At 62.8% G+C, this 56,966-nt stretch carries 50 protein-coding genes and 3 tRNA genes (2 of these 53 cut by a window edge); 32 read left to right on the plus strand and 21 right to left on the minus strand.

From position 1 onward, the window contains the following. Together cobF and V5F23_RS18080 are read right to left on the minus strand one after the other, a co-directional pair. Positions 1–5, minus strand: the beginning of a protein-coding gene (gene cobF, locus V5F23_RS18075) for a precorrin-6A synthase (deacetylating) (protein WP_042729690.1). 751 nt of this gene lie to the left of the window's left edge; 5 of the gene's 756 nt are visible here — the first part of the coding sequence; the start codon lies at positions 3–5; its stop codon lies off the left edge, out of view. Then, a complete protein-coding gene (locus tag V5F23_RS18080; protein ID WP_042729689.1) occupies positions 2–577 on the minus strand; it encodes a histidine phosphatase family protein in 576 nt (191 codons plus the stop codon). Before V5F23_RS18080 ends, cobF begins: the two co-directional genes overlap by 4 nt. 300 nt (positions 578–877) lie before the next feature. Here V5F23_RS18080 and V5F23_RS18085 point away from each other — a divergent pair, with 300 nt between their 5' ends. From V5F23_RS18085 to V5F23_RS18120, 8 genes are all read left to right on the plus strand, one after another. Beyond that, complete coding sequence (locus V5F23_RS18085) at positions 878–1,732, plus strand: MurR/RpiR family transcriptional regulator (RefSeq protein ID WP_042729688.1); 855 nt, start codon at positions 878–880, stop codon at positions 1,730–1,732. 2 nt (positions 1,733–1,734) lie between these two features. Further along, the gene (locus tag V5F23_RS18090) at positions 1,735–2,379 is read left to right on the plus strand and encodes an isochorismatase family cysteine hydrolase (protein WP_047739168.1); all 645 of its coding nucleotides are present in this window, start codon (positions 1,735–1,737) and stop codon (positions 2,377–2,379) included. Beyond that, positions 2,376–3,728 (plus strand): glutamine synthetase family protein, encoded by a 1,353-nt coding sequence (locus V5F23_RS18095; protein WP_338495937.1) that lies wholly within the window; start codon positions 2,376–2,378, stop codon positions 3,726–3,728. Before V5F23_RS18090 ends, V5F23_RS18095 begins: the two co-directional genes overlap by 4 nt. Next, positions 3,712–4,464, plus strand: a complete 753-nt coding sequence (locus V5F23_RS18100) for an N-formylglutamate amidohydrolase (protein WP_338473682.1) — start codon at positions 3,712–3,714, stop codon at positions 4,462–4,464. The genes V5F23_RS18095 and V5F23_RS18100 overlap by 17 nt, the downstream gene beginning before the upstream one ends. Positions 4,465–4,514: 50 nt before the next feature. After that, a complete protein-coding gene (locus V5F23_RS18105) occupies positions 4,515–5,864 on the plus strand; it encodes an APC family permease (RefSeq protein ID WP_338495940.1) in 1,350 nt (449 codons plus the stop codon). A 110-nt stretch (positions 5,865–5,974) separates the two neighbouring features. Beyond that, positions 5,975–6,988, plus strand: coding sequence for an arginine N-succinyltransferase (locus tag V5F23_RS18110; protein ID WP_212802812.1), 1,014 nt, complete (start codon positions 5,975–5,977; stop codon positions 6,986–6,988). A 46-nt stretch (positions 6,989–7,034) separates the two neighbouring features. After that, positions 7,035–8,069 carry an arginine N-succinyltransferase gene (gene astA, locus V5F23_RS18115; RefSeq protein WP_042729058.1) on the plus strand — a complete coding sequence of 345 codons (1,035 nt, stop codon included), beginning with the start codon at positions 7,035–7,037 and terminating at the stop codon, positions 8,067–8,069. Between the two features lie 142 nt (positions 8,070–8,211). Continuing rightward, positions 8,212–9,081: an oxaloacetate decarboxylase gene (locus V5F23_RS18120; protein WP_042729059.1), complete on the plus strand. Its 870-nt coding sequence runs from the start codon at positions 8,212–8,214 to the stop codon at positions 9,079–9,081. A 196-nt stretch (positions 9,082–9,277) separates the two neighbouring features. Here the strand turns inward: V5F23_RS18120 and V5F23_RS18125 are convergent, their stop codons facing one another. Continuing rightward, complete coding sequence (locus V5F23_RS18125; protein ID WP_338495944.1) at positions 9,278–10,507, minus strand: acyl-CoA dehydrogenase; 1,230 nt, start codon at positions 10,505–10,507, stop codon at positions 9,278–9,280. A gap of 189 nt (positions 10,508–10,696) precedes the next feature. Between V5F23_RS18125 and V5F23_RS18130 the strand changes: the two genes are divergently transcribed. From V5F23_RS18130 to V5F23_RS18140, 3 genes are all read left to right on the plus strand, one after another. Continuing rightward, positions 10,697–11,626 (plus strand): LysR family transcriptional regulator, encoded by a 930-nt coding sequence (locus V5F23_RS18130; RefSeq protein ID WP_042729061.1) that lies wholly within the window; start codon positions 10,697–10,699, stop codon positions 11,624–11,626. A gap of 121 nt (positions 11,627–11,747) precedes the next feature. After that, entirely contained in the window at positions 11,748–12,149 is a 402-nt protein-coding gene (locus V5F23_RS18135; RefSeq protein ID WP_042729062.1) for a MerR family DNA-binding transcriptional regulator, read from the plus strand. 150 nt (positions 12,150–12,299) lie between these two features. After that, the gene (locus V5F23_RS18140; RefSeq protein ID WP_047739174.1) at positions 12,300–13,199 is read left to right on the plus strand and encodes a hydroxymethylglutaryl-CoA lyase; all 900 of its coding nucleotides are present in this window, start codon (positions 12,300–12,302) and stop codon (positions 13,197–13,199) included. A 617-nt stretch (positions 13,200–13,816) separates the two neighbouring features. Here the strand turns inward: V5F23_RS18140 and V5F23_RS18145 are convergent. After that, positions 13,817–15,517, minus strand: coding sequence for an AMP-binding protein (locus V5F23_RS18145; RefSeq protein ID WP_338495948.1), 1,701 nt, complete (start codon positions 15,515–15,517; stop codon positions 13,817–13,819). Between the two features lie 234 nt (positions 15,518–15,751). Between V5F23_RS18145 and V5F23_RS18150 the strand changes: the two genes are divergently transcribed. The 4 genes from V5F23_RS18150 (at position 15,752) to V5F23_RS18165 (ending at position 21,396) form a co-directional block, all read left to right on the plus strand. Beyond that, a complete protein-coding gene (locus tag V5F23_RS18150; protein WP_042729065.1) occupies positions 15,752–16,915 on the plus strand; it encodes an isovaleryl-CoA dehydrogenase in 1,164 nt (387 codons plus the stop codon). A 99-nt stretch (positions 16,916–17,014) separates the two neighbouring features. Further along, entirely contained in the window at positions 17,015–18,619 is a 1,605-nt protein-coding gene (locus V5F23_RS18155; protein ID WP_047739176.1) for a carboxyl transferase domain-containing protein, read from the plus strand. A 12-nt stretch (positions 18,620–18,631) separates the two neighbouring features. After that, positions 18,632–19,450, plus strand: coding sequence for a gamma-carboxygeranoyl-CoA hydratase (locus tag V5F23_RS18160; RefSeq protein ID WP_338495951.1), 819 nt, complete (start codon positions 18,632–18,634; stop codon positions 19,448–19,450). Further along, entirely contained in the window at positions 19,447–21,396 is a 1,950-nt protein-coding gene (locus V5F23_RS18165) for an acetyl/propionyl/methylcrotonyl-CoA carboxylase subunit alpha (protein WP_338495953.1), read from the plus strand. The genes V5F23_RS18160 and V5F23_RS18165 overlap by 4 nt, the downstream gene beginning before the upstream one ends. A 29-nt stretch (positions 21,397–21,425) precedes the next feature. Here the strand turns inward: V5F23_RS18165 and V5F23_RS18170 are convergent, their stop codons facing one another. Then, a complete protein-coding gene (locus tag V5F23_RS18170; protein ID WP_338495954.1) occupies positions 21,426–22,055 on the minus strand; it encodes a S24 family peptidase in 630 nt (209 codons plus the stop codon). 130 nt (positions 22,056–22,185) lie between these two features. On the opposite strand from V5F23_RS18170, the gene V5F23_RS18175 reads away from it, so the two are divergent. Beyond that, entirely contained in the window at positions 22,186–22,533 is a 348-nt protein-coding gene (locus V5F23_RS18175; RefSeq protein WP_042729069.1) for a hypothetical protein, read from the plus strand. A gap of 484 nt (positions 22,534–23,017) precedes the next feature. Then, positions 23,018–24,169, plus strand: coding sequence for a M14-type cytosolic carboxypeptidase (locus V5F23_RS18180; RefSeq protein WP_338495957.1), 1,152 nt, complete (start codon positions 23,018–23,020; stop codon positions 24,167–24,169). A gap of 58 nt (positions 24,170–24,227) precedes the next feature. Here the strand turns inward: V5F23_RS18180 and V5F23_RS18185 are convergent, their stop codons facing one another. Together V5F23_RS18185 and V5F23_RS18190 are read right to left on the minus strand one after the other, a co-directional pair. Further along, positions 24,228–24,764 carry a cytochrome b gene (locus V5F23_RS18185; RefSeq protein WP_042729071.1) on the minus strand — a complete coding sequence of 179 codons (537 nt, stop codon included), beginning with the start codon at positions 24,762–24,764 and terminating at the stop codon, positions 24,228–24,230. Next, positions 24,761–25,843, minus strand: a complete 1,083-nt coding sequence (locus V5F23_RS18190; protein WP_042729072.1) for a catalase family peroxidase — start codon at positions 25,841–25,843, stop codon at positions 24,761–24,763. Before V5F23_RS18190 ends, V5F23_RS18185 begins: the two co-directional genes overlap by 4 nt. 167 nt (positions 25,844–26,010) lie before the next feature. On the opposite strand from V5F23_RS18190, the gene V5F23_RS18195 reads away from it, so the two are divergent. Both V5F23_RS18195 and V5F23_RS18200 read left to right on the plus strand, forming a co-directional pair. Beyond that, positions 26,011–26,517: a sigma-70 family RNA polymerase sigma factor gene (locus V5F23_RS18195; protein ID WP_042729073.1), complete on the plus strand. Its 507-nt coding sequence runs from the start codon at positions 26,011–26,013 to the stop codon at positions 26,515–26,517. Beyond that, positions 26,514–27,266, plus strand: a complete 753-nt coding sequence (locus tag V5F23_RS18200; RefSeq protein WP_042729074.1) for an anti-sigma factor — start codon at positions 26,514–26,516, stop codon at positions 27,264–27,266. The genes V5F23_RS18195 and V5F23_RS18200 overlap by 4 nt, the downstream gene beginning before the upstream one ends. Positions 27,267–27,415: 149 nt before the next feature. Here V5F23_RS18200 and V5F23_RS18205 read toward each other — a convergent pair whose 3' ends face one another. Further along, on the minus strand, positions 27,416–28,252 hold the full coding sequence (locus tag V5F23_RS18205; protein WP_042729075.1) for an IclR family transcriptional regulator: 837 nt from the start codon (positions 28,250–28,252) through the stop codon (positions 27,416–27,418). Between the two features lie 244 nt (positions 28,253–28,496). On the opposite strand from V5F23_RS18205, the gene V5F23_RS18210 reads away from it, so the two are divergent. From V5F23_RS18210 to V5F23_RS18245, 8 genes are all read left to right on the plus strand, one after another. After that, positions 28,497–29,522: an ABC transporter ATP-binding protein gene (locus V5F23_RS18210; RefSeq protein ID WP_047739183.1), complete on the plus strand. Its 1,026-nt coding sequence runs from the start codon at positions 28,497–28,499 to the stop codon at positions 29,520–29,522. Continuing rightward, the gene (locus tag V5F23_RS18215; protein WP_123579794.1) at positions 29,519–30,388 is read left to right on the plus strand and encodes an ABC transporter permease; all 870 of its coding nucleotides are present in this window, start codon (positions 29,519–29,521) and stop codon (positions 30,386–30,388) included. Before V5F23_RS18210 ends, V5F23_RS18215 begins: the two co-directional genes overlap by 4 nt. Before the next feature lie 6 nt (positions 30,389–30,394). After that, on the plus strand, positions 30,395–31,189 hold the full coding sequence (locus V5F23_RS18220) for an ABC transporter permease (protein ID WP_042729078.1): 795 nt from the start codon (positions 30,395–30,397) through the stop codon (positions 31,187–31,189). 7 nt (positions 31,190–31,196) lie between these two features. Then, the gene (locus V5F23_RS18225; RefSeq protein WP_042729079.1) at positions 31,197–31,487 is read left to right on the plus strand and encodes a (2Fe-2S)-binding protein; all 291 of its coding nucleotides are present in this window, start codon (positions 31,197–31,199) and stop codon (positions 31,485–31,487) included. A gap of 172 nt (positions 31,488–31,659) precedes the next feature. Beyond that, a complete protein-coding gene (locus V5F23_RS18230; RefSeq protein ID WP_338495963.1) occupies positions 31,660–33,015 on the plus strand; it encodes an FAD-dependent oxidoreductase in 1,356 nt (451 codons plus the stop codon). Further along, positions 33,012–34,127 carry an FAD-dependent oxidoreductase gene (locus V5F23_RS18235; protein WP_338495965.1) on the plus strand — a complete coding sequence of 372 codons (1,116 nt, stop codon included), beginning with the start codon at positions 33,012–33,014 and terminating at the stop codon, positions 34,125–34,127. Before V5F23_RS18230 ends, V5F23_RS18235 begins: the two co-directional genes overlap by 4 nt. Positions 34,128–34,144: 17 nt before the next feature. Next, the gene (locus V5F23_RS18240; RefSeq protein WP_047739185.1) at positions 34,145–35,191 is read left to right on the plus strand and encodes an ABC transporter substrate-binding protein; all 1,047 of its coding nucleotides are present in this window, start codon (positions 34,145–34,147) and stop codon (positions 35,189–35,191) included. Positions 35,192–35,294: 103 nt separating this feature from the next. After that, on the plus strand, positions 35,295–36,614 hold the full coding sequence (locus tag V5F23_RS18245; protein ID WP_338473697.1) for a leucine-rich repeat-containing protein kinase family protein: 1,320 nt from the start codon (positions 35,295–35,297) through the stop codon (positions 36,612–36,614). 42 nt (positions 36,615–36,656) lie between these two features. Here the strand turns inward: V5F23_RS18245 and V5F23_RS18250 are convergent, their stop codons facing one another. Next, positions 36,657–37,361 carry a YebC/PmpR family DNA-binding transcriptional regulator gene (locus V5F23_RS18250; protein WP_047739186.1) on the minus strand — a complete coding sequence of 235 codons (705 nt, stop codon included), beginning with the start codon at positions 37,359–37,361 and terminating at the stop codon, positions 36,657–36,659. A 217-nt stretch (positions 37,362–37,578) separates the two neighbouring features. Between V5F23_RS18250 and tssI the strand changes: the two genes are divergently transcribed. Further along, the gene (gene tssI, locus V5F23_RS18255; RefSeq protein WP_338495967.1) at positions 37,579–38,982 is read left to right on the plus strand and encodes a type VI secretion system tip protein TssI/VgrG; all 1,404 of its coding nucleotides are present in this window, start codon (positions 37,579–37,581) and stop codon (positions 38,980–38,982) included. Positions 38,983–39,083: 101 nt separating this feature from the next. Continuing rightward, the gene (locus tag V5F23_RS18260; protein WP_338495968.1) at positions 39,084–39,632 is read left to right on the plus strand and encodes a cytochrome b; all 549 of its coding nucleotides are present in this window, start codon (positions 39,084–39,086) and stop codon (positions 39,630–39,632) included. Positions 39,633–39,639: 7 nt separating this feature from the next. Here V5F23_RS18260 and V5F23_RS18265 read toward each other — a convergent pair whose 3' ends face one another. Then, positions 39,640–40,548, minus strand: coding sequence for a pyridoxal-phosphate dependent enzyme (locus tag V5F23_RS18265; protein ID WP_338495970.1), 909 nt, complete (start codon positions 40,546–40,548; stop codon positions 39,640–39,642). 198 nt (positions 40,549–40,746) lie between these two features. Continuing rightward, positions 40,747–42,786, minus strand: coding sequence for an NADPH-dependent 2,4-dienoyl-CoA reductase (locus V5F23_RS18270; RefSeq protein WP_047739189.1), 2,040 nt, complete (start codon positions 42,784–42,786; stop codon positions 40,747–40,749). Positions 42,787–43,133: 347 nt separating this feature from the next. Here V5F23_RS18270 and V5F23_RS18275 point away from each other — a divergent pair, with 347 nt between their 5' ends. Next, positions 43,134–44,264, plus strand: coding sequence for a carbon-nitrogen hydrolase family protein (locus tag V5F23_RS18275; RefSeq protein WP_212802823.1), 1,131 nt, complete (start codon positions 43,134–43,136; stop codon positions 44,262–44,264). Positions 44,265–44,266: 2 nt separating this feature from the next. After that, positions 44,267–45,304: an AraC family transcriptional regulator gene (locus tag V5F23_RS18280; RefSeq protein ID WP_042727834.1), complete on the plus strand. Its 1,038-nt coding sequence runs from the start codon at positions 44,267–44,269 to the stop codon at positions 45,302–45,304. Positions 45,305–45,605: 301 nt separating this feature from the next. Here the strand turns inward: V5F23_RS18280 and V5F23_RS18285 are convergent, their stop codons facing one another. The 10 genes from V5F23_RS18285 to V5F23_RS18330 all read right to left on the minus strand — a co-directional run bounded on the left by V5F23_RS18285 (position 45,606) and on the right by V5F23_RS18330 (position 56,015). Then, on the minus strand, positions 45,606–46,463 hold the full coding sequence (locus V5F23_RS18285; RefSeq protein ID WP_042727835.1) for a DUF2242 domain-containing protein: 858 nt from the start codon (positions 46,461–46,463) through the stop codon (positions 45,606–45,608). A gap of 223 nt (positions 46,464–46,686) precedes the next feature. Next, entirely contained in the window at positions 46,687–48,558 is a 1,872-nt protein-coding gene (locus V5F23_RS18290; protein WP_123579786.1) for a SurA N-terminal domain-containing protein, read from the minus strand. A gap of 224 nt (positions 48,559–48,782) precedes the next feature. Beyond that, a complete protein-coding gene (locus tag V5F23_RS18295) occupies positions 48,783–49,055 on the minus strand; it encodes an HU family DNA-binding protein (protein WP_002552737.1) in 273 nt (90 codons plus the stop codon). Between the two features lie 148 nt (positions 49,056–49,203). Then, positions 49,204–51,600 carry an endopeptidase La gene (gene lon / locus V5F23_RS18300; protein ID WP_042727837.1) on the minus strand — a complete coding sequence of 799 codons (2,397 nt, stop codon included), beginning with the start codon at positions 51,598–51,600 and terminating at the stop codon, positions 49,204–49,206. Between the two features lie 220 nt (positions 51,601–51,820). Then, positions 51,821–53,104 carry an ATP-dependent Clp protease ATP-binding subunit ClpX gene (gene clpX, locus V5F23_RS18305; RefSeq protein ID WP_042727838.1) on the minus strand — a complete coding sequence of 428 codons (1,284 nt, stop codon included), beginning with the start codon at positions 53,102–53,104 and terminating at the stop codon, positions 51,821–51,823. A gap of 107 nt (positions 53,105–53,211) precedes the next feature. Next, positions 53,212–53,853 carry an ATP-dependent Clp endopeptidase proteolytic subunit ClpP gene (clpP, locus tag V5F23_RS18310; protein ID WP_003183177.1) on the minus strand — a complete coding sequence of 214 codons (642 nt, stop codon included), beginning with the start codon at positions 53,851–53,853 and terminating at the stop codon, positions 53,212–53,214. 92 nt (positions 53,854–53,945) lie between these two features. Then, positions 53,946–55,256 carry a trigger factor gene (gene tig / locus V5F23_RS18315; protein ID WP_338495974.1) on the minus strand — a complete coding sequence of 437 codons (1,311 nt, stop codon included), beginning with the start codon at positions 55,254–55,256 and terminating at the stop codon, positions 53,946–53,948. Between the two features lie 422 nt (positions 55,257–55,678). Beyond that, positions 55,679–55,763: transfer RNA gene (locus tag V5F23_RS18320), tRNA-Leu, on the minus strand. Between the two features lie 58 nt (positions 55,764–55,821). Then, positions 55,822–55,897 (minus strand) — tRNA-His (locus V5F23_RS18325). 41 nt (positions 55,898–55,938) lie between these two features. Continuing rightward, positions 55,939–56,015, minus strand: a tRNA-Arg gene (locus V5F23_RS18330). A gap of 281 nt (positions 56,016–56,296) precedes the next feature. On the opposite strand from V5F23_RS18330, the gene folD reads away from it, so the two are divergent. Further along, positions 56,297–56,966 carry the 5' portion of a bifunctional methylenetetrahydrofolate dehydrogenase/methenyltetrahydrofolate cyclohydrolase FolD gene (gene folD, locus V5F23_RS18335; RefSeq protein WP_338495975.1) on the plus strand. The gene runs 185 nt beyond the window's last position, so the window shows 670 of its 855 coding nt (coding positions 1–670); its start codon is at positions 56,297–56,299; its stop codon lies beyond the right edge, outside the window.

Here is a 56,966-nt window from a genome sequence, read left to right on the forward strand (position 1 = left end):
TTCATGCTGACGTCTCCTGGCCAGGGCCCTGCGTGCGCCATCGCCAGACGCCATTGAAGCGCAACTCGACGGCGGACAGCGGTTCGATGTCGATCCGGTTGAAGGCGGCGCTACAGCCCAGGACATGGACCAGCGCCGCGCGAATCACAAAGGGATGAGTGACGGCCAGCATGTGCCCTGGCCGGGTTTCCAGGTTCGCCAGCCAGTCGCCGACCCGGCGGCACAAAGCGGCGACGGACTCACCGCCGTGGGGTGCCGCCTCAGGGTCGTCGAGCCAGGCTTGCACTGCGCGCGGCTCGTCCTTGAACAACTCGTCGATGGACCGCCCGCGCCAGTTGCCCAAGTCGCAATCGGCCAGGACCTCGGTCACCTCAGGCTCGAGGCCGAACACCGCGGCGGTCTGGCGCGCGCGCAACTCCGGTGCGCACAGCAGGTGCCGAACGTGGCGGTAGTCGTCGCCGACGCTGCGACGCTGTGCCAGCCAATCGGCGTCCAGCGGCTCATCCAGGCCGAAACGCGCGTGTTTCTGGGCGACGGTCCGAGCATGGCAAATCAGGGTCAGGCGAGTGGCTTGCACGCAGGAACTCCCACACATTCAAAAGCGGTTCATCGCCGGCATATTCAGGCTTTTACTTGTACAGCACCTTATACGAAATCAAATAACCGAGACAAAATGGCGTTATTTCTTACACAACAAAAAGCATTGGCTGACATACCGAGTCACTTCGACCAAAGCCATGTCCTACGGCGCTTTCGGACCCTACCCGGTCATTTTAAACGGGACGTAAAAAGCGCTGGACATGTAGCACCAGCTACATAAATACTATTTTCAGGAGTTATGAAAGAAATCCAACACCCATCCCGGCAAGGAGCACGGATGCCGCCTCTCAGAGACCTGATCACCGATCCCGGCCTGGTGTTGACGCCGTCGGAACGCAAGGTCGTACGCGCCCTGCTCGACCACTACCCACGCAATGGCCTGGGGCCGATGTCGCGCCTGGCGGACCACGCTGGTGTCAGCGACCCGACCATCGTGCGGCTGGTGAAAAAGCTCGGCTTTGGTGGCTATGCCGAATTCCAGGAGGCGTTGCTCAGTGACATGGACCACCGCCTGCGCTCCCCGCGCACGCTGTTGCAACCGCGGGCCAAATCGCAGCAGGGCGATACCTGGAGCCACTACCTGGCGGTCAGTCAACGCAACCTCAGCGACACCCAGGCCCTGACCCAACCCGAAGACGTGCGCATCCTGGTGCAATGGCTGCTCGACAGCCGCCATCAGGTGCATTGCTTCGGCGGGCGCTTCAGCAGTTTCCTCGCCCACTACCTGCTCAACCACCTGCGCCTGCTGCGCGCCGGCTGTTTTGCCCTGGAGGACAACGCCCAACTGCCTGATCGCTTGTTCGACGTCCAGCGCCAGGACCTGGTGCTGATCTTCGATTACCGGCGCTACCAGGCCCAGGCCCTGCGAGTGGCGAGCGCGGCCAAGGAACGGCATGCCCGGGTCGTGCTGTTCAGCGACGTCTACGCTTCGCCCTTGCGCGAGCTGGCCGACCTGATCATCAGCGCCCCGGTCGAGTCAGTCTCGGCGTTCGACAGCCTGGTCCCGGCGCTGGCCCAGGTCGAGGCCCTGGTCGCCTGCCTGACGCTGCAATGCCCCGACCTGGCCGAACGCCTGGACGGCATCGACGCCTTGCGCTCGGCATTCAACACGCACCTGTTGGAGGAAAAATAAGGATGTTCTCGCTCCCCCACCGTTCGCCCCGGGACCTGCCGTTCACCCGCGACCACACGGCCTTGCTGCTGGTGGACATGCAACGCGCCTGGCTGGAAGTGCAGTTCGATGCCCACCTCGCCAGCCCAGAGGCCGAGTACTTCATCCGCCGCGCCCGCCAGCAGGTGATCCCCAACCAGCAACGCCTGCTCGCCGCGATGCGGGCGGCGCGGCACAACGTGCTGCACACCCACATCGAAAGCCTCACCGCCGATGGCCGCGACCGCTCCCTGGACCACAAGCTGTCGGACATGCACCTGCCCAAGGGCAGCCCCGAGGCGCAGATCATCGCGGAGCTGGCCCCGCAGGAAAACGAGATCGTGCTGCCGAAGACGTCCTCCGGGGTCTTCAATTCCACCAACATCGACTACGTGCTGCGTAACCTGGAAACCCGCCACCTGATCGTCGCCGGCATCGTCACTGACCAATGCGTCGACATGGCGGTCCGCGACGCCGCCGACCGCGGTTACCTGGTCACGCTGGTGGAAGATGCCTGCGCCACGTACACCGAACAGCGCCACCTGGCCTGCCTGAACGCGATCAAGGGTTATTGCTGGATCACCGACACCGCCACCGTGCTCGCTCGCTTGCAGGAGATGCAGCCATGAGCCGCCCCGATACGGCGCCACGCCTGTTACCGCTGCCCCTGACGACACTGGTGAGCACCGACCTGATCGGCGTGACCCGCGGGCGTTCGCTGCCCAGCGACGAACTGGCCCACTACGTCAGTGCCGGCTGTGGCTGGGTGCCGGCCAACAGCGCGTTGACGCCCCAGGACATCATCGCGTCAAGCAACCCTTGGGGCGCCCATGGCGACCTGCGGCTGATACCGGACCTGTCCAGCCGGGTGACCGTCGACAACGGCCCCGACGGCGCCGCGCCGGCCCTGGACTTCATCCACTGCGACGTGCGTGAGACCGACGGCCGGCCCTGGGGCGCCTGCCCGCGCACGCTGCTGCAGGACGAAGTGGAGCGTTACCGCACCGGACTGGGGCTGCAGGTTTTCGCCGCGTTCGAACATGAGTTCAACCTGAGCGCCACGCCCGCCCTGCCTGATCGCCTGGCCTTCAGCCTCCAGGCCCAGCGCCAGCAGGCCGGGTTCGCCGGCTGGCTGCTCAGTGCGCTGCGGGCCGGCGGTGTCGAACCGGAGATGTTCCTGCCCGAATACGGCAAGCACCAATACGAGATCACCTGCCGCCCGACCCTCGGGGTGGCCGCTGCCGATCGCGCGGTGAACGTGCGGGAAATCAGCCGGGAGATCGCCCGGCAGATGGGCCTGGACCTGAGTTTCGCGCCCAAGACCGGGGAACACGCCATCTGCAACGGCGTGCACCTGCACCTGAGCCTGCAGGACTTGAGCGGCGATCCGGTGCTGCACGACGACGCAAGCGCCAACGGCCTGTCCAGCCTCGGCCAGCACTGGGCCGCTGGCGTGCTGCACTATCTGCCGGCGCTGTGCGCCCTGACCGCACCGACCCCGGTGTCCTACGAACGCCTGCAACCCCATCACTGGAGCGCCTCCTATGCCTGCCTGGGACAGCGCAACCGCGAGGCGGCATTGCGCATCTGCCCCACGGTGAGCCTGGGGGGCAAGTCGGTGGCGAGCCAGTACAACCTGGAGTTCCGCGCCATGGACGCCACCGCCTCACCGCACCTGGCGATGGCCGCCGTGTTGATCGCCGGACGACTGGGCATCGAACAGCACCTGCCGTTGAACGCGGTGACCGATGAAATACCCGATGAGCTGGATGAAGCACAGCGGCGCGAACGTGGCATTATCGCCCTGCCAACGACCCTGGCCCAGGCACTGGATTGCCTGCGTCACAGCGGGGCGCTGCTTCAAGCCCTGCCCCGCCCGCTGGTCGAAACCTATTTCGCCTTGAAGGCCCAGGAGCTGGCCTTGACCGAGGCGCTGTCACCTGCCGAGCGTTGTGAGCACTATGCGCGAATCTATTGAGTGTGCCGAGTCGGGGCTCTACACCGAGCCGGCCTACCGGTTGCTGCGGGAAGAGTCCGAACACCCGCTGGTGCTGGTGTGCGAACACGCCAGCCGCTACATTCCCCCTGCCCTGAGCGACCTGGGCCTGGATGAAACCGCCTCCCACGAACACATCGCCTGGGACATCGGTGCGCTGGCCCTGGCCGAACGCTTGTCCGAGACCCTCGGCGCGACGCTGCTGTCGGCCCGCTATTCGCGCCTGCTGATCGACCTGAACCGCCCATTGCACGTGGCCGACAGCATCCCGCCACAAAGCGAGATCTACCAGGTTCCGGGTAACCAGTCCCTCGACGACGCCACCCGCGCCTACCGCCAGCAATGCCTGTTCCATCCGTTCCACGATTGCTTGCGCGCGCTGATCGACCGCCGGCTGGCCGACAACCGCCCAGTGCGGGTGGTGGGCATTCACAGTTTCACCCCGGTGTTCTACGGCCAACCACGCGCATTGGAAGCCGGCGTGCTGTTCGGTGAAGCCCGGGACTATGCCCAGCGCATCGTCGACGGGCTGACCCGCCATTCCCTGCGGGCGGCCGGTAACCAACCCTACAAGATCAACCCGTTGACCGACATGACGGTTCCGGTGCACGGCGATGGACGCGGCCTGGATTCGGTGTTGATCGAGGTGCGCAACGACTTGCTGCGCAGCCCCGAAGCGGTACGCACCTGGAGTGCATACCTGGCCCCGCTGCTCTAGGCACAGCGGCAAGCCAGCACAACCTACACAGCTGAAAAGGAGAACGGCTCATGAGTATCGAGGCATTTGGCTACAAACAGGAGTTGAAACGCAGCCTGTCACTCACCGACCTGGTGGTGTACGGGATGATCTTCATGATCCCCATCGCGCCGTTCGGCGTGTATGGCTACGTGAATGCCGAGGCGCCGGGGATGGTGCCGCTGGCGTACATCATCGGCATGGTGGCGATGCTGTTCACCGCGTTGAGCTACGGGAGCATGGCCAGGGCCTTTCCGGTGGCCGGCTCGGTCTATTCCTACGCGCAAAGGGGTCTCAACCCACACGTCGGCTTCATCGCCGGCTGGCTGATGTTGCTGGACTACCTGCTGATCCCGCCGCTGCTGTACGTATACGCAGCGATGGCGCTGAATCATTTGTACCCGCAGATCCCCAAGGTCGGTTTCATCCTCGCATTCCTGCTCAGCGCGACCTTCGTCAACCTGCGGGGCATTACCTTCACCGCGCGGATGAACATCCTGTTCCTGCTGGCCCAACTGGTGGTGCTGGGGATCTTCCTGTCGTACGCCTGGACAGCCCTGCACGGTGGCGCCGGCAACGGCCAATTGACCCTGGCGCCGCTGTACAGCCCCGAACACTTCAACTTCGCCCTGCTGATGCAGGCCGTGTCCATCGCGGTGTTGTCGTTCCTGGGCTTCGACGCCATTTCCACCCTGGCCGAGGAAATCAAGCACGAGCCGGGCCGCAGCATCGGCAAGGCGGCGCTGGTGACCCTGCTGGTGATGGGGGCGATCTTCGTGGTGCAGACCTGGATCGCCACCGACCTGGCGGCCGGCATGGGCTTCAAGTCCGCCGACACCGCGTTCTATGAAATCGCCGAGCTGGCGGCCGGCAGTTGGCTGGCCACCTTGACCGCTGTCGCCACGGCCCTGGCCTGGGGCGTCGCGGTGGCGATCACCTCGCAGGCGGCGGTATCGCGCCTGCTGTTCGGCATGGCCCGGGACGGCCAGTTGCCCAAAGTGTTGGCCAAGGTTCATCCAAGGCACAACACCCCGTACGTGAGCATCTACCTGGTCGCGCTGCTGTCGTTGCTGATCTGCTACCTGTTCATCGACGCCGTGGACACCCTCACCTCCCTGGTCAATTTCGGAGCCCTGAGTGGCTTCATGTTGCTGCACATCACCGTGATCAACCACTACTGGAGACGCCAGCGCTCGGGCCAGTTCATCCGTCACCTGGTCTGCCCGCTGGTGGGCTTCGCGATCGTCGCGGCCATCATGTACAACATGGGCGTCGGGGCGCAGAAACTCGGCCTGATCTGGATTGCCGCCGGCGTGATCTACCTGTGTGCGTTGAACCGATTCGGCGGACGCACCACCCTGCCCGACCCGGCCGGCCAATGAGGGGCGGCGGTCGAAGGGTTCGACCGCCGGTGATGACAATGCGTGGACATCGACAGTGATCGTCAAGCCCGGTGCCAGGCACCGGGCCCTCTGGAACAGGAGTGCAATCCATGCTGGCTTTACGTCCAGTGCAACTTAGCGATCTGCCGCAACTGCAGCAGTTGGCCCGGGACAGCCTGGTGGGCGTCACGTCGCTGCCAGACGACACCGAGCGCCTGCGGGAAAAAATCCTCGCCTCGTGCGCCTCGTTGGAGGCCGATGTGCAGAAGGCCGGCGGGGAGAGTTATTTTTTCGTCCTGCAAGACCTCGATGACGGGCGCCTGGTGGGCTGCTCGGAAGTGCTCGCCAGCACCGGTTGCAACGAACCGTTCTACAGTTTGCGCAACCGGCCGTTTTCCAGCGAATCCCGGGAGTTGAACATCCAGCACGGGGTCCCGGCGCTGTCGCTGTGCCAGGACCTCAATGGCCAGACGCTGCTGCGCAGCTTTCACCTCGACGCCGAGCGCATGCGTACACCGGCCTCGGAGCTGTTGTCCCGGGCCCGGCTGATGTTCATCGCCGCCCATCCCCAGCGCTTTGCCGAAGGCGTGATCACCGAAATCGTCGGTTTCAGCGAAGACGGCCAGTCGCCGTTCTGGGACGCCATCGGCCAGCACTTCTTCGACCTGCCCTACGTCGAAGCCGAACGCCTGTGTGGTTTGCAAAGCCGCACCTTCCTCGCCGAGCTGATGCCGCAATACCCGATCTACGTGCCGATGCTGCCGCCCGCGGCCCAGGCGTGTATCGGCCGGGTCCATCCCGACGGCCAGGACGCTTTCGACATCCTGGCGCGCGAGGGTTTCGAAACCAACAACTACGTGGACCTCTTCGACGGCGGACCGACACTGCATGCGCGCATCGCGAACATCCGCTCCATCACCCAGAGCCGGCTCGCCATCGCCAGCCATAGCCCGCAGATCGACGCCAGGGGCCGGTACCTGGTGAGCAACGAAGGGCTCGGCAACTACCGCGCCGTCGTTGCCGAACTGGATGTGAATCCGCAAGGCCCGGTGGCCCTGTCGCCGGACCTGCTGGCCGCCCTGGGCGTCGCGCCAGGCGACCCGATCCGGGTGGTGACCCTATGAACCTCCCGCATCGGCACCGGAACCGACACGACGAAGGAGCAGCATCATGATTGTCCGCCCGGTCGCCCTCACCGACCTGCCTGCGCTGCTGGACCTGGCCCGTTGCGCGGGCCCCGGCTTCACCAGCCTGCCGGCCAACGAAGAGCGCCTGGCCCATCGCGTGCGCTGGGCCCAGCGCACCTTTGCCGGGCAAGTGGAACGCGCCGACGCCGATTACCTGTTCGTGCTCGAAGACGATGACCACCAGGTGGTGGGCATCAGCGCCCTGACCGGCGCGGTGGGACTGCGCGAGCCCTGGTACAACTACCGGGTCGGGGTGACCGTCGGTTCGGCACCGGAACTGGGCATCCAGCGACAGATCCCGACGCTGTTCCTGAACAACGAGATGACCGGGCAATCGGAAATCTGCTCGTTGTTCCTGCACCCCGAACAACGTCATGGCCACAATGGGCGCCTGTTGTCCCTGGCACGGTTGCTGTTCGTGGCCGAGTTTTCCCAGCTGTTCGGGGAAAAACTGATCGCCGAGCTGCGTGGCCATGCCGACGAACAGGGCTGCTCGCCGTTCTGGGACAGTCTGGGACGGCACTTTTTCCGCAGGGACTTCAGCTACGCCGACCAATTGTCCGGCATGGGTAACAAATCGTTCATCGCCGAGCTGATGCCACGCCAACCGCTGTACACCTGCCTGCTCACCGAACAGGCCCAGGCGGTGATCGGCAAGGCCCATCCAAACAGCGAGCCAGCCATGCGGATTCTCAATGCCGAAGGCTTCAGCCATAAGGGCTACATCGACATTTTCGACGCAGGCCCCGTGATCGAAGCGCCGGTGACGAAGATCCGCACCGTGCGCGACAGCCAGTCGCTGACCCTGGCCGTGGGCGCACCGGACGAACAGTCGCCGGTGTGGCTGATCCATAACCGACGCCTGGAAAACTGCCGCGTCACCAGCGCCCGGGCCCACCAGCACGGCCACAGCCTGCTCGTCGACCGCCTCACCGCCAAACGCCTGCAAGTGCAACCTGGCGACACCGTGCGCGCCGTGGCGCTCCTGAAGCAGGGGCAACAGGCGGTGGCGGCGTAGCCTCGCCGCCTACTCGACAATGCACCGCAGGCATGGCCCATGCGCATTCGTCATCATCTTTATACCTGCCACGTGATAGCCTTTGATTCTTTCGGCGTTGACACTTTTGCTCAAGCCGTTCCATTCCAATGGTGGAACTCACATGTCCAGGCTTTCCCATCAAGATTTACGCCGCAACTTTCGTCAACTGCTGGCTTCCCAGACCTGCTACCACACCGCGTCGGTGTTTGATCCGATGTCGGCTCGGATCGCCGCCGACCTGGGCTTTGAAGTAGGGATCCTGGGCGGCTCGGTCGCGTCGTTGCAAGTGTTGGGCGCGCCGGACTTTGCCTTGATCACCCTCAGCGAGTTCGCCGAACAGGCCACCCGTATCGGTCGCGTGGCGCAACTGCCGGTAATCGCCGACGCCGACCATGGCTATGGCAACGCCTTGAACGTGATGCGCACCATCATCGAGCTGGAGCGCGCCGGCGTGGCGGCGCTGACCATCGAGGACACCTTGCTGCCGGCCCAGTTTGGCCGCAAGTCCACCGACCTGATCAGCGTGGCCGAAGGCGTCGGCAAGATTCGCGCGGCGCTGGAAGCCCGGGTCGACCCGGAAATGGCGATCATTGCCCGGACCAATGCCGGGATCCTGCCGGTCCAGGAAATCATCAGCCGGACCCAACAATACGAACGAGCCGGGGCGGACGGGATCTGCATGGTGGGCGTGCAGGACTTCGAGCACCTGGAAAAGATCAGCGAAAACCTGACCGTGCCGTTGATGCTCGTCACCTACGGCAACCCGCTGCTGCGCGACGACAAGCGCCTGGCCGAACTGGGCGTGCGCGTCACCATCGACGGCCACGGCGCCTACTTCGCCGCGATCAAGGCCACCTACGACAGCCTGCGCGAACAACGCCAGATCTTCACCCAGGCCTCGGACCTCAGCGCCACTGAACTGACCCACACCTACACCCAGCCCGAGGAATACATCCGCTGGGCCGAAGAGTACATGAGCGTCAAGGAGTAGTCCTGGAGCCGCCATCGCGAGCAAGCTCGCTCCCACAGGGGATCTTGGCCGCGATATCGGTGACCGCCATATTCCTCTGTGGGAGCGGGCTTGCTCGCGAAGGCGGTGGGTCAGCTTGCGTCTCTTTTGGAGGTACCGCCCTCTTCGCGGGCAAGCCCGCTTCCACAGGGGGCTTATGGCGGATGCAAGATGGCCTTCAGCGCCCGCTGCGCAACATCTCCTTGGGCACGTACTTGCCGATCTCGAACTTGCCGATGGCTGCCCGATGCACTTCATCCGGGCCGTCGGCCAGGCGCAGGGTGCGCTGCATGGCGTACATGTAGGCCAGCGGGAAATCGTTGGAAACCCCAGCGCCCCCGTGAATCTGGATCGCCCGGTCGATGACCTTCAACGCCACGTTCGGCGCAACCACCTTGATCTGGGCGATTTCACTCTTCGCCACTTTGTTGCCCACCGTGTCCATCATGTACGCCGCCTTCAAGGTCAGCAGGCGCGCCATGTCGATCTCCATGCGCGAGTCGGCGATCTTGTCGACGTTACCGCCCAGGCGCGCCAACGGCTGGCCGAACGCGGTGCGGCTGACGGCGCGCTTGCACATCAATTCCAATGCGCGCTCGGCCATGCCGATGGAACGCATGCAGTGGTGGATCCGGCCTGGGCCGAGACGCCCCTGGGCGATCTCGAAGCCGCGTCCTTCACCCAACAGAACGTTTTCGTACGGCACCCGCACGTTGTCGAACAGCACTTCGGCGTGGCCGTGTGGCGCATCGTCGTAGCCGAACACCGGCAGCGGCCGGACGATTTTCACCCCGGGGGTATCCACCGGCACCAGGATCATCGAGTGCTGGGCGTGGCGCGGCGCATCGGGGTTGCTCAGGCCCATGAAGATCAGGATCTTGCAACGCGGATCACAAGCCCCCGACGTCCACCATTTCTTGCCGTTGATCACCCACTGGTCACCGTCGCGCTCGGCGCGGGCGGCCATGTTGGTGGCGTCCGACGAAGCCACATCCGGTTCGGTCATGGCAAAGGCCGAACGGATCTCGCCGCGCAGCAGCGGCGCGAGCCAGCGTTGTTTCTGCTCATCGTTGGCGTAACGCACCAGCACTTCCATGTTGCCGGTGTCCGGCGCCGAGCAGTTGAACGGCTCCGGTCCCAGCAGCGAGCGGCCCATGATTTCCGCCAGTGGCGCATATTCCAGATTGGTCAGGCCGGCACCCAGCTCCGACTCAGGCAGAAACAAATTCCACAGGCCTTCGGCCTTTGCCTTGGCCTTGAGCTCTTCCATGATCGCCGTGGGCTGCCAGCGGTCGCCTTCGGCCACTTGCCGCTCGAACACTGCTTCAGCCGGATAGACATAGGCATCCATGAACGCCGTGACGCGTTCACGCAATTCCTGAACCTTGGGGGTATAGGCAAAATCCATGGACAGCACCTTCTTGGCAGAGGTTGATTTCAGGTCATGAAATCGATGCTAGTTCAGCTACGAAAATTTACCTAACCTATTCTCGGCGTGTATTAACATTCATCACCGATATATGTTTCACTGATTCGCATCGTTACCTGGCACCCACAACAAGTCCAAGAACCCGCCCGAATACAAGAGTGCAGCGCCATGAATCTGAGCAAGGTCGACCTGAACCTTTTCATCGTCTTCGACGCGATCTACACCGAAGCCAACCTGACCCGCGCCGGCCAGATCGTCGGCATCACTCAGCCCGCCGTGTCCAATGCCCTGGCGCGTTTGCGCGAAACCTTCAACGATCCGCTGTTCGTGCGCACCGCCCAGGGCATGGTGCCCACGCCCATGGCCCAGAACATCATCGGCCCGGTGCGCAACGCGTTGTCGCTGCTGCGGGTGTCGGTGCAGGAAAGCCGCATCTTCAACCCCTTGCAGGCCGTCAAGACGTACCGCATCAGCATGACCGACCTCACCGAAGGCGTGATCCTGCCGCCGCTGTTCCAGCGCCTGCGCCGCCTGGCGCCGACCGTGGCCATCGAGAGTTTCCTGTCCAAGCGCCGTGAGACCACCAAGGAACTGGCGGCCGGTCGCCTCGACTTCGCCGTCGATGCACCGCTCAACACCGACCCGCAGGTGCGCCACGTCAAGCTCATGGAAGACCGCTACGTGTGCGCCATGCGCAAGGGGCACCCACTGGCGGGCAAGGAAAAGATCAACCTCGACGATTACCTGGCCCAGACCCACGTGCACATTTCCAGCCGGCGCAATGGCCTGGGCTATGTCGACCTGGCCTTGGGCAAGATGGGCATCCAGCGCAAGATCGCCCTGCGTTCCCAGCATTACCTGATGGCGTCCCAAGTGTTGCAACAGACCGACATGGTCATGACCGTGCCCGAACGCTTCGCCCGCCGCCACGACCTGCACGCCTTCCAGTTGCCGGTCAACGATGTGCCGCCAGTGGAAACCCACCTTTACTGGCATGAAAGCACCGACCAGGACCCGGCCAACCGCTGGATGCGCGAGCAGATGATCGAGCTGTGCCAGCAAGTGACGGCCCATGAGAAGAAGCTCGACAAGGTTTAGGCGACCAACATTGTGGGAGCAAGCTTGCTCCCACAGGTTTTGTGTACAGAACCTCCTTGCTTGACGCGAACGTCAACCTGCCTTTAGCTTAGCGCCAGCCCCCTTCGTTTCGAGCGCTTCCATGAGCAGCCAGACCTACAGCATCTCCGACCTCGCCCGTGAGCTGGACATCACCACCCGCGCCATCCGCTTCTATGAAGAGCAAGGCCTGTTGAGCCCAGAGCGTCGCGGCCAGGAACGCATCTATTCGCCGCGGGACAAGGTCAGCCTGAAGCTGATCCTGCGGGGCAAGCGCATCGGCTTCTCCCTGGCCGAGTGCCGCGAGCTGATCGAGCTCTACGACCCCACCAGCGGCAACCGAAAACAACTGCACAGCATGCTGGCGAAAATCGCCGAGCGCCGGGAGCAGCTCGAACAGCAATTGCTGGACATCGAACAGATGAAACTGGAACTCGACACTGCCGAAGAACGCTGCATCCAGGCGCTGGAGCAGACGATCGAGGGTGAGAAAACCGTCCAGTAACACTTTCCCCTGTGGGAGCGGGCTTGCTCGCGATGACGGCACATTCAACATCGATGCAAGCTGATCCAGCGCTATCGCGAGCAAGCTCGCTCCCACAATGGGTTCATCATTGCGCTCAACATATTGGCAACTCACTACAGGTCAACCTCTATGTCCCTCCCCTCCTTTGTACGCTTGATCGAAGTCGGCCCCCGCGATGGCCTGCAGAACGAGGCACACCCCATCAGCGTCGCCGACAAGGTGAACCTCGTGGATGCCTTGAGCGCCGCCGGCCTGGGCTACATCGAGGTCGGCAGTTTCGTTTCGCCCAAATGGGTGCCGCAAATGGCCGGCTCCGCCGAGGTCTTTGCGCAGATCCAGCGCAAGCCCGGTGTTACCTATGGCGCCCTGGCGCCAAACCTGCGGGGCTTTGAAGACGCGCTGGCGGCTGGCGTGAAGGAAGTGGCGGTATTTGCCGCCGCGTCCGAAGCATTCTCCCAGCGCAACATCAATTGCTCCATCAAGGAAAGCCTGGAGCGCTTCGCGCCGATCATGGCGGCTGCCCGGCAGCACGGTGTCAGCGTGCGTGGCTATGTGTCCTGCGTGCTGGGCTGCCCGTATGAAGGCACGGTCAAGCCCGAGCAAGTCGCGTGGGTCGCGCGTGAGCTGTACGCGATGGGCTGCTATGAAGTGTCCCTGGGCGACACCATCGGCACGGGCACCGCCGGCGCCACCCGCAGGATGTTCGAGGTGGTCGGCGCGCAAGTGCCGCGGGACAAGCTCGCCGGGCATTTCCATGACACTTACGGCCAGGCCATGGCCAACGTGTACGCCAGCCTGCTGGAAGGGATCGCGGTGTTCGACAGCTCCATCGCCGGATTGGGGGGCTGCCCCTACGCCAAGGGCGCCAGCGGTAACGTCGCCACCGAGGACGTGCTCTACCTGCTCAACGGCCTGGGCATCGAGACCGGTGTCGACCTGGAGGCATTGATTGCCGCGGGCCGGCAGATCTGTGACGTGCTGGGCCGTCCCACCGGTTCACGCGTCGCCAAGGCACGCAGCGCACAGTGAGGTGTTACCGCTGGGCTTTGTAACGGCGGCGAAACGAGTAACACGGAAACAATTTGTCAGGTTTGGCCCGCCAGATTTTTTTGATAAAAAATTCAACTCATTGATTTATATAGAGTTTTAAAAGTTGGCACGGCACCTGCTATATCTCTGGTACAACAAGAATAAAAAAACGCAGCAAACCCAATAAAAACAAGACGAAACGACTCTGACATAACAAAAACAACACGGCAGAGACGCAGCTAACAGATTTTTTTGGAGAAGATGTGCTTTTCAGGGTGCTTCCAGGAGCAACCCGCAACCGGGCAGAGAACAATAAAACTACCTTCAGGTAGCGCCCGAATCGGTTGGATCGCAAAGCGAAAAGGCAGATCAGCGCTCAAAAAAATACGTTTGCTCTTGATCCCGGATGGGGATCGCCAAAAAACAGCGGTAAAGGGCCACGGCTGCCAAAAACAACAACAGGCCGCCCCTCAATAATAAAAAAGAGCACGCGACGACAAAATTAAAGGGGAGCTTCAGCTCCCCTTTGTGCTGTCTGGCGTTTGGTTTCCGGGGATCGGCTGGTGGGAGCGAGCTGGCTCGCTCCCACAGGGCTCACTGCCCATTGGCTTGCTTGTTCAGTCCTCTTCCCTATCGCGCAGCTCTTGGATGCTGATTTCGCGCATGCGGAATTTCTGCACCTTGCCCGTGACCGTCATCGGAAACGCATCGACGAACTTGAAGTGACGCGGCGTCTTGAAGTGAGCAATGCGCTCTTTGCACCAGGCGTGCAGCTCCTGCGCGGTGGTACTGTGGCCCGGGTGGCACTTGATCCAGGCGACGATTTCTTCGCCGTAGCGGGAACACGGGATGCCGATCACCTGCACGTCCGCCACCGCCGGATGGGTGAAGAAGAACTCTTCCAGCTCACGCGGGTAAACATTCTCGCCGCCACGGATGATCATGTCCTTGTTACGCCCGACGATGCAGACGTAGCCCTGCTCGTCCATGGTCGCCAGGTCGCCGGTGTGCATCCAATGCGCCTGGTCGATCGCTTCGGCGGTGCCCTTGGGGTTGTTCCAGTAGCCGAGCATCACGCTGTAGCCGCGGGTGCACAGCTCGCCAATGGTGCCTCGGGGCACGATTTCACCGGCTTCGTCGATAATCTTGCTTTCCAGGTGCGGCTGAGTGCGGCCGACGGTGGTCACGCGCACTTCCAGTTCATCCGAAGGGCCGGTCTGCAAGGACACCGGGCTGGTTTCGGTCATGCCGTAGGCAATCTGCACCTCGCGCATGTGCAGCTCACCGATGACCCGCCGCATCACTTCGATCGGGCACGTGGCCCCGGCCATGATGCCCGTGCGCAGGCTGGACAAATCAAACTCGCCTCGCTGCGGCTGATCCAGCAGGGCAATGAACATGGTCGGCACGCCATACAGCGCCGTGGCCTGTTCCTCGGCCACGGTGGTCAGGGTCAGCAAGGGATCGAACGCATCGTTCGGGTAGATCATGGTGCTGCCGTGGGTCATGCAGCCCAGGTTGCCCATGACCATGCCAAAGCAATGATAGAGCGGCACCGGTATCACCAAGCGGTCGGCAGCGGTCAGGCCCAGGCTTTCGCCGACCATGTAGCCGTTGTTGAGAATGTTGTGATGGCTGAGGGTCGCGCCCTTGGGAAAGCCGGTGGTGCCGGAGGTGTACTGGATGTTCACCGGCTGGTCGAAATGCAGGCTGGCCTCGCGCTCGGCCAACTGCCCGGCTGTCACCGCGGTGCTCAGGGCAGCCAACTGCGACCAGGGCAGGAAACCCGAAGGCGGCTGTGGATCGAGACTGATGACACCCCGCAGATCCGGCAGGCGCTCGCTGTGCAACTGGCCGATCGGCTGTTCCGCCAGTTCCGGCGCGAGTGCCTGCAACATGGCGTGGTAGTCCGACGTCTTGAATGACCCGGCACACACCAGCCACTGGCAACCGGACTGCTTGAGCACGTATTCCAGTTCGGACACCCGATAGGCCGGGTTGATGTTGACCAGGATCACACCGATCTTCGCGCTGGCGAACTGGCTGATGCACCACTGGGCACAGTTGGGTGCCCACACGCCGAGGCGGTCGCCGCTTTTCAAGCCCAGTGCCAACAAGGCCCGGGCGTGCACATCGACGGCTTCAGCGAGCTGTTGCCAGGTGTAGCGCAACGATTGATGACGCACCACCAGCGCCTCGCCCTCGGGATAGCGGGCCACGGTGTGGTCGAACGCCTGGCCGATGGTTTGCACCAGCAAAGCCTTGGCCTCGGAACCGCGGGTGTAGCTCAGTGGCGACTGCAAACCGGGTTGATCCATGACGCGCCCTCTTGTCTTTATTGGTGGGGGTATCGGTGAACCGTGTGCACACAGGCTTTTGTGGCGAGAGAGCAAGCTCCCTCGCCACAAAGAGCTGTAAAGCGCACTTACTCTGGACCAAGTTGACGTTAACGTAAAGGTGATTGACAGGCATTTATAGCAGGCTTACGTTAACGTCAAGGTGAGAGCGAGCCCTTCCCTCTCCGCACCCGACAAAAAAGCCAAAGGTGTCCCATGAGCTACCCATCCCTGAACTTTGCCCTCGGCGAAACCATCGACATGCTGCGCGAACAGGTGCAAGCCTTCGTTGCCAAGGAAATCGCCCCGCGGGCAGCTCAGATCGATCTCGACAACCTGTTTCCCGCCGACCTGTGGCGCAAGTTCGGTGACATGGGCCTGCTGGGCATTACCGTGCCGGAAGAATATGGCGGCGCCGGCCTGGGTTACCTGGCCCACGTGGTGGCCATGGAAGAAATCAGCCGCGGCTCGGCGTCGGTGGCCCTGTCCTATGGCGCCCACTCCAACCTGTGCGTGAACCAGATCAACCGCAACGGCACCCACGAGCAGAAAGCCAAGTACCTGCCCAGGCTCATCAGCGGCGAACACATCGGCGCGCTCGCCATGAGCGAACCCAACGCCGGCTCCGACGTGGTCTCGATGAAACTGCGGGCCGACAAACGTGGCGACCATTACGTCCTCAACGGCAGCAAGACCTGGATCACCAACGGCCCCGACGCCAACACCTACGTGATCTACGCCAAGACCGACCTGGAAAAGGGCCCCCACGGCATCACCGCGTTCATCGTCGAGCGCGACTGGAAAGGCTTCAGCCGCAGCAACAAATTCGACAAGCTCGGCATGCGCGGCTCCAACACCTGCGAGCTGTTCTTCGATGACGTGCAAGTGCCGGAAGAAAACATCCTCGGCGTGCTCAACGGCGGCGTGAAAGTGCTGATGAGCGGGCTCGACTACGAGCGCGTGGTCCTGTCCGGCGGCCCGACCGGGATCATGCAGGCCTGCATGGACCTGATCGTGCCCTACATCCACGACCGCAAGCAGTTCGGCCAGAGCATCGGCGAATTCCAGCTGATCCAGGGCAAGGTCGCCGACATGTACACCCAGCTCAATGCCAGCCGCGCCTACCTCTATGCGGTGGCCCAGGCCTGCGAGCGCGGTGAAACCACCCGCAAGGACGCCGCCGGGGTGATCCTCTACAGCGCCGAACGCGCCACGCAAATGGCCCTCGATGCGATCCAGATCCTCGGGGGCAACGGCTACATCAATGAATTCCCGGCCGGTCGCCTGTTGCGCGACGCCAAGCTGTACGAAATCGGCGCCGGCACCAGTGAGATTCGCCGCATGCTGATCGGTCGCGAACTGTTCAACGAAACAAAATGATTTTTCGTCAGCTACAAGGCGCAAGCTTCAGGCGGCAAGCGAACCGCGCTCCTGCTTGCAGCTTGTAGCTTGAAGCTTAGAGCTGCTACGGAGTAGCCCATGATTCTGCACACCCAGCTCAATCCACGTTCGCCGGAGTTCGTCGCCAACCGCGACGCGATGCTCGAACAGGTCGAGGCCCTGCGCACCCTGCTCGCCCAAGTCCAGCAAGGTGGTGGTGCCAAGGCTCAAGAGCGGCACACATCCCGGGGCAAATTGCTGCCACGCGAGCGCATCAACCGGTTGCTCGACCCCGGTTCGCCGTTCCTGGAAATCAGCCCCCTCGCCGCTCACGACGTGTACGGCGAGGACGTTCCCGCCGCCGGCGTGATTGCCGGGATCGGTCGCGTGGAAGGCGTCGAATGCATGATTGTCGCCAACGATGCGACCGTCAAAGGCGGTTCCTACTACCCGCTGACGGTGAAGAAACACCTGCGTGCCCAGGCCATCGCCCAGCAGAATCGCCTGCCCTGCATCTACCTGGTGGACTCCGGCGGTGCCAACCTGCCGCGCCAGGATGAAGTGTTCCCGGACCGCGAGCACTTTGGCCGGATCTTCTTCAACCAGGCCAACATGAGCGCCCAGGGGATCCCGCAATTGGCCGTGGTCATGGGCTCCTGCACGGCCGGCGGCGCCTATGTGCCGGCCATGGCGGACGAGGCAATCATGGTGCGCCAGCAGGCCACCATTTTTCTCGCCGGCCCGCCACTGGTGAAGGCCGCCACCGGTGAAGTGGTCAGCGCCGAAGACCTGGGCGGTGCCGACGTGCATTGCAAGATCTCTGGCGTGGCCGACCATTACGCCGATAACGACGAACATGCCCTGGCCTTGGCCCGCCGCAGCGTGGCCAACCTGAACTGGCGCAAACTCGGCGACGTGCAGCGGCGCCAGCCCATCGCCCCGCTGTATGCGGCGCACGAGCTGTACGGCGTGGTGTCGGCAGACCCCAAGCAGCCCTTCGATGTCCGGGAAGTGATCGCGCGCCTGGTGGACGGTTCGGTGTTCGATGAGTTCAAGGCGCTGTTCGGCACCACGCTGGTCTGCGGGTTTGCCCACTTGCACGGCTATCCGGTGGCCATCCTGGCGAACAACGGGATCCTGTTCGCCGAGGCTGCGCAGAAAGGCGCGCACTTCATCGAACTGGCCTGCCAGCGCGGCATTCCCCTGTTGTTCCTGCAGAACATCACCGGTTTCATGGTCGGCCAGAAATACGAAGCCGGCGGCATTGCCAAGCACGGAGCGAAACTGGTCACGGCCGTCGCCTGCGCCCAGGTGCCGAAGTTCACCGTGATCATCGGCGGCAGCTTCGGCGCGGGCAACTACGGCATGTGCGGCCGCGCGTACGACCCGCGGTTCCTGTGGATGTGGCCGAATGCGCGGATCGGGGTGATGGGTGCCGAACAGGCGGCCGGCGTGCTGGTGCAGGTCAAGCGCGAACAGGCCGAGCGCAGTGGCCACCCGTTCGGCACCGAACAGGAAGCCGAGATCAAGCAACCGATCCTCGACCAGTACGAAGAACAGGGCCACCCCTACTATTCCAGCGCACGGCTGTGGGATGACGGTGTCATCGACCCGGCCCAGACCCGCGACGTACTGGGGTTGGCCTTGTCGGCCTCACTCAACGCGCCCATTGAATCGAGCCGCTTCGGCGTGTTCCGGATGTAACGGGGAATGCCCATGGATAACTTCAACACCCTCGAATTGATCACTGACCCACACGGTTTCGCTACCTTGTGGCTCAGTCGTGAGTCGAAGAACAACGCGTTCAATGCCCAGATGATCCGTGAACTGATCCTCGCCCTGGATCAGGTCGGCAGCGATCCGAACCTGCGCTTCCTGCTGATCCGTGGCCGCGGCAAGCATTTCAGCGCCGGCGCCGACCTGGCCTGGATGCAGCAATCGGCCGAGCTCGACTACCACACCAACCTCGACGACGCCCGGGAACTGGCGGAGCTGATGTACAACCTCGCCAAGCTGAAGATCCCCACGCTGGCCGTCGTGCAGGGCGCCGCCTTTGGCGGTGCGCTGGGCCTGATCAGCGCCTGCGACATGGCCATTGGTGCCGACGAGGCGCAGTTCTGCCTGTCGGAAGTGCGCATTGGCCTGGCGCCGGCGGTCATCAGCCCGTTCGTCGTCCAGGCCATCGGCGAACGGGCCGCCCGGCGCTACGCGTTGACCGCGGAACGTTTCGGGGGACAGCGTGCGAGGGAGATCGGTTTGCTGTCGGAAAGTTACCCGGCCGAGGCGTTGGATCATCACCTCGAACAATGGATCGACAACCTGCTGCTCAACAGCCCGGCGGCCATGCGCGCCAGCAAGGACTTGCTGCGTGAGGTCGGCCACGGTGCCCTGACCCCGGCGCTGCGACGCTACACCGAAAACGCCATCGCCCGTATCCGTGTCAGCCCCGAGGGCCAGGAGGGCCTGCGCGCCTTTCTGCAAAAGCGCGCGCCCAACTGGCAAGCCGAGTCGAATAACAAGGAGCCGCGTCGATGAGCGCACCCGCCCTCACCACATTGTTGGTGGCCAACCGTGGCGAAATCGCCTGCCGTGTGATGCGCACCGCCAAGGCCATGGGCCTGACCACCGTGGCCGTGCACAGCGCCACCGATCGCGATGCCCGTCATAGCCGCGAAGCCGACATCCGTGTCGACCTGGGCGGCAGCAAGGCCGCCGACAGTTACTTGCAGATCGATAAACTGATCGCCGCGGCCCAGGCCAGTGGTGCCCAGGCGATCCACCCCGGCTATGGCTTCCTGTCCGAAAACGCCGGGTTCGCCCGGGCGATCGAAAACGCCGGGCTGATCTTCCTCGGCCCACCGGCCTCGGCCATCGATGCCATGGGCAGCAAGTCCGCGGCCAAAGCCCTGATGGAAACCGCCGGCGTGCCCTTGGTGCCGGGTTACCACGGCGAGGCCCAGGACCTGGAAACCTTCCGCGACGCCGCCGAACGCATCGGCTATCCGGTGCTGCTCAAGGCCACGGCCGGTGGTGGCGGCAAGGGCATGAAGGTCGTCGAGGACGTCAGCCAGTTGGCCGAAGCCCTGGCCTCGGCCCAGCGAGAGGCGCAATCCTCGTTTGGCGACTCGCGGATGCTGGTGGAAAAGTACCTGCTCAAGCCACGCCATGTGGAAATCCAGGTCTTTGCCGACCGCCACGGCCATTGCCTGTACCTCAATGAACGCGACTGCTCGATCCAGCGTCGCCATCAGAAAGTGGTGGAAGAAGCCCCCGCCCCTGGCCTGACCCCGACCTTGCGCCGGGCGATGGGTGAAGCGGCCGTGCGCGCGGCCCAGGCGATCGGTTACGTCGGCGCCGGCACGGTGGAGTTCCTGCTGGATTCGCGGGGCGAGTTTTTCTTCATGGAAATGAACACCCGGTTGCAAGTCGAGCATCCGGTCACCGAAGCGATCACCGGGTTGGACCTGGTGGCCTGGCAGATCCGCGTCGCCCAAGGCGAGCCGTTGCCGATCACCCAGGACCAGGTGCCGTTGCTGGGCCACGCCATCGAAGTGCGCCTGTACGCCGAAGACCCGGCCAACGACTTCCTCCCGGCCACCGGGCGCCTGGCGTTGTATCGCGAATCGGCCGACGGGCCGGGTCGGCGGGTCGACAGCGGCGTGGCGCAAGGCGATGAGATCTCGCCGTTCTACGACCCGATGCTCGGCAAGCTGATCGCCTGGGGCGAAGATCGCGAGCAGGCGCGATTGCGGCTGTTGAGCATGCTCGACGAGTTCGCCATCGGCGGGCTGAAGACCAACATCGGTTTTCTGCGCCGCATCGTGGCCCACCCGGCCTTCGCGGCAGCCGAACTGGACACCGGATTTATCCCACGCTACCAGGCGCAATTGCTGCCAGAACCCGGCGAGCTGGATGACGACTTCTGGTTCGCAGCAGCCCAGGCATTTGCCCTGGGCCTGGCACCGCAGGCGCGTGGCGACGACGTGCATTCGCCTTGGGCCCACACCAGCGGTTTGCGCCTGGGATTGCCAGGGGAAACCAGCCTGCACTTGAACTGCGAAGGACAAGACCGTGCGATCACGCTGGTCCCTAACATCCCAGGCGTCGAACTCGTCGACGAGCGATTGACCCTCGAGCACAACGGCCTGCGTCGCAGCCACCGTGCCATTCGCCAGGGCGACAGCGTGTATCTGCAATGGCAAGGCGACCTGCATCGGATCGACCGGTACGACCCACTGGCCGCCGCCGAAGCCAGCCACAGCCATCAAGGGGGCCTGACGGCGCCCATGAACGGCAGCATCGTGCGGGTGTTGGTGAGCGCGGGCCAAGCGGTAGAGGCCGGGGCCCAGTTGGTGGTGCTCGAAGCAATGAAGATGGAGCACAGCATTCGTGCACCCCAGGCCGGCGTGATCAAGGCGCTGTATTGCCAGGAAGGCGAAATGGTCAGCGAAGGCAGCGCGCTGGTGGCGTTCGAAGAGTAGTCATCGGCCCGCTTGCAGGGCCGATGCGCTCAGAAACGGATGGTGGCCTGCACCACCACGCCGATCATGCGGCATTGCTCGGTGTACAGGCTTTTCGGGTAAGTCGGATTGAGCGGGACCAGGTAACGCTGGCCGCTCTCCTCGATCAGCTTGCGAAAGGTCGCGTCGCTGCTGCCAGGCAAGTAGGCCACCACCAGCTTGCCGGGCACCGCTTCGATCGCCGGATCCACCAGGATCGACATGCCCTCGGGAATGCTCAGGCCGCTCGGGGCGGTCATGGCATCGCCCATCACCACCAGCCAGAACGCTTCGCCCTGGGCGTGGTAATCCGTCAGCTCATAGCGAATCTCGCCCTCGCGCACATGGCCGACCTGGTGCCACTCACTGACCGGGTAACGGAAGTACGGGTTGTACTTCTGCGCCAGCGCCAGGCCCTCCTCCGTGGAGGTGTCCGGCTCGCGAATCACCATCGCCACTTCAAGGAATTCCAGCCCCAGCTCCTGCAGGACCCGATTCATGTCGTCGACACTGGGTTGCCGGCGCTTGGTCAGCCAATGGCCAACGCCGCCCTGGGACATTCCCAACCGTTCTGCCAGCACCACTTGCGTGATGTGCAGCTCCTTCATCTTGGCCTTGACCAACTCTATCCATTTATCCATGTGCGGCACGATACGTGGCTGGCTCCGACCATCAAAACACAAAATGTAGTATTTAAATTATCGTCACAATTACGATGGGTACTATTCTGGATTCAGGATTTTCAGCCCCCACACGGAGAACCACGAGACCATGGACACTTCCAACAAGGAACAGCCCAACACCCCGCACGACAGCTCATTCACGTCATTGCAGGACTGCCCGGCGGCGCAACGCGCGCTCGATTACTACTTGAAACCGGGTGTGTCGAATGCCCCGGCAGAACATCGCTTCTTCGACGTCAACCACAACATCGGCGCGGAGGAAGCCCTGGTCCATGCGTGCGACCTGCTGCGCTGCGCGGCGGCCACGGCCCACGAATCCGCCAACCGATTGGACGGTTCCAGCCGCGACCTGGCCTTCTCGGTAGTGCACATGATTGATCTGGTCAAGGTGATGCTCGACCGATCCCTGGATGGCTACCCGACTCGTCAGGCGTAGCAAGGGAAGGTTGGCGCGGAACGCGGACAACAGGAAAATTTTTCCAATCGATGCGATAAAACCATTTGACTTGCAAATGATAATGATTATTATTGCATCAACTGGTCGCGAGATCAGTCGATAGCCCAGAAGACCTTGGTCGGACTTCTGGAATATCTCCTCATCAGGCTAATCACGGTTTTTGACCCGGCTTTTTGCCGGGTCTTTTTTTTGCCGATTTTCGGCTTATGGCTTCAGGCTAATGAAGTCTTTGGGTGTGGCTGAATCTGTTGGCGGCGATGATAGCAAATGAACATCTATTTTCAAGCATCCCAGTCCGCGCAAGCCGAAACGATCGACTGCCAGCACTTGAGAATCAATTGCGGACTCTCTAATCTGATTCGGCGTCCAGGGAGGACGCCCCCGCTCTTTGCTTGATGTAAATCGTCCTGACTTTCCCTTCCCAGCGTGTAAAGTAACGGCCATAAAATCCTGTTCAGGAATCGTGACCGTGGCTAAATCTTCCTTCGATATCAGCGCCAACTTCGACAGCGGCAACATTGAAGTCGTCGACATCAGCAACCCGTTGCAGTCGCTGCTCAAGATCCGGCCCGATACCCGCAGCCCGCATTTGCAGTGGTTCCACTTCAAGGCCAGCGGCCTGCATGTCGGCCAGGAATATTCCTTCCGCCTGCTCAATGCCAGCCAATCGTCGTACAACAAGGCGTGGACCGGCTACCAGACCGTCGCGTCCTACGACCACGTCAACTGGTTCCGCATTCCGACCCAGTTCGAGGGTGACGCCCTGCGCTTTCACCTGGAAGCCGAACAGCCCCACGCCTGGTTCGCCTACTTCGAACCCTACAGCCGTGGCCGTCACGACTGGCTGATCGAACAGGCACTGCACAAGGCCGGCACCGAACTGCTGGCCGTGGGCAAGAGCGTCGAAGGCCGTGACATCCAGCTGCTGCGCAAGGGCAATGGCAGCGACGGCCGGCGCAAGATCTGGATCATCGCCCAGCAGCATCCCGGCGAACACATGGCCGAGTGGTTCATGGAAGGCGTGATCGAGCGCCTCCAGCACGCGGATGATGCGCAACTGAACCGGCTGCTGGACAAGGCCGACCTGTACCTGGTGCCTAACATGAACCCGGACGGCGCATTCCATGGGCACCTGCGCACCAATGCCAATGGCCAGGACCTCAACCGCGCTTGGCAGAACGCCAGCCCGGAGATCAGCCCCGAGGTGTTTTTCGTACAGCAGCAGATGGAAAAGTACGGCGTCGACCTGTTCCTGGACGTGCATGGCGACGAGGAAATCCCCCACGTCTTCACCGCCGCCTGCGAGGGCAACCCCGGCTACACCCCGCGTATCGCCCACCTTGAAGAACGCTTTCGCAGCCACCTCAAGCACCAGACCAAAGACTTCCAGACCACCCACGGCTACGTCCGCGACGAACCGGGCCAGGCCAACATGACGCTGGCCTGCAACGCGGTCGGGCAGAAATACGACTGCCTGTCACTGACTCTGGAAATGCCGTTCAAGGACCACAACGATCATCCGAACCCGCTCACCGGCTGGTCCGGCAAACGCTCGATGCAGTTGGGCAAGGACGTATTGAGCACCCTGGGCGATTTGGTCGACGAGTTACGCTGATCCTGCGCCGGTCCCCATGATCGGTGGCGAGGGAGAGAACGCCCTCGCCACCGATGTTTCAACCCTTGCCGCGCAACATACTGTCCAACACCTCGTCCCGACGTACCCAGGCGTGAAACAACGCCGCCGCCAGGTGCACCAGCACCGTCAGGAACAACAGGTAAGCCAGGTAGCCATGAGCCTTGCGCAACAGGGCGAAGGTCTGCGCATGCGCGGGCAGGATCGACGGCAGTTGCAGCCAATGGCCGAGCATCACCGGGTCACCCGCCGCTGAAATCATGCCCCAGCCCAACAGCGGCAGGACCAGCATCAAGGCGTACAACAGCACATGCGAAGCCTTGGCCGCCAGCACCTGCCAACCCGGCAGATCGGCCGGCAGCGGGGGTTGCCGAGTGCAGAAACGCACCACCAGGCGCACGATCACCAGAAGCAGAATCGCGATGCCCAAGGGTTTGTGCAGTTGCAGTAACCATTCATGACGTTCGGACACCGAGGCGACCATGCCGGCGCCGATGAACAACATGGCGATGATCATCAGCGCCATCAGCCAGTGCAGCAGTCGGGCCAGCGGAGCAAAGTGACGGGGGGCGCTCATGGGCGGGCCTCCTGGGTGGCGGGCAGTTGGCTCACTTCGCTGGTGCGCCGCAGGTAGGAAGTGGCGTACGCAGCGGAGCGCGCCGCCAACAATGGATCATCGGACCCTTCGATGCCGGCTGGCAGGATCAGCGGGTCATAGTTGATATCGCGGCACTCGCCTTGGTCCTGCGCCTGGGAGCGTTCCAGCACCAGCGTACCGGCATTGATCACCTTGCGCTCCGTCGGCCAGGGCTTGCTGGCATCGTTCACCGGGTCGCCCGGATCGGCCAGGGTCATCCTCAACTGCCAACGCAGTGGCCCGGCCGCGAGCCGCTTCACCAGATCCTGCTCAAGGAAATCGGCCCCCTGGGGCAGCGTCGCATCCGCGGCGTCCTGGCTCTGCGGCACCACGCCCCAGCGCACCGCCTGGCGCTGGCCGGCAGGGTTGACCAGGTAAAAGGCATTGATGCCGTTATAGGTCTCGGTGGCATAACTGGCCGATGGCTTGGCGGTCTTGATCCATTGCAGGAACGGCGTGGCCTCCGGGTGCGCGGCAAAGAACGCCGGCGCCGCGGCAGGGTTCGGTTTTCCCGTGGCCGGATCCGGCGATTGAGCCTGTTGCAACTGGTAGAACGCGTCGGGCGTGCCCACCGGGAACACCGGCATGCTGTTCATGCCGGTGCGCCATTGCTGGCCGTTTTCCTGGGTGAACCGCAGCGCCAGGCTGCGAATCGGGACACTCGCGTCCGGTGCATACGGGTTACCGCTGGGCAAGGCGAAACGCCCGACCACTGGCGTGCGCGGCTGCGTGAAGACCTGGGCGCTGGAATAGGCCGCGGCCTCGCCACTGCTTTCAAAATAGCCCGCCACGCAGACACCTTTCGAGTGATTGCGGCGAAAGCCCGGATGCACGCCGTTGTTTTTTTCCAGCACGTTGACCAAGGCATTGGGCGTCAGGCGCTGTGGGTCGAGGGTGCCGTTGACGTAGGCAAAAGCCCCGGCCAGCGCCGCGACAATCACGCCAATGCCGGCCAGGCGCAGGGTCAGGCCGGCGGCACCCAGCGGCGGCCTGCTCGATGAGGAGGAAGGGTCAACCATGACGAAGCTCCAAGGCTCAAGGCCGTTTGAGGAAATGGACCCGTCAGACGAAGGGCCAGCAGGTTTATTCCCACGCCTCGTATTTATTTTTCCTGCGCTGGAATAATCTCGTTCGTGGGTCGTCTTTCCAGTCCCGGCGCAGTGACTGCCCCAGAAGCCACACTCCCATGAACGAATTCGATGAACAGTTGCGCGAACTCATCCCCAGGCTCCGGCGCTTTGCCGTGTCGCTGACGCGCAACCCGAGCAACGCCGACGACCTGGTGCAGGCATGCCTGGAACGGGCGTTGTCAAAATGGGGCGACAAGCGTCCGGAAGGCGACCTGCGGGCCTGGCTGTTTTCGATTCTCTACCGGCAGTTTCTCGATGCCCATCGCCGTTCCCGACGGTATGCACGCATGCTCGAGTTTTTCACCGGCCGCGAGGAGGCCCACCCTTCGGCCGAACGCAGCGTGATCGCGCAGGCGTCCCTGCAGGCTTTCGATCAACTGACGACCGAACAGCGTGCACTGTTGCTGTGGGTCTCGGTGGAAGGCCTGAGCTATCAGCAAGTCGCCGACATCCTCGGCGTGCCGACCGGCACGGTGATGTCCCGGCTGTCCCGCGCTCGCCAGGCCTTGCGCCAACTCAGCGATGGCGAAATCACCCGCCCCGCCCTGCGGATACTCAAATGATCAACATGCCCCCCAACGACAACGACCTGAACGCCTACGTTGATCGCCAACTGAGCGAAGCCGACCGACGCCTGGTGGAAACCTACCTCGCCCATCATCCCGAAGTCGCCGCCCGGGTCCGGGCCTGGCAACAGGACGCGCAACACTTGCGCACGGCCCTCGGCGGCACGCTGCAACAACCGGCCAATCCAGCCCTCGACCCGGCGATGATTCGCCGGCGCCTCAATCACCGGCTCCGGCGTCACCTGGCCAGCGCGGCGGTATTGCTGCTGGCCGTTAGCGTCGGGGGATTCAGCGGCTGGCAGGCGCGGGAAATGACCCTGCTCAGAAGTGCCGCGCCCATGGCCGACGCCTTGCAGGCGTACCGCCTGTTCGCCCAGCAAGGCGTTTTGCCGGCCGATTACCAGACGGGCGATGAGCACAGCATGCAAGCCTGGCTCGACCGCTACTTCACCCAGGCCAACCGCCTGCCGGACCTGTCGAACGCCGGCTTCAAGCCAGTCAGCGGCCGCCTGCTCAGCACCGAACAAGGCGCGGCGGCCATGGTGGTCTACCAGGACCCGACCGGGGAAAAGATCAGCTTCTACGTGCGCCCACCAGGCCCGAAGAATTTCCTGCTGCCGCGCGGCAGCCGTCGCGACGGCGAACTGCAGGCCGAGTACTGGTCCGGGCCAGGCTACAACTATGCGATGGTCATCCCCAGCGACACGCCGACAGCGCAGCGACTCAAACAGACCCTGAACTTCTGATCATGGCGGGGAAATCCTGAACCACGGATGCCATCGCCCTTCTCTGTGGAAGCGGGCCTGCTCGCGAAGGCAGTGTGTCAGGCAACCTCATTGTGTTGCGGCCATCGCCTTCGCGAGCAAGCTCGCTCCCACAAGGGCTCCGGGCGGCCTCAACCCTGTCCAAACACCTGCGAAGGCCGGCGCAGCAGTGGGTCGAACGGGTTGATTCGCGGCCCGATCGACGCCGCCTCGCGCTTGAGCATTTCCACCACCGTCGGCAGGCGATCAGGGCCCAGGCGGTCGCTGATCGTCGCCACACTCAAGGCCGCCACGGCTCGGCCATCGCGGTCCAGGATCGGCACCGCCACGCCGGCCATGCCCTGCAGCACGCCGGTGTTGCGCCCGGCGTAACCCTGGGCACGCACGTTCTCCACTTCCGAACGCAGGAAGACTTCGTCGTACAGGTGGAAATCCTTGAGCCGCGGCAGGTTGTAATGAATCACCGTGTCGCGCTCTTCCTCCGGCAGGAACGCCAGGATCGCCAGGCTGCCCTGGCCCACGCCGAGCGCCACCCGGCCACCGATGTCGCCGGTGAACGTGCGGATCGGGAACGGCCCTTCACTGCGGTCCAGACAGATGGCATCGAACCCGCTGCGGGCCAGCAGGAACAACGAATCCCCCAGGGACGCCGACAGCCGCAGCATGGCCGGCCGCACCAGTTCGCGCAGATTGCCGGTGTTGCCTGCGCGGGCGGCCAGGGCGAAGAAGTCCAGGCTCAGCCGGTAGCGCTTGGTGCGCGCGTCCTGCTCGACCATGCCCTCGTCCATCAGGCTGCGCAACAAGCGATGGGTCGTCGGCTGAGACAACCCGATGCGCTGGGCCAGCTGGGTCACCCGTTCGCCACCCTCGACGGTGTCGCCCAGGCTGCGCAACACGGCGAACAGCCGGGAGACAGCGCCTACGCCCACTTCACTCTTTTCATTATTCCGATCAGTGGAATTATTCATTCAATATCCATGCAAGAAATTTACTCAACGAATGAAACTGAAAATAGTCATCGCCTCAATGAAATAGATCATTGAGCCCATCCTATTCTTCGTCCTACTCTGCGTCCATACAGGGGCGATTCGAACAACAGCGGCAGCCGACCCACGTCGAGCGCCAACGCACCCGCAGCACTTTTTTCGTATCTGCCCATACAAAAAAGCGCGCCTTACGGCGACGCATAACAATTCCAGGTGGAGCGCAGCGATGGCTTTCGTGCAACTTGAAGGACTTGGCAAACGTTACGGCGACATCGACGCCGTGGTCGCCACCGACCTCTCGGTGGACAAAGGTGAATTCGTCTCCCTGCTCGGCCCCTCCGGCTGCGGCAAGACCACCACGTTGCAAATGATCGCCGGCTTCGTCGAAGTCAGCAGCGGGCGCATCCTGCTGGACGGCCGCGATATCACCCACGCCAAGCCCGCCAGTCGTGGCCTGGGAGTGGTTTTCCAGAGCTACGCCCTGTTCCCCCACATGACCGTCAGGGATAACGTCGCCTTCGGCCTGCGCATGCGCAAGGTGCCCCAGGCGGACCTGCAACAACGGGTCGCGCGGGTGCTGAAACTGGTGCGCCTGGACCTGCACGCCGACCGTTATCCCCGGGAATTGTCAGGCGGCCAGCGCCAACGCGTGGCCCTGGCCCGGGCGCTGGTGATCGAACCCCCGGTGCTGCTGCTCGACGAACCGCTGTCCAACCTCGACGCCAACCTGCGCGAGGAAATGCAATACGAAATCCGCCGCATCCAGCGCGAAGTCGGCATCACCACGTTGATGGTGACCCACGACCAATCCGAAGCCTTGTCCATCAGTGACCGCGTCGTGGTGATGCAGGCCGGGCGCATCACCCAAGTCGACGCGCCCTACACCCTCTACGAACACCCGCGCACCGAATTCATTTCAGGCTTCGTCGGCAAAGCCAACCTGCTGCCCGGCGAGCGCGACAGCAACGGCGTCGTCCAGGCCTCGCTCCACGGCCAGGGCGACCTGACGCTGAGCCTGCGCCCGGAAAAAATCGACCTCTGCCCCGCCGGCTCCGGCCGACTGCAAGGCACCCTGGCCAGTCGCTTTTTTCTTGGCAGCCAATGGCTGTACGGCGTCTCGACCAGCCTCGGCGAACTGTGCGTGGTGCGGCGCAACGACGGCGGAGCACCACTGGCCGAAGGCACGGCGGTGGGCCTGGACTGGGACCCGGCGTTGCTGCGGGTGCTGAGCCACGACGAGGTGCCTGCGTGAAGTGGATCGCGGCCATGCGCCGCGCACGCAACGGCTACCTGATGTCTGCGCCCGCCCTGGCCTTGTACCTGGGCTTGCTGGTCGTCCCGCTGGGCCTGACGCTGGTGCTGTCGTTCAATGTCTTCGACTACGGCTCGGGTATCGACAGCAACGCCTACACCGTCGATCACTACGCCAGCCTGCTCGGTGACCCGTACTTCTACGAGATCTTTTTGCGCACCTTGTGGATCAGTGCACTGACCACCCTCCTGTGCGTACTCATCGGCGTGCCCGAAGCCTACGTTCTCAGTCGCATGGGCGCGCCGTGGCGCTCGATTTTCCTGATCCTGATCCTCACGCCATTGCTGATATCCGTGGTGGTCCGCGCCTTCGGCTGGAGCCTGCTGCTCGGCGCCGACGGCCTCGTCAATCAGACGCTGCAGGCCTTCGGTGGCTCACCGATGAAACTGCTTTACACGCCGTTTGCCGTGGTCATTGCCCTGGTCCACGTGATGCTGCCGTTCATGATCATCCCGGTTTGGACCTCGCTGCAGAAACTCGATCCCGCCGCCGAACAGGCCGCGCTGTCGCTGGGGGCGAGTCAGTTCACGGTGATCCGTCAGGTGGTGCTGCCACAGATCATGCCCGGCGTGCTGTCGGGCACGCTGATCGTGTTCGGCCTCGCCGCCAGCTCGTTCGCCATCCCCGGATTGCTCGGCGGGCGTCGCCTGAAAATGGTCGCCACGCTGATCTACGACCAGTACCTGTCGGAACTCAATTGGCCCATGGGGGCCGCCATCGCCGTCGCGCTGCTGCTGCTCAACCTGCTGATCATGCTCTCGTGGAACCGCATGATCGAAGGCCGCTACAACAAGTCATTGGGGTAATTCGTCATGTCCAGGAACGGTCCTTTCGCCCTGTTGTTCCATGCCTTGGTGGTGGTGTTCATGCTCGCGCCGCTGGTGGTGGTGTGCCTCGTGGCCTTCACCCCGGAAAACACCCTGAGCCTGCCGACCACGACGTTTTCGTTGCGCTGGTTCCGCGCCGTGTTCGAACGCGCAGACTTTGTCGATGCGTTCTACAACAGCCTGATCCTGGCGTTCTGCGCCGCCTCGCTGGCCACGGTGATCGCGGTGCCGGCGGCCCTGGCGATCACCCGGCTCGAATTCCCCGGCCGGGACTTCTTCAACGGCCTGTTCCTGTCGCCGATCATCATTCCGCACCTGGTGCTGGGGGTGGCGCTGCTGCGTCTGTTTGCCCTGATGGGCGTGAATGGCAATTTCACCTGGCTGATCTTCGCCCACGTGCTGGTGATCACGCCGTATGTGCTGCGCCTGGTGCTCGCCTCGGCCATCGGCCTGGACCGCAGTGCCGAGCAGGCCGCGCAATCGCTGGGGGCCGGGCGCTTTACGCTGTTTCGGCAAATCACCCTGCCGATGATTCTGCCGGGGGTGGCCGGGGGCTGGTTGCTGGCGTTCATCAACAGTTTCGATGAGGTGACGTTGTCGATCTTCGTCACCTCGCCGGCCACGCAGACCTTGCCGGTGCGCATGTACGTCTACGCCACTGAATCCATCGACCCGATGATGGCGGCGGTATCGGCCCTGGTCATCGCGCTCACGGCACTGACGATGATTCTGCTCGATCGGGTCTATGGCCTGGATCGGGTCCTGGTAGGTAAGCAATGAGGGCGCCATGGCTCTGCTGAAACGACTGGCCGAAGGCGACCGCCCGGCCCTGCACTTTACCCTCGACGGCGCACCGGCCACCGGCCTGTTGGGCGACACCCTGCTCACGGCCGTGTTGACCTGCAGCGACCACCTGCGCGGCAGCGACTTCAGCGCCGAACCCCGGGCCGGCTTCTGCCTGATGGGCGCCTGCCAGGATTGCTGGGTCCGCCTGGGCGACGGCCGCCGCGTCCGAGCCTGCTCGACCCTGCTCGAAGCAGGCCATCAGATCAGCCGTGAACCGGGGCGGCGCGTATGAGCGCCGCCTTCGCTGAATGTGCCGCCGCCTTCGCGGGCAAGCCCGCTCCCACAGGGGATGGGTGGCGAACACAGCATCGAGAATCACCACTAGATCATTGTGGGAGCGGGCTTGCCCGCGAAGGCGGCTTCACCCGCGCCGCAAATCCCCAACCCCAACCGAGGAGGTGGCCATGAAACCCATCGCCATCATCGGCGCGGGCCCGGCCGGCATTCGTGCTGCGCAAACCCTGGTCGCCCACGGTGTCTACCCCGTTCTGCTGGACGAGGCAGCCCGCGGCGGCGGACAGATCTATCGGCGCCAACCGGCCAACTTCAAGCGCTCGCCGGTCAAGCTCTATGGCTTCGAGGCGCAAAAGGCCAATGCCCTGCACCAGACCCTCGACGACCTGCGCGAACAGCTCGATTACCGTCCCGACACACTGGTATGGAACGCCGAGGGCGGTCTTCTGGACACCTTGCACGAAGGGCGCGCCGAGCGCCTCGAATACGCCAGCGTGATCGTCGCCACCGGCGCCACCGACCGCATCCTGCCCGTGCCGGGTTGGACCTTGCCGGGGGTGTACAGCCTCGGCGCGGCGCAGATCGCCCTGAAGTTCCAGGGCTGCGCCATCGGCGAGCGGGTGGTGTTCGCCGGCAGCGGACCGCTGTTGTACCTGGTGGCGTATCAGTACGCCCGCGCGGGCGCCCAGGTGGTCGCCGTGCTCGACAGTTCACCGTTCAGCGCCCAGGTTCGCGCCCTGCCCGGCTTGCTGGCTCAGCCCACCACCCTGGCCAAGGGGCTGTATTACCGCGCCTGGCTGACGGCCCACGGCATCAAGGTGCTGCAAGGCGCCCGCCTGTCGCGCATCGACGGCACACGCCGGGTGCAATCGCTGCGCTGGCACAACGCCAAGGGCGAGCACACCCTCGAGTGCGACGCGGTGGCCTTCGCCCATGGCTTGCGCAGCGAAACCCAGCTGGCCGACCTGCTCGGCTGCGGGTTTTCCTGGAACCCCCTCAACCGCGCCTGGCTGCCGCAACGCGACGGTGCCGGGCGTAGCAGCGTCTCCGGGGTCTACCTGGCCGGCGACGGCGCCGCCATCATGGGCGCCGACGCAGCGGAAATGGCCGGGGAGCGCGCCGCCTTGGCCCTGCTCGAAGACCTTGGCTACCGGATCGATTCGCAGCGCTGCCACCAACTGGAGCAGGCCCTGGAGCGCATCGGCCGGTTCCGGCAAGGCCTGGAGCGCGCATTTGCCTTCCCCGAAGGCTGGGCCGCCAACGCCGCCGATCAACTGATGATCTGCCGCTGCGAAGAAGTCAGCGTCGGTGACGTTCGCCGGGTGGTGGGCGAAGGCCATTGGGAGATCAACCGGGTCAAGGCCCATTGCCGGGTCGGCATGGGCCGGTGCCAGGGCCGTATGTGCGGCGCCGCGGCGGCGGAAATCATTGCCTGCGAGAGTGGCCGCCCGGTCTCCGACATCGGCCGCCTGCGGGCCCAGGCGCCCATCAAACCCGTGCCGTTCGGCCTGGAGGTGGCGCCATGAGCGACGTCGACGTGGTGATCATTGGCGGCGGCATCGTGGGCGCCTCGGCCGCGTTGTTCCTGAGCCGGGCCGGACGTCGGGTGGCGCTGCTGGAGCGGGATTTCTGCGGGTCGCACTCAAGCGGCGTGAACTACGGTGGCGTCAGGCGCCAGGGTCGTCCCTTGTCGCAACTGCCGTTGTCGCAACGGGCCCATGAAATCTGGAGCCAGCTCCCCCAGTTGATCGGCATCGACGGCGAGTACCAGCGCAGCGGCCACCTGAAACTGGCCCGCAGCCTCGACGATCTTCGCGCCCTGCACGACTACGCCGCCAGCAGCCAGGGCTTCGGCCTCGACCTGCAACTGCTCGATCGCGATCAATTGCGTGCCCGCTTCCCGTGGGTCGGCGCCGTGGCGGTCGGGGCATCGCTGTGCCCGGATGACGGCCACGCCAATCCGCGCCTGGTGTCGCCGGCCTTTGCCCAGGCCGCCCGCCGGCACGGCGCACAAGTGCACGAACAATGCGCCGTCGACAGCGTGGACCATGACGGCCATCGCTTCACCGTTCAAACCCGGCCTGGCTTGGTGCTCCATGCGCCCTGGTTGCTGAACTGCGCCGGAGCCTGGGCGAGCCACTTCGCCGCGCAATTCGGCGAAGCGGCGCCGATGCACGCCGGGCATCCGGCAATGTTGGTCACCGAACCCCTGCCCGTGGTCATGGATGCCAGCACTGGCGTCGAAGGCGGCGGGATTTACGCACGCCAGGTCGCACGGGGCAATTGTGTCCTGGGCGGCGGCCAGGGTTTTGCCCTGGACGAAGCGCGCACCCGGCCCGGGCAGAATGCCGTGGTCGAAATCCTGCGCCAGGCCGTGGAACTCTATCCATTTTTGGAAGGCGCCCAGGCGATTCGTACCTGGAGCGGCACCGAAGGTTACCTGCCCGATCGCCAGCCGGTGATCGGCCCCAGCAGCACCCAACCCGGCCTGTTGCATGCGTTCGGCTTTGCCGGCGCCGGCTTCCAGATCGGCCCCGCGGTGGGCCAGGCGCTCACCGAGATCATCTGCAGCGGCGCGTCGAGCACGCCGCTGGATGCGTTTTCCATCACCCGGTTTCACTCCATCTCCGTTGCTTGATAGAGGAAGGTCGCGCCATGAATAACGTCAAACGCACTGCACTGCTGGGTTGTGCCTGCTTGAGCGCATCGCTCACCGCCGGCCAGGCATACGCCGAGCCAACGCTTTACCTGGGCATGAACGGCGGCACCATGGAACGGCTCTACGCCGACAAGGTCCTGCCGGCCTTCGAGAAAGCCAACAACGTCAAGGTGGTGATCGTGCCCGGTACGTCCGCCGACATCCTGGCCAAGGTCCAGGCCAGCAAAGGCAACCCGCAGATGCACGTGATGTTCCTCGATGACGGCATCATGTACCGCGCCATCTCCATGGGGCTGTGCGACAAACTCGAAGACAGCCCGACCCTGGCACAGATCCCGGCCAAGGGTCGTATCAAGGACCAGGCCGTGGCCGTCAGCCTCGGGGTGACGGGGCTGGCCTACAACACGCGGCTGTTCAAGGAAAAGGGCTGGAGCGCGCCGACCTCCTGGATGGACCTGGCCGACCCGCGCTTCAAGGACAAAGTGGTGTTCCAGTCGATGGCCTCGTCGACCTTCGGCCTGCACGGTTTCCTGATGTTCAACCGGATCCAGGGCGGCAGTGAAAATGACGTCGAACCGGGCTTCAAGGCCTGGCCGAACACCGTCGGGCGCAACGTGCTGGAGTACATTCCAAGCTCGGCGAAGATCTCTGAAATGCTGCAGACCGACGAAGCGGCGCTGTTCCCGCTCACGCCGACCCAGGTGACCGCGCTGAAACTCAAGGGCATGCCGGTGGAATACGCGCAGCCGAAGGAAGGCGCGGTGGTCCTCAACGTCGCCGAATGCACCATCGCCCAGAACACCCAACCCGAACTGGCGCAGAAACTCGCCGCCTTCCTGCTGACGCCTGAAGCCCAGGCCATTGCCCTGGAAGAAGGCGACCAGATCCCGTCCAACCCCAACACCCCGACCACCGACAAGACCCGTGGCCAGGTACAAGCGATGAAGCAATACCTGGAAACCGCCATTGCCGTGGACTGGGACCAGGTCAACGAACAGCGCCCCGCCTGGAATGCGCGGTGGAACCGCAGCGTCGAGCGCTAACCGGTATGGCGCGTGTGGCGAGGGGATTTATCTCCCTCGCCACAGGGTTTTGTAACAGAATAGCGGGCATCAGACGCTTCTGGATCGACAGCGACCGCTCCCCATGGATACCCTCACACGACTTCGCGCCGGCCAGCTCTCGGGCGTCACCCGCCTGGACCTGGCCTGCGGCCTGACACAGTTTCCCCCGGAAATCTTCGACCTGGCCGACACGCTCGAGATCCTCAATCTCAGCGGCAACCAGCTCGACGCGCTGCCCGACGACCTGCATCGGCTGACCCGTCTACGGGTGTTGTTCTGCTCGGACAACCGCTTCACCGAACTGCCCGAATGCCTGGGTCGATGCGACGCATTGACCATGGTCGGTTTCAAGGCCAACCGCATCGAGCGTGTCACGGGCGCCGCCCTGCCGCCACGGCTGCGCTGGCTGATCCTGACGGACAACTGCATCAGCCAGTTACCCGATGAGCTGGGCCAACGCCCGGATCTGCAAAAACTGATGCTGGCCGGCAATCGCCTGCGCCAGTTGCCGGCCAGCCTGGGCCAGTGCCAACGTCTCGAGCTGCTGCGCATCGCCGCCAATCAATTGGACGAACTGCCGCCCGGCCTGCTGCAACTGCCGCGTCTCAGTTGGCTGGCCTACGCCGGCAACCCGCTGGAAACCCAGGCCGACCTCGCCGCACTGAACACCACGACACCCATTGACTGGTCGCAACTGACTCTGCAACACACCCTGGGCGAGGGTGCATCGGGCGTGATCCATCAAGCGCTGTGGCAGGCCCCGGGCCAGGCGCCTCGGACCGTCGCGGTGAAGCTGTACAAAGGCCAGATGACCAGCGACGGCTCGCCCCTGCATGAAATGCATGCCTGCATCACCGCGGGCCGGCATCCGCAGTTGATTGAGGTGTTGGGCCAGGTCGTCGGGCATCCCGAGCAACAGGCCGGGCTGGTGATGGCACTGATCGAGCCCCGCTACCGCAACCTCGCTGGGCTGCCGAGCCTGGCCTCGTGCACCCGCGATGTGTACGCCGACGAATTGCGCCTCGATGCGCCCGCCGCCTTGCGCATCGCCCACGGCATCGCTGCGGTGGCAGCCCACCTGCACCGCCAGGGCATCACCCATGGCGATCTGTACGCTCACAACATTCTTTTCAATGACCAGGGCGACTGCCTGTTGGGGGATTTTGGCGCAGCGTCGTTCCACGCCACCACCGACACCGTGCAGACGCGTGCCCTGCAACGCATCGAAGTGCGTGCCTTCGGGATCTTGTTGGGGGAACTGCTGGCGCGCATCGAGCCGACGCCCGAGGGGGCGATGCAGGCAACGTTGCAAGGCTTGCAGTCACGTTGCTGCCAGCCGGAGGTGCTGGCGCGACCGGGTTTCGAGGAAATTGAAGCGCTTTTGAGCGGGTTGAAACGCTGACCGCGGCGAGGAAGCGTGCTCCCTCGCCGCCCAAAGGGCTGCTTACCCCGCCAACCCGACAAACATGTCCTGCACGTCATCGTGGTTGTCGAGGCCTTCGAGGAAGGCTTCGACTTCAGCCATCTGCTCGTCGGTCAGGCCGCTGACCGGGTTTTTCGGCTGGTAGCCCAGCTTGGCCGACAGCACCGTGAAACCCTGCTCCGGCAAGGCCTTCTGCACGGCGTCGAGGTCGGCAGGGTCAGTAAGGAACAGGGTCGCGCCCTCTTCGCCCGGCTCGAAATCCTGGGCACCGGCCTCGATGGCGGCCAGTTCCGGATCGGCATCCGGGCTGTCCGGCGCGGCTTCGATCATGCCCACATGGTTGAAGTCCCACGCCACCGAACCCGAAGCCCCCAGCTGGCCCTTGCGAAAGGCCACACGGATCTCGGCAACGGTGCGGTTGATGTTGTCGGTCACGCACTCAACGATCAGCGGCACCTGGTGCGGCGCGAAACCCTCGTAGGTGACACGGTGGTACTGCACGGTTTCACCGAGCTGGCCCGAACCTTTCTTGATCGCACGTTCCAGGGTCTCGCGGGGCATCGAGGCCTTTTTCGCCTGCTCGACCACCAGGCGCAGGTGCGCGTTGGTCGCTGTATCGGCGCCGTTGCGCGCGGCAATGGTGATTTCCTTCACCAGCTTGCCGAAGATCTTGCCCTTGGCGTTCGCAGCCGCTTCTTTGTGTTTAACCTTCCACTGTGCGCCCATCACTCACTCTCTTGTCTGACGCGCCGAGACATCTGCTGGCCGGCGCTGTGGCGCCAGTTTATACGGCCTAAACCGGCTGATCGACCAAAAAATTCGGCCTGCTGGATCGACATTTGCGCAGCATCTTGTAGGGCCTTTCTGAAATAGCGCCGCACAGGCCCCGTTCCCGTCCACGGTTTCGTACCCTCTGCGCTTCTCCCCGCCAGTAAGAGCCGCGATGCGCAACGACATGGAAAGTCCTTTCAGCCTGACCTTCACGCAAAGCGATTTGCAGCTGCAAGTGCTACGGTTCAACGGCCGCGAAGCCCTCAACCAACCCTACCGCTTCAACCTCGAACTGATCAGCCTGGCGCCACCGATGAACCCCGACACGCTGCTGGGGCAACCGGCCTTCCTGCGCCTGGACGCCGAATCGGGCATCCACGGGGTCGTCCACAGCGTCCACCTGAGCGCGCCCGCGTCCCATCGCATCGGCTATCGGGTGACGCTGGTGCCTTACCTCCAGCGCCTGGAACAAGGCCCACGGCGGCGGGTGTTCAACCGGCTCAGCGCCGTGCAGATGCTGCAGCGCCTGCTGGACGACCACGCCCTGCCCACCGACAGCTACCGCTTCGAACTGCCCCATGGGCAATACCCGCGCCGTCCGTTCTGCATCCAATACGAGGAAAGCGACCTGGCCTTGCTGCAACGGCTGTGCGAGGAAGAAGGCATCCACTACCACTTTGAGCACAGCCCCCAGGGCCATGTCCTGGTGTTTGCCGAAGACCCGCAGAGCTTTCCCCCTGCGCCGCTGGCATTGCCCCTGCGGCCGGACGCCAGCGCGGAGCCGGCGATCCAGCGGTTGTACCTGCGCCACCAGCCCATGACCCCCACCCCGCCCGGCGGGTTCAGCGACCGGGCCATGGGCGAGACCGAGGCCTTCGCCGCCAACCACGCCTTTGACAGCCCGGCTCACCAGGCCCTGCGGGGCGACCCGGCCCTGGCTCACCGTCACCAGGCCGGTCGTCGCCACCTTGAACGGCTACGCTGCCGGCAACGGGAGATCCACGGCCAAAGCACCCAACCGGCCCTGCGTGGCGGCCACCTCGTCCAGATCGACGAACACCCGGTGTCAACCTTCAACGATCAATGGCTGATCGTTGACGTGCAACATCGCGGTCGACAGTTTTCCATCCTTGAACCGAACCTGCCCGCCACCCCGTCGACCCGGCAGTACCGCAACCGATTCACCGCCATCCCCTGGTCCACCGTGTTCAGGCCCGCCCTCAGGCATCCCAAGCCCCGCATTCCTGGCTATCACCTGGCCCACGTGCTCGGCCACGCCGGCCAACCGGCCAGGCCCGATGAACACGGCCAGGTCAGTGTCAGCCTGTGGGCGCCGGACCAGGAAGCCATCGCCCTGCCGGTGTCGCGATTATCGCTCGGCACTCCTCCTGTACTGACGGCGGGCAGCCAGGTGCTGGTGAGTTTTCTCGACGGCGATCCCGACCGGCCGGTGCTCTGTCCCGGCGTTTTCGACACCGGCGCCGGCTCGACCGCCGCACCGCAATCACCACAGCACACACCGGATGCCGGGCTGCTTTTGGACTGGCTTCTGAACCCGCCCGACCTTGCTCCCTGACAAAACGTGATCCAGCACAAGCAAACCCAGCGAAACGGGCTTACAGTAAACACAACGCCGCAAAAGACGGCGCTCTACCCTGATTGTTGGAGATACCTGCAATGCCCTGGAAAAACTCAGAAAGCCGCTACAGTACCGTCACGGTCACCTTGCATTGGTTGATGGTGGTCCTGCTGGCCGTGGTTTATGCCTGCATCGAGTTCCGTGGAATCTTCCCCAAGGGCAGCGGCGGTCGAACCCTGATCAAGGAAGCCCACTTCATGCTCGGCCTGACGGTGTTCCTGCTGGTCTGGCTGCGCCTGTTCGCCCGCAGCATGGGCAAGGCGCCGGCGATCTTCCCGGCATCGCCTGTCTGGCAGACCTTCCTCGCTCGCCTGATGCACTGGGCCCTGTACCTGTTCATGATCGCCATGCCGCTGCTGGGCTGGCTGATCACCAGCGCCGAAGGGCACCAGGTCATGTTCTACGGTTTCGACCTGCCTCTGATCACTCATCAGGACAAGGATTTCGCCAAACAGCTGGAGGGCTGGCACGTGCTGGGTGGCACCATCGGCTATTGGTTGATTGGCCTGCATGCCCTGGCGGGGCTGTATCACCACTACGTGGTGCGCGACAACACGCTGCTGCGGATGATACCCAAGCGCGGCTGAAGACGGTCTATTCGAGCCCCCGGCGGCCTTGCAAGCCGCCGGTGTGCACAAAGATCAGGCGCGTACCTCGGGCGAACCGCCCGGCTTCGACCTGAGCCTTGAGCAGCATCAGCGCCTTGCCGGTGTACAGCGGTTCCAACTCGATGGCGCCCGTGGTCAAAATGAAGTCGCTGAGCTGGGCATCGACCCGGGCAAAACCGCCGCGGCTGCCGTCGAGCAGTTCATAACGCGCCCGAGTCAGCCCGGCCGCCGTCACGATGCGCTCGACCTGCGGCGCCACCCCGTGGTCCTCGGGCACGGCCAGCACCCCATACACCGGGCGCTCGCCCGCTTCGGCCAGCACCAGCCCCGCCAGCGACGTCCCCGTGCCGCACGCCAGCCACCAGCCGTGATAATCCGCCCACCCCAATCGCGCCAGTTGTTCGCGGACACTGGCCACCCACGCCATGCAACCTTGGGCGCCGGCCAATCCTGAGCCGCCTTCGGGCACGGGATACAACTGTGGATAACGCGCCTGCCAGGGCCCCCAGAAATCCGCCGCGTGGCGCTCGCGGTAGCCGCCATACCCCAACCAATGCAATTGCATGCCGAACGCGTTCAGGTCCCGCACCGTGGGCGTGTCCATGGGGTGACCGCGCAGCAGTCCGAGCGTCGGAAAGCCGAAGCGCTTGCCGGCAGCCGCCAACGCATGCAGATGATTGGAATAGGCCCCGCCCAGGCTCATCACCCCCTCGGCTCCCGCCTCCTGTGCCGCGCGCAAATGATGCACCAGCTTGAACCATTTGTTGCCGCTGATCAGCGGGTCGATCTGGTCCAGGCGCAACACCGCCACTTCAACACCGGCGAGGGCGAGCCAGTCGAGGGGCAAGGGTTCGAGTCGAGGTTGGGGATGCCAGTCGAGGGCGGGAAGCAGCATGGCGGCAGGCCGAAGAGAAAGACGCCGGAATCTTAACAGCTTGGCCGCAACGGGCCGGACAATACACAAACCTGAGGGAACGAACCGGCTCGCGAAAACGCTTGGTCAGTCACGATTGCAGTGACTGATTGGACGCCTTCGCAAGCAGGCTCGCTTCCACACATGGAGTCAGGTGAGCCCGCCCCCCATGGACAGACCTTACAACTGTGCCGCCAACCGCGACCCCTGGTTGATCGCGCGCTTGGCATCCAGCTCCGCGGCCACATCGGCACCGCCGATGAGGTGAACGGTCTGCCCCGCCGCTTCCAGGCCTTGCTGCAATTCACGCAGCGGATCCTGGCCGGCGCAGATCACGATGTTGTCCACCGGCAGCACTTGAGGCTCGCCGGCTTCACCGATGCGAATATGCAGGCCCTGGTCGTCGATCTTCAGGTATTCGACGCTGTTGAGCATCTGCACCTGCTTGTTCTTCAGGCCCGTGCGGTGAATCCAGCCGGTGGTCTTGCCCAGGCCGTCGCCAACCTTGGAGGTCTTGCGCTGCAACAGGAATACCTGGCGCGCCGGGGCATGGGGTTCGGCCTGGATCCCGGCCACACCACCGCGGGCCTGAAGCCGTGTGTCGATCCCCCACTCCTTCCAGAATGCCTCGCGGTCCTGGCTCGTGGCGACGCCCTGATGCACCAGGAACTCCGACACGTCGAAGCCGATACCGCCAGCGCCGATCACCGCGACGCTGCGGCCCACTGGCTTGCGCTCCAGGATCACGTCCAGGTAGCTCAACACCTTGGCATGCTCCACACCGGGAATCGCCGGCACGCGCGGCGCAATGCCAGTGGCCAGGATGATCTCGTCATAACCGCCGTCCACCAGGGTCGCCACATCCACCCGAGTGTTGAGGCACAACTCGACATTCGTCGTCTGCAACTTGCGATTGAAGTAACGCAGGGTCTCGTAGAACTCTTCCTTGCCCGGTACACGCTTGGCGACGTTGAACTGGCCGCCGATTTCGCTGGCCGAATCGAACAGGGTCACCTGGTGGCCCCGCTCGGCCGCCACGGTAGCAGCGGACAACCCGGCCGGCCCGGCCCCCACCACGGCGATCTTCTTCACCTGGGTCACCGGCAGGTAGTTGAGCTCGGTTTCATGGCACGCCCGCGGGTTCACCAGGCAACTGGTGAGCTTGCCGCCAAAGGTGTGGTCGAGGCAGGCCTGGTTGCAGCCGATGCAGGTGTTGATCTCATCCCCACGCCCCGCCGCTGCCTTGTTGACGAACTCCGGGTCTGCCAGAAACGGCCGCGCCATGGAGACCATGTCGGCATCGCCTTCGGCCAGGATCTGCTCGGCCACTTCCGGCGTGTTGATCCGGTTGGTGGTGATCAGCGGAATGCCGACCGAACCACGCAACTTGGCCGTGACCTTGCTGAACGCGGCTCGCGGCACCTTGGTGGCGATGGTGGGAATCCGCGCCTCGTGCCAGCCGATACCGGTGTTGATGATCGTCGCGCCAGCCTGCTCGATGGCCTTGGCCAGTTGGACGATCTCGTCCCAGGAACTGCCACCCTCCACCAGGTCGAGCATCGACAGGCGAAAGATGATGATGAAATTCGGGCCCACCGCTTCGCGTACCCGGCGAACGATCTCCACCGGCAGGCGCATGCGGTTTTCATAGCTGCCACCCCAGCGGTCGGTGCGGTGGTTAGTGTGGGCGGCCAGGAACTGGTTAATGAAATACCCTTCCGAGCCCATGATCTCGACGCCGTCGTACTCGGCCTGCTGGGCCAGCACCGAACAGGTGACGAAATCGCGGATCTGCTTCTCGATGCCCTCCTCGTCCAGCTCCTTGGGCTTGAACGGGTTGATCGGCGCCTGGATCGCGCTGGGCGCCACTTGCTTGGGGCTGTAGGCATAGCGCCCGGCGTGGAGAATCTGCATGCAGATCTTGCCGCCGGCCTCGTGCACGGCGCGGGTCACGATCCGGTGCTTGAGGGCTTCTTCTTCGGTGGTCAGCTTGGCCGCCCCGGAGTAGACGCCGCCCTCATCATTCGGCCCGATCCCGCCGGTGACCATCAGGCCCACGCCGCCTCGGGCACGCTCGGCGAAATACGCCGCCATGCGTTCGAAACCACCCGGTTTTTCTTCAAGACCGGTGTGCATCGAGCCCATCAGGGTACGGTTGCGCAAGGTGGTAAAACCCAGGTCCAACGGAGCCAGCAGGTGCGGGTAATGGGCGGCGGTCATCGGTAACTCCACAACGGGCGATCACGGAAAAGGTGGAAGCTCTGCGGCCTCCCTCAGTCATGCCCCACAGCCTAAGAGCCGGACTGCGAGCGCTCAATGACCGTAACTGACAACTTCATGATCCAAATGTGCAGCGCGTGGACCACTGGCGCCTGAGGCCCATCTGCACTGCCCCTGGCAAGGGCGCTTGGCCCCGGAGGGCTGTGAAGCTCGCGCTTACCTGCCGGCGGCCACCCCCTCTGCATACGCCTGCATGCACTTTGGAACATGTGCATCCTTTGGCGAATGGCCGGTTTTACCGTACCCTGCGCCGTAATAACCGCACACGGCCGCTGACTGTTTACCCCATGCGCAAATTTCTGTACCTGCTGTTTTCCCTGGCCTTGGTCGCCGTCCTGATCACCTATGCACTGTGGACGGCGGATCGGCCGGCGGGTCATTACCTGTCGGACCTGCGCATCAACCTGGCAGTCGACCAGGGCACGCCCGCCGACCGCGGCAACCTGCTGGGCATCCAACCCGAACTGTTCCCCACCGATTACCAGACCCCCGAGCGCCTGCACCGCAAACTGGCGGCCTACCTGCAGGCCGCGCGCGAGCAGGGTTTGCTCAACGAAAAAACCATCGTGGTGTTGCCCGAGCACATCGGCACCTGGCTGATGGTCAGCGGTGAAAAGGACGAGCTGTACCAGGCCACAACCTTCAAGGAAGCCATGAACTGGCTGGCGGCGAGCAATCCACTGGCGTTTATCCGAGCGCTGCTCAGCACCCACGGCGAGAACCGCCTGGACGATGCCTACCTGCGCATGAAAGCCCAGCGCATGGCCCACGACTACCAGGCGCTGTTTGGCGGGTTGGCCAAGGAGTTCGGCGTCACCCTGGTGGCCGGCTCCATCATTCTCCCCGAGCCCAGCGTCAGCGAAGATACGCTGAAGGTGGGCGCAGGCGCGCTGTACAACAGCAGCCTGGTGTTCGGCAGCGATGGCCTTCCGATGGGCCAGCCACAACGCCAGCGACATCCGGTGTTCGAGCAGCGGGACGTGTTGGAGGCTGATCGCCCGGACGCCATCCATGTCGTCGACACCCCCGCCGGGCGCCTGGGCGTACTGATCGGCAGCGACAGCTGGTACCCGGTCCACTACCGACAGCTCAACGAGCTGGGCGCACAACTGATCGCGGTGCCCGCCTTCGTCATCGGGCGCGATACCTGGGACAAACCCTGGAGCGGCTATAAAGGTCTGTCCACGCCCAGCGAAGTGAGCCTCAAGCCCGGTGAAACCAGCGAAGGCCAGGCCTGGCATCGCCTGACATTGACCAGCCAGTTGCCCATCAGCCAGGCCCGAGGCGGCGTCAGCGTGTTCCTGCGGGGCCAGTTCTGGGACAGTGGCAGCAGCGGCCAAAGCTTCATCAGCCACGACGGCCAGCATTTCCCCGATGGCCAGGCCCGTGGCGCACGCCTGCTGAACCTTTGGCTGTGACCATGAAGCCGCAACCGATGCGCCTCGGGGATTTATCGGTGGGCTTCGTCCATAGCCTGGCAGACGCGATCGCCAGCCATGGGCATGATCCCCAACCGTTGCTCGAACAGTACGGCCTCGATGCCACGCGCTTGGCCGAACCCGGCGCACGCCTGTCGATCCCTCGTTATATGCGCCTGGGTCACGCCGCCATCCAGCAGACCGGCAACCCGGCCCTGGGCCTGCGCATGGGCCAGCTCAGCCGATTGAGCCAGGCCGGGCTGGCAGGTGTTACCGCCGCCCAGGCACCCACCGTGCGCGAAGCCGCCCGCTGCCTGATCCGCTTCGAGCCGCTGTACGGTTCCAACTACCGCGGCCAATCCAGCTTCCACGAGGATGCCCGGGGCGCCTGGCTGCGGTTCTATTCCATCAGCCCGTACAACGCCTACAACCGCTTCGTGGTGGATTCGATCGTCGCCGGCTGGCTCACCCAACTGTCCAGCGTGAGCGGCATCGCGCTGCGACCGGAGCGCATCGACATCGAATTCGAAGAGCCGGCGTACCTGGAAGCCTACCGCGTGCTAGGCGACGGCCCGATCCAGTTTGGCGCCGAGCAGAATCAACTGCGCCTGGGCCTCGACAGCCTGGCCCAGCGAAACCCGCAGCATTGCCCCAGTACCTGGCAACACCTGGTTCAGTTGTGTGAACGGGAATTGGAACAGCTGACCCGCACCCGCAGCCTGCGCGAGCGCATCATCCAACTGTTGGGACCCTTGCTTAACGGTGGCCGGGAGCCCGACCTGGAAGAAGTGGCGGCGCGCCTGAAGCTGCCCACCTGGACCCTGCGCCGCAAGCTGGCCGAAGAAGGTACGCAGTTTCGCGCCATCCTCAACGACACACGCCGCGACCTGGCCATGACTTACATTCGCGATACCGAACTGGCGTTCGGTGAGATCGCCTACCTGTTGGGGTTTGCCTCAGCCGAGGCATTCCAACGAGCCTTCAAGCGCTGGAACGCACAAACGCCGGGAGAGTTCCGGCGCAGCCACAGGGCACATTGAGTCCAAGCGCCCGTGTAGGGTTCATGCTGTGCCGAGGGCTTACAGCTCCGTTGCATCTTCGGCAGGCTCCAGCGGGTCCAGTTCGTACGCCTGGTATTCCAGCAGCTCTTCCTGATAATCGTCCATTGCGTGTCCTTCCCCTTTCATTGAAACCAATGCCTGATGGCCTTGGAGTCAGAATAAAGCTGCTTTATGAATAAAACATGAAGCCTAGGCTTCATGTTTTAAACGTAGCACAGCGCCGGGAAATTAGCGCAAGCAGGTGTAACAGCACGTGCCAGGCTGACCACCCACCTCAATATCAAGGAAGCGGCTGGATGGCCTCGGTTGGCGGTGGCAGGTCGCTGGCCGGTGGCGGCGTGATGACCTCCATCGTCGACTCCGGTGCTACCGAGGGTGCATATTCGGCGGGCGCAATCGGCGCCGGTTCGCTTGGCGGGGCCACCGGTTCGGACGCGGCCGGAACGGTGTCCGCCGGCGCGGCGTTATCCGTCGGCGTGGTCGGTGCGGGCGCGGGCGCCGGTTGCGGCTCGGCGGCCGGCGCAGGGGCCAGCGCAGCCGGTTCCGCCTTGGGTTCCGGCATCCCCAGTTCAGCTTTCGGCTTGTCGGCATTCTCGACGTTCTTCTTCGCCTCGGGCGGCAAGAACACCTCCACCAAGGCAAAGAAGCGCTCATAGAACTTGGCCGCCGAGACGGTTTCGCTGGCGACCTTGACCATCGCATCATCGGACGAACCGATCGGCATCGACACCGAACCCAACACGCCGACGCCCAGGCTCGCAGAGTTGTTGGTCTTCTTCAGGGCATAGCGGTCCTGCAAGGCGTTGGCGAACATGGTCGCCCGATGCCCCGGCCCACCGTCTTCGGCACAGACCAGGTTGAAACTGATCTCCAGGTGGGTTTCACCGGTCTGCTGGAAGCTCTTGTGGCCACTGACCAGTTTCGGATCGCTGCTGGTGATGATGTAGCCCTGGCTGAGCAACGCCCGACGCCCGGCCTCACAGGTCGCCGTGTCGCTGACGGGATAGGTGCGCGAGAACGTACCGGAATCATCGAAGCTCTCGTGCTCGTAAATCGCGGTTTTCTTGGACGAGCAACCGGCTGCGGCGACCAGCGCCAGTGCAAGCCCGAGTGTGCGCATTTGAAATGATGTGAACATTGAACATCCTGAGGAAAACGATCCGGGGCGTATTGTGCAACAGAACGCGACCTGACAGCGTGAGTAATCTTGTTTCAAGGGGGTTACAAGTCTACTGAGGGTTGTTTGCAGGAAAAAGACGCCAATCCAGTGGATCGACGAACGCCCCTTCGAAAGCAACAAGCGGATACAAAAAGACCCCGGCGTTTCGGCCGGGGTCTTTTTGTAGGCAACCGTCAAGGCATCAGAAACGCTTGATGTCCGCCTGGCTTTCCAACTGCTTGCGATAGGCCGCAAAGTCCTGCTGGCCGGCACGCGATGCAAGGTAGCGACGGTACTCGGCTTTCTCTGCATCGGTCGGAGCCGCTGCTTCGTTGACGCCGTTCAGGCGTACAACCGCCAGGCTACCGTCGGGCAACGTCACGCTGGTGAACGTCGGCTTGTCCTTCGATTCCGGCTTGGGCATGCGGAACAGCGCCTGCAATACCGCAGGGTCGATGCCCTCCTGGTTGCGATTCGCCGCTTCGGTGACTTTCCAGGCCTGGCCGTCGACAGGCTTGTCCAGGGCAGCCTTGCCATCGCGCAGGTTGGCGATCAGCTCATCCGCCTTGGTCTTGGCAGCCGCGCTGGCGTGTTCCTTGGCCAGTTGGGCACGAATCGGGCCGGCCACGCTTTCGAGCGGCAACTGCTCAGGCTTGCGGTGCTCCTTGGCACGCAGGACCACGACCGTCTCGGGATCCAGCTCGATGGCGGTACTGTTGGCACCCTCCTCCAGCACTTCGGGGCTGAACGCGGCAGTGACGACGGCACGGTTGGCCGCAATCCCTTCCCCGCCTTCACGGCCGAACGGGGCCGAGGTGTGGACCGTCAGCTTCAGGTCCTGGGCTGGTTGAGCCAGATCGGAGGCTTCGAACGAGGCATCTTCCAGTTGCTTGGTCGCCTCGACGAAACGCTGCTCGACCTGCTGGGTCTTCAGCTCGCGGGTCAGCTTGTCCTTGAGGCTGGCAAAGGTCGGCACTTCAGGCGCTTCGACCCCCAACAGCTTGATCAGGTGAAAACCGAAGTCGGTGCGCACCGGTGCCGAAACCTGATCCTTGGTCAAGGCATACAGCGCCTTCTCGAACTCGGGATCGTAGACACCCGGACCTGCATAACCGAGGTCACCGCCGTTGTTCGCCGAACCCGGGTCCTGGGAAAACTCCTTCGCCAGGGCTTCAAACGACTCGCCCTTGGCCAGGCGTGCCTGGACCTCTTCGATCTTCGCCTTGGCCTGGGCTTCGCTGACCTTGTCGTTCACTTCGATCAGGATGTGAGCGGCACGACGCTGTTCGGACAGGTTGGCGATTTCCTTCTGGTACGCCGCCTGCAGGTCTTCATCCTTGACGCTGACCTGGTCGAAGAACGCGGCCTTTTTCAGTTCGAGGTAATCAATGACCACCTGGTCAGGCGTCATGAATTCCTTGGCGTGCTTGTCGTAGTAAGCCTTGACCTCGTCGTCGGTCAACTTCACGGCTGACGGGTCGGCCTTGATGCTCAAGGTGGCAAAATCACGGGTCTGCTTTTCCAGGCGGGCGAAGGCCAGTACCTGAGCGTCGGTGACGAAGCCGCTACCTGCCAGGCCTGCGCGCAACTGACCGATCAGCATTTCCTGGGCCAGCATCTGGCGGAACTGCATCCGGTTGTAACCCAGTTGGCGGATCACCTGGTCGAAACGTTCGGCGCTGAACTTGCCATCGACCTGGAACTCAGGCGTTTGCAGGATCACTTGATCCAGCGCGGCTTCGGAGAAGGCGAATTTCGCATCGTGTGCGCCTTGCAGCAGCAGCTTGCGATCGATCAGGCCCTTGAGCGCCGAATCACGCAGCATCTTTTCGTCCAGCAGGGAGGCGTCGAAATCCTTGCCCAGCTGTTGCATGAGCTGGCGGCGCTGCATGTCGACAGCCTGACTCAGCTCGTTCTGGCTGATGTTCTCGCCGTTGACCTTGGCCGCTTCATTGCGGTTGGAAGAGGCTTGGAAAATGGCATCGAAACCGGTCAACGCCATCAACGCGACGATGACCCCGATGATGGTTTTGGCAATCCAGCCTTGTGAATTGTCCCTGATATTCTGCAGCATGCGTCCCCCAGAAACGGTTGAACTTCAAATTTAGGCAACCGTGGAGCGTGGGTAGAATCCGGATAGAAGAAAGGCGCATCCGAGGATGCGCCTTCTCGTAACTGGCGGAGCGGACCAGACTCGAACCTGCAAGCCCTGGCGTGCCAGGCCGGTCGTAACCGGCCGTATTACCGCTCCGCTGCCAAGCCAGGCATGACCCCGACCCGGATAAACTCAACGAAACCTTAGTTAACGGCTTCTTTCAGCGCTTTACCGGCTTTGAAGCCTGGCTTCTTGGCAGCGGCGATTTCCAGTGTCTTGCCGGTCTGCGGGTTGCGACCGATACGAGCTGGACGGTCAGTCACGGAGAAAGTACCGAAACCTACCAGAACAACGGAGTCGCCAGCCTTCAGAGCGCCAGTGACGGATTCGATTACAGCGTCCAGCGCACGGCCAGCAGCAGCTTTCGGGATATCAGCGGATGCAGCGATAGCATCAATCAGTTCCGACTTGTTCACTCTAAGTCCCCTTATATCTATTTGAGATGATTCTAAGTTTTTTTGGTGAAAGCAAAAACGAGTGCTGAATGGCCTGCAGACACTTAAGAGCCGCTTTATAACAAGGGCTCTAAAAAACTGTCAAGGAAGCCCCCCAGGCAAATGCGTATTAATGCGTGCTAATTCTTTCCTTAGAGTCAGACTCGCGCTTTTCGTCCTTCGCGACTATCTCCGGAGCCACATCCGGCAAGGGCTCCGGCGCGTATTGCAGCGCAATTTGCAGGACCTCGTCAATCCATTTAACCGGTTTGATCTGAAGATCTTGCTTAATGTTGTCAGGAATTTCCTTCAGATCACGGACATTCTCTTCCGGAATGATCACAATCTTGATCCCGCCACGGTGTGCCGCCAGCAGTTTTTCTTTCAAGCCACCGATCGCCAGTACCTGGCCACGCAACGTGATTTCACCCGTCATGGCCACGTCGGCGCGCACCGGAATCCCGGTCAAGGCCGACACCAGCGCCGTGCACATGCCCACGCCGGCGCTCGGGCCGTCCTTAGGGGTCGCCCCTTCAGGCATGTGGATATGGGTGTCGCGCTTCTCGTGGAAATCCAGGGGAATGCCCAGGCTGCGGGCACGGCTGCGCACCACCGTCAGCGCCGCGGTGATCGACTCGACCATCACGTCGCCCAAGGAACCGGTCTTGATCAGCTGACCCTTGCCCGGTACCACGGCTGCCTCGATGGTCAGCAATTCGCCACCGACCTGAGTCCAGGCCAGGCCGGTCACCTGGCCGATCTGGTCCTGCTGCTCGGCCAGGCCGTACTTGAATTTGCGCACACCCAGGAAGTGCTCCAGCAGGTCGGAAGTGACCTTGACCGCGAAGCGTTTTTCCAGCGCATGCTCCTTGACCGCCTTGCGGCAGACCTTGGCAATCTGGCGCTCCAGGCCCCGCACACCGGCTTCGCGGGTGTAGTAGCGAATGATGTCGCGGATCGCCTCTTCGTCGAACTCCAGCTCGCCTTTCTTCAGGCCGTTGGCCTGGATCTGCTTGGGCGAAAGGTACTTCACGGCGATGTTGATCTTCTCGTCCTCGGTGTAGCCCGGCAGACGAATCACCTCCATCCGGTCCAGCAAGGCTGGCGGGATATTCATGGAGTTGGAGGTGCAGAGGAACATCACGTCCGACAGGTCGTAGTCGACCTCCAGGTAGTGATCGTTGAAGTTATGGTTCTGCTCCGGATCGAGTACTTCGAGCAACGCAGAGGCCGGATCGCCGCGCATGTCGCTGCCCATCTTGTCGATTTCATCCAAAAGGAACAGCGGGTTGCGTACACCCACCTTCGTCATCTTTTGAATCAATCTTCCTGGCATCGAACCGATGTAAGTACGGCGATGACCGCGGATTTCCGCTTCATCGCGCACGCCGCCGAGGGCCATGCGGACGAATTTACGGTTGGTGGCGTGGGCAATCGATTCCGCCAGGGACGTCTTACCCACCCCGGGAGGACCGACCAGGCACAGCACCGGGCCACGAATCTTTTTCACGCGTTTTTGCACGGCGAGGTATTCGAGGATACGTTCCTTGACCTCTTCGAGGCCGTAATGGTCGGCATCGAGGATGTCCTCGGCACGCGCCAGGTCCAGCCGCACCTTGCTCTGGGCCTTCCACGGCACCTGGACCAGCCAGTCGATGTAGGAACGCACCACGGTGGCTTCGGCAGACATCGGCGACATCTGCTTGAGCTTGTTCAGCTCGGCCTGGGCCTTGGCCAGGGCATCTTTTGGCAGCCCCGCGGCATCGATGCGCTTTTTCAGCTCTTCGATTTCGTTGTGGCCTTCGTCGCCATCGCCCAGCTCCTTCTGAATGGCCTTCATCTGCTCATTCAGGTAGTACTCGCGCTGGCTGCGCTCCATTTGCTTCTTGACGCGCCCGCGGATGCGTTTCTCGACCTGCAACAGGTCGATTTCGCCGTCGAGCAATGCCAGCACGTGTTCGACACGGGCCGACAGGTCGATGATTTCGAGGATTTCCTGCTTCTGCTCGATCTTGAGGGCCATGTGGGCCGCCATCGTGTCGACCAGGCGTCCAGGTTCGTCGATGCTGTTCAGCGAAGACAGGACCTCGGCAGGCACCTTCTTGCCCAATTGCACATACTGTTCGAACTGGGACAGCAGGCTGCGGACAAACACCTCCGATTCACGCTCCGGCGCATCGACCTCTTCGATCAGCGACACTTCGGCACGGCAGTGACCGTCCACTTCGCTGAAGCGCTCGACCGTACCGCGCTGCTCGCCCTCGACCAGGACCTTGACAGTGCCATCAGGCAGCTTGAGCAGTTGCAGAACCGTGGCGATCGTACCTACGCGATAGAGTGCGTCTTCGCCGGGATCATCGTCGGCAGGGTTTCTCTGAGCCAGCAGGAGAATCTGCTTGTCGCCCGTCATCGCAGCCTCGAGGGCTTCGATAGACTTCTCGCGCCCCACGAACAGCGGGATAACCATGTGCGGATACACCACGACATCGCGCAATGGCAGGAGAGGCAATTCGATGGTTGTCTTCATGATTTCGCCTCTACGGCGGCCCTAGGGCCGGAAACAGATGGAAGTAAGCTTGAAACCAAGATGGGGGCACCCTTGAAAAAAAACAAGCGCTAAGGCTGATGCCTGACGGTTAAAAGAAATAAAAGTCATGCACAACCCTATGTGGCGAGGGGATAAATCGCCTCGCCACATAAAAGCAAAGGGGCCCGAAGGCCCCTTCTTTGTTCCGGCAGCGGGACGCTTAGGCGTCCGGCGCGGCCTTGGCAGCCGGCTCACTGTTTTCGTAGATATACAGTGGCTTGGACTTGCCTTCTATGACGCTTTCATCGATCACGACTTTACTCACCTCAGACTGCGAGGGGATTTCATACATCGTGTCGAGCAAGACGCCCTCGAGGATCGAACGCAACCCACGGGCACCAGTCTTGCGTTCCAGGGCACGTCGGGCGACCGATTTCAGCGCGTCGGAACGGAACTCCAGGTCTACACCTTCCATTTCGAACAGCTTGGCGTACTGCTTGGTCAGGGCATTCTTCGGCTCGGTCAGAATCTGCATCAACGCCGCTTCATCCAACTCGTCCAGCGTCGCCAGGACCGGCAGACGACCGACGAATTCCGGGATCAGGCCGAACTTGACCAAATCGTCAGGCTCGACTTCACGCAGGGATTCACCGACTTTCTTGCCCTCTTCCTTGCTGCGCACTTCGGCGTTGAAACCGATGCCGCCGCGGGTGGAACGGTTCTGGATGACCTTTTCCAGGCCGGAGAACGCACCGCCGCAGATGAACAGGATGTTACGGGTGTCGACCTGCAGGAATTCCTGCTGCGGATGCTTGCGACCACCTTGGGGCGGTACGGAAGCGACCGTGCCTTCGATCAACTTGAGCAAGGCCTGTTGCACGCCCTCGCCGGAAACATCCCGGGTGATGGACGGGTTGTCGGACTTGCGGGAAATCTTGTCGATTTCATCGATGTAGACGATGCCCATCTGGGCCTTTTCCACATCGTAGTCACACTTTTGCAGCAACTTCTGAATGATGTTCTCGACATCCTCGCCAACATAACCCGCTTCGGTCAGCGTGGTTGCGTCAGCAATGGTGAACGGAACGTTCAGCAAGCGGGCCAGGGTTTCGGCAAGCAGGGTCTTACCCGAGCCTGTCGGGCCGATCAGCAGGATGTTGCTCTTGCCGAGTTCGACCTCGTCATTCTTCTTGTCACGCTGGTTCAGGCGCTTGTAGTGGTTGTACACCGCTACGGCCAGTACCTTTTTGGCACGTTCCTGACCAATCACATACTGATCAAGGATGCCGCTGATTTCTTTAGGCGAAGGCAATTTATGCGCGCTGCTTTCGGCCTGGGCTTCCTGCACCTCCTCGCGGATGATGTCATTGCACAGGTCGACGCACTCGTCGCAAATGAAGACCGAGGGGCCGGCAATCAATTTGCGTACTTCATGCTGGCTTTTGCCACAGAAGGAGCAATAAAGCAGTTTGCCGTTGTCCTCGCCGTTGCGGGTGTCAGTCATTCGATCGATCCAAATCCGATAGGCTTGCAACACAAGATGAAGGCAATTGCGGGCTTTTTCAAGCCCGCAGGCGGCCGGTCATCCCAACCACCTGCATTTTGAGCGGCTTAGGCAGGCATTTGACGCTTGTTGATCACCGAGTCGATCAGGCCGTATTCGGCGGCACGCTCGGCGCTCATGAAGTTGTCACGCTCGGTGTCACGCTCAATGGTTTCGAGGCTTTGGCCGGTGTGATGGGCCAGCAGCGAATTCAGGCGCGAACGGATGTGGAGGATTTCCTTGGCATGGATGTCGATGTCCGACGCCTGGCCCTGGAAACCGCCCAATGGCTGGTGAATCATCATGCGCGAGTTCGGCAGGCAGTGACGCTTGCCCGCTGCGCCACCGGCGAGCAGGAACGCGCCCATGCTGCAGGCCTGGCCGATGCAGATGGTGGAAACGTCCGGCTTGATGAACTGCATGGTGTCGTAGATCGACATACCCGCCGTCACCGACCCGCCAGGCGAGTTGATGTAGAGATGGATATCCTTGTCCGGGTTTTCCGCTTCAAGGAACAGCAGTTGCGCCGCGACCAGGTTGGCCATGTAGTCTTCAACGGGGCCGATCAGGAAAATGACGCGTTCCTTGAGCAGGCGCGAGTAGATGTCATAGGCACGTTCGCCACGGGCGGACTGCTCGATAACCATCGGGACCAGGCCGCCTGCGGCTTGGATGTCAGAGCTCTGCTGATAAAAAGAATTGCGGGACATGTCTCGCAGTCACTCCCAAATAGTTATGTCTTGAATACGCATAAGCCAGCACGAAGGCTGGCTTATGGTGTGTATTTCCTACCGCAAAACAATCAATCGGCTTGTGGAGCTTCCACCGGCTTGACCGCTTCTTCGTAAGAGACCGCTTTATCGGTCACGCTAGCTTTCCGCAGAACAGTATCCACAACTTGTTCTTCCAGCACAACCGAACGGACTTCGTTCAGTTGCTGCTCGTTCTTGTAGTACCAGGACACGACTTGCTCAGGCTCCTGATAAGCCGAGGCCATTTCCTGGATCAGCTCGCGAACGCGGGTTTCGTCAGGCTTGAGTTCGAACTGCTTGACCACTTCGGCAACGATCAGGCCCAGCACGACGCGGCGCTTGGCCTGCTCTTCGAACAGCTCGGCCGGCAGTTGGTCCGGCTTGATGTTGCCGCCGAACTGCTGGACGGCCTGCACGCGCAGACGGTTCACTTCGTTGTCCAGCAGAGCCTTTGGCACTTCGATCGGGTTGGAGGCCAGCAGACCGTCCATGACCTGGTTCTTGACCTTGGACTTGATGGCCTGGCGCAGCTCACGCTCCATGTTCTTGCGAACTTCGGCGCGGAAACCGTCAAGGCCGGTTTCCTTGATACCGAACTGGGCGAAGAACTCTTCATTCAGCTCAGGCAGCTTCGGCTCGGAAACGCTGTTGACGGTCACGGTGAACTCGGCGGCCTTGCCGGCCAGGTCCAGGTTCTGGTAGTCCTCTGGGAAGGTCACGTTCAGCACGCGCTCTTCACCCGCCTTCGCACCGACCAGGCCATCTTCGAAGCCTGGGATCATGCGACCGGAGCCCAGCACCAGCTGGGTGGCTTTGGCGGAGCCGCCGGCGAAGACTTCACCGTCGACCTTGCCAACGAAATCGATGTTCAGCTGGTCTTCGTTCTGGGCAGCACGATCGGCCACTTCGAAACGGGTGTTCTGCTTGCGCAGGATGTCCAGCATCTTGTCCAGGTCGGCATCCGACACATCGGCGCTCAGACGCTCGACGGCAATGGAGTCGAAACCGGCAACGGTGAACTCCGGGAACACTTCGAACGTTGCAACGAACTCCAGGTCCTTGCCCTTTTCCAGCACTTTAGGCTCGACGGACGGCGCGCCGGCCGGATTCAGCTTCTGCTCGACCACCGCTTCGTAGAAAGAAGACTGGATCACGTCGCCCACGGCTTCCTGGCGTGCATCAGCTTCGTAACGCTGACGGATCACGCTCATCGGCACTTTGCCTGGGCGGAAACCTGGGATTTTGGCCTTTTGGGCAGTCTGCTGCAGACGCTTGTTGACCTGAGTCTCGATGCGCTCAGCCGGCACGGTGATGCTCATGCGGCGCTCAAGAGCAGAAGTATTTTCAACAGAAACTTGCATGGATATTCCTCGTTGCACAGACGTTGGCCGGGCGTTTCCGACCCCAGAATCAAGGGCATGCATTCTAGTAGGTCAAACTCAAGAAGTCACCCTACTGAAAACGGGTAGGAAACAGGCGCCGAATTTAGGAGCGGGGCAAACGGTGATGCCTCGCACGAATTACAAATACAGCTGATCAGCCAAAGGCTCTGCACCAACGCTTCCTTTATATAGAAGCGCAGGCTCGACACACGCGACACCCGGCCCCACGAGGAGACCAACGGGCATCCTGCGCATCATCACGAAACACAATCGTGACCAACCTCCCCCTGCACACCACCCGAAAACGGCGCCAGCGGACAGGCACAGAAGCCCCGAAAACAAAAACGGCGCAGCCCTTTTCAGGTACTGCGCCGTTTTCTGCTATTAAATAGCGACTTGTATGGTGCGGACGGAGAGACTCGAACTCTCACACCTTGCGGCGCTGGAACCTAAATCCAGTGTGTCTACCAATTCCACCACATCCGCGTATCAAGCTTTTAAAGCAAAGGCGCCAGATGATTACATCTGGCGCCTTTCTAGAATATGGGGTGGACGATGGGGATCGAACCCACGACAACGGGAGTCACAATCCCGTGCTCTACCAACTGAGCTACGCCCACCATATTGCCTTGTTGCGTTACTTGTGCCAAAGCTGCCTAAATGGCGCACCCGGCAGGACTCGAACCTGCGACCATCCGCTTAGAAGGCGGATGCTCTATCCAGCTGAGCTACGGGCGCCTTTTTAATCTGTATTCTTGGACGATTACAAACTAAGTGCTTTCAGCTTTACCGAGTTGAAACAACCAACTCTGCGCCGCCTTCTTAACCAGTGCTAGGCTGTGCCCGACAAGTGCGACGAATGTTATAGACGGCCTGATAGGTCGTCAACTCTTTTTTAAAAAAAATTCATTTAATTAAAGGGGTTAGGGGAATTTGCAGACCAAGCGCCTTTGCCCTCACGTCCCGGCATGCGAGAATGCGTTCTCTTTTTTTCCCCTCTCGATGGTTAACCACGCGCAATGACTGCACAACTTATCGACGGCAAATCGATCGCCGCCAGCCTGCGCCAGCAGATCGCCCAACGAGTCACCGAGCGCCGCCAGCAAGGCCTGCGCACGCCCGGCCTTGCGGTGATCCTGGTCGGCAGCGATCCTGCCTCTCAGGTTTATGTCTCGCACAAGCGTAAAGACTGTGAAGAGGTCGGCTTCCTTTCCCAGGCCTACGACCTGCCTTCCGAAACCACTCAGCAAGCGTTGGCCGATCTGATCGACCGCTTGAACGAAGACCCGAACATCGACGGCGTGCTGCTCCAGTTGCCACTGCCTGAGCACCTCGACGCCTCCCGGCTGCTGGAACGCATCCGTCCGGACAAGGACGTCGACGGCTTCCATCCTTATAACGTCGGCCGCCTGGCCCAACGCATCCCACTGCTGCGCCCCTGCACCCCCAAGGGCATCATGACGTTGCTGGAAAGCACCGGCGTGGATCTCTACGGCCTCGACGCCGTGGTGGTGGGCGCCTCCAACATCGTTGGCCGGCCGATGGCCATGGAACTGCTGCTGGCCGGCTGCACCGTCACCGTGACCCATCGCTTCACCAAGGACCTGCCCGGCCACGTCGGCCGTGCCGACCTGGTAGTGGTCGCCGCCGGCAAGCCTGGCCTGGTGAAGGGTGAGTGGATCAAGGAAG

It is taken from the genome of Pseudomonas sp. WP18 (assembly GCF_036689585.1).
Lineage (GTDB): Bacteria > Pseudomonadota > Gammaproteobacteria > Pseudomonadales > Pseudomonadaceae > Aquipseudomonas > Aquipseudomonas chlororaphis_E.

Bases quoted from the DNA above. Each gene is read 5' to 3' on its own strand.
- V5F23_RS18260 (WP_338495968.1), top strand. From the start codon at position 39,084: ATGCCCTGGAAAAACTCAGAAAGCCGCTACAGTACCGTCACGGTCACC.
- V5F23_RS18135 (WP_042729062.1), top strand. From the start codon at position 11,748: ATGAGCAGCCAGACCTACAGCATCTCCGACCTCGCCCGTGAGCTGGAC.
- V5F23_RS18270 (WP_047739189.1), bottom strand. From the start codon at position 42,786: ATGACCGCCGCCCATTACCCGCACCTGCTGGCTCCGTTGGACCTGGGT.
- clpP (WP_003183177.1), bottom strand. From the start codon at position 53,853: ATGTCCCGCAATTCTTTTTATCAGCAGAGCTCTGACATCCAAGCCGCA.
- V5F23_RS18120 (WP_042729059.1), top strand. From the start codon at position 8,212: ATGTCCAGGCTTTCCCATCAAGATTTACGCCGCAACTTTCGTCAACTG.
- V5F23_RS18240 (WP_047739185.1), top strand. From the start codon at position 34,145: ATGAATAACGTCAAACGCACTGCACTGCTGGGTTGTGCCTGCTTGAGC.
- V5F23_RS18245 (WP_338473697.1), top strand. From the start codon at position 35,295: ATGGATACCCTCACACGACTTCGCGCCGGCCAGCTCTCGGGCGTCACC.
- V5F23_RS18195 (WP_042729073.1), top strand. From the start codon at position 26,011: ATGAACGAATTCGATGAACAGTTGCGCGAACTCATCCCCAGGCTCCGG.
- V5F23_RS18200 (WP_042729074.1), top strand. From the start codon at position 26,514: ATGATCAACATGCCCCCCAACGACAACGACCTGAACGCCTACGTTGAT.
- V5F23_RS18210 (WP_047739183.1), top strand. From the start codon at position 28,497: ATGGCTTTCGTGCAACTTGAAGGACTTGGCAAACGTTACGGCGACATC.
- V5F23_RS18100 (WP_338473682.1), top strand. From the start codon at position 3,712: ATGCGCGAATCTATTGAGTGTGCCGAGTCGGGGCTCTACACCGAGCCG.
- V5F23_RS18250 (WP_047739186.1), bottom strand. From the start codon at position 37,361: ATGGGCGCACAGTGGAAGGTTAAACACAAAGAAGCGGCTGCGAACGCC.
- astA (WP_042729058.1), top strand. From the start codon at position 7,035: ATGATTGTCCGCCCGGTCGCCCTCACCGACCTGCCTGCGCTGCTGGAC.
- V5F23_RS18230 (WP_338495963.1), top strand. From the start codon at position 31,660: ATGAAACCCATCGCCATCATCGGCGCGGGCCCGGCCGGCATTCGTGCT.
- V5F23_RS18175 (WP_042729069.1), top strand. From the start codon at position 22,186: ATGGACACTTCCAACAAGGAACAGCCCAACACCCCGCACGACAGCTCA.
- V5F23_RS18140 (WP_047739174.1), top strand. From the start codon at position 12,300: ATGTCCCTCCCCTCCTTTGTACGCTTGATCGAAGTCGGCCCCCGCGAT.
- V5F23_RS18155 (WP_047739176.1), top strand. From the start codon at position 17,015: ATGATTCTGCACACCCAGCTCAATCCACGTTCGCCGGAGTTCGTCGCC.
- V5F23_RS18130 (WP_042729061.1), top strand. From the start codon at position 10,697: ATGAATCTGAGCAAGGTCGACCTGAACCTTTTCATCGTCTTCGACGCG.
- V5F23_RS18090 (WP_047739168.1), top strand. From the start codon at position 1,735: ATGTTCTCGCTCCCCCACCGTTCGCCCCGGGACCTGCCGTTCACCCGC.
- V5F23_RS18160 (WP_338495951.1), top strand. From the start codon at position 18,632: ATGGATAACTTCAACACCCTCGAATTGATCACTGACCCACACGGTTTC.
- V5F23_RS18185 (WP_042729071.1), bottom strand. From the start codon at position 24,764: ATGAGCGCCCCCCGTCACTTTGCTCCGCTGGCCCGACTGCTGCACTGG.
- V5F23_RS18290 (WP_123579786.1), bottom strand. From the start codon at position 48,558: ATGCTGCAGAATATCAGGGACAATTCACAAGGCTGGATTGCCAAAACC.
- V5F23_RS18125 (WP_338495944.1), bottom strand. From the start codon at position 10,507: ATGGATTTTGCCTATACCCCCAAGGTTCAGGAATTGCGTGAACGCGTC.
- tssI (WP_338495967.1), top strand. From the start codon at position 37,579: ATGCGCAACGACATGGAAAGTCCTTTCAGCCTGACCTTCACGCAAAGC.
- V5F23_RS18220 (WP_042729078.1), top strand. From the start codon at position 30,395: ATGTCCAGGAACGGTCCTTTCGCCCTGTTGTTCCATGCCTTGGTGGTG.
- V5F23_RS18280 (WP_042727834.1), top strand. From the start codon at position 44,267: ATGAAGCCGCAACCGATGCGCCTCGGGGATTTATCGGTGGGCTTCGTC.
- V5F23_RS18285 (WP_042727835.1), bottom strand. From the start codon at position 46,463: ATGTTCACATCATTTCAAATGCGCACACTCGGGCTTGCACTGGCGCTG.
- V5F23_RS18110 (WP_212802812.1), top strand. From the start codon at position 5,975: ATGCTGGCTTTACGTCCAGTGCAACTTAGCGATCTGCCGCAACTGCAG.
- V5F23_RS18205 (WP_042729075.1), bottom strand. From the start codon at position 28,252: ATGAATAATTCCACTGATCGGAATAATGAAAAGAGTGAAGTGGGCGTA.
- V5F23_RS18095 (WP_338495937.1), top strand. From the start codon at position 2,376: ATGAGCCGCCCCGATACGGCGCCACGCCTGTTACCGCTGCCCCTGACG.
- V5F23_RS18085 (WP_042729688.1), top strand. From the start codon at position 878: ATGCCGCCTCTCAGAGACCTGATCACCGATCCCGGCCTGGTGTTGACG.
- V5F23_RS18105 (WP_338495940.1), top strand. From the start codon at position 4,515: ATGAGTATCGAGGCATTTGGCTACAAACAGGAGTTGAAACGCAGCCTG.
- V5F23_RS18165 (WP_338495953.1), top strand. From the start codon at position 19,447: ATGAGCGCACCCGCCCTCACCACATTGTTGGTGGCCAACCGTGGCGAA.
- V5F23_RS18150 (WP_042729065.1), top strand. From the start codon at position 15,752: ATGAGCTACCCATCCCTGAACTTTGCCCTCGGCGAAACCATCGACATG.
- clpX (WP_042727838.1), bottom strand. From the start codon at position 53,104: ATGACTGACACCCGCAACGGCGAGGACAACGGCAAACTGCTTTATTGC.
- V5F23_RS18225 (WP_042729079.1), top strand. From the start codon at position 31,197: ATGGCTCTGCTGAAACGACTGGCCGAAGGCGACCGCCCGGCCCTGCAC.
- V5F23_RS18190 (WP_042729072.1), bottom strand. From the start codon at position 25,843: ATGGTTGACCCTTCCTCCTCATCGAGCAGGCCGCCGCTGGGTGCCGCC.
- V5F23_RS18170 (WP_338495954.1), bottom strand. From the start codon at position 22,055: ATGGATAAATGGATAGAGTTGGTCAAGGCCAAGATGAAGGAGCTGCAC.
- V5F23_RS18145 (WP_338495948.1), bottom strand. From the start codon at position 15,517: ATGGATCAACCCGGTTTGCAGTCGCCACTGAGCTACACCCGCGGTTCC.
- tig (WP_338495974.1), bottom strand. From the start codon at position 55,256: ATGCAAGTTTCTGTTGAAAATACTTCTGCTCTTGAGCGCCGCATGAGC.
- V5F23_RS18265 (WP_338495970.1), bottom strand. From the start codon at position 40,548: ATGCTGCTTCCCGCCCTCGACTGGCATCCCCAACCTCGACTCGAACCC.
- V5F23_RS18275 (WP_212802823.1), top strand. From the start codon at position 43,134: ATGCGCAAATTTCTGTACCTGCTGTTTTCCCTGGCCTTGGTCGCCGTC.
- V5F23_RS18235 (WP_338495965.1), top strand. From the start codon at position 33,012: ATGAGCGACGTCGACGTGGTGATCATTGGCGGCGGCATCGTGGGCGCC.
- lon (WP_042727837.1), bottom strand. From the start codon at position 51,600: ATGAAGACAACCATCGAATTGCCTCTCCTGCCATTGCGCGATGTCGTG.